Source organism: Photobacterium sp. GB-72, assembly GCF_003026095.1.
Classification (GTDB): domain Bacteria; phylum Pseudomonadota; class Gammaproteobacteria; order Enterobacterales; family Vibrionaceae; genus Photobacterium.
This window is the reverse complement of record NZ_PYNV01000009.1, coordinates 115,344-173,014: the sequence shown is the minus strand read 5'-3', so window position 1 is coordinate 173,014 and position 57,671 is coordinate 115,344. Positions and strand designations below refer to the sequence as shown.

The 57,671-nt window shown below is 37.1% G+C and carries 47 protein-coding genes, 2 pseudogenes and 1 riboswitch (2 of these 50 cut by a window edge); of the genes and pseudogenes, 22 read left to right on the top strand and 27 right to left on the bottom strand.

Going from position 1 to position 57,671, the window contains the following annotated elements:
• The 4 genes from C9J40_RS12135 to C9J40_RS12120 all read right to left on the bottom strand — a co-directional run.
• On the bottom strand, nt 1-567 hold the 5' portion of the coding sequence (locus C9J40_RS12135; RefSeq protein ID WP_107207854.1) for a RelA/SpoT domain-containing protein. 426 nt of this gene lie to the left of the window's left edge; only the first 567 of its 993 coding nucleotides appear in the window; it begins with the start codon at nt 565-567; the stop codon falls past the left edge of the window.
• A gap of 167 nt (nt 568-734) precedes the next feature.
• On the bottom strand, nt 735-947 hold the full coding sequence (locus tag C9J40_RS12130; RefSeq protein WP_107207852.1) for a KTSC domain-containing protein: 213 nt from the start codon (nt 945-947) through the stop codon (nt 735-737).
• A 207-nt stretch (nt 948-1,154) separates the two neighbouring features.
• Nucleotides 1,155-2,747: a BCCT family transporter gene (locus tag C9J40_RS12125; RefSeq protein WP_107207851.1), complete on the bottom strand. Its 1,593-nt coding sequence runs from the start codon at nt 2,745-2,747 to the stop codon at nt 1,155-1,157.
• A 295-nt stretch (nt 2,748-3,042) separates the two neighbouring features.
• Nucleotides 3,043-4,224 carry a benzoate/H(+) symporter BenE family transporter gene (locus tag C9J40_RS12120; protein ID WP_107247024.1) on the bottom strand — a complete coding sequence of 394 codons (1,182 nt, stop codon included), beginning with the start codon at nt 4,222-4,224 and terminating at the stop codon, nt 3,043-3,045.
• A gap of 126 nt (nt 4,225-4,350) precedes the next feature.
• Between C9J40_RS12120 and C9J40_RS12115 the strand changes: the two genes are divergently transcribed.
• Nucleotides 4,351-4,899 (top strand): helix-turn-helix domain-containing protein, encoded by a 549-nt coding sequence (locus C9J40_RS12115; protein ID WP_107207849.1) that lies wholly within the window; start codon nt 4,351-4,353, stop codon nt 4,897-4,899.
• 73 nt (nt 4,900-4,972) lie between these two features.
• Here the strand turns inward: C9J40_RS12115 and C9J40_RS12110 are convergent, their stop codons facing one another.
• Both C9J40_RS12110 and C9J40_RS12105 read right to left on the bottom strand, forming a co-directional pair.
• Nucleotides 4,973-7,024 carry an FUSC family protein gene (locus C9J40_RS12110; RefSeq protein ID WP_369918965.1) on the bottom strand — a complete coding sequence of 684 codons (2,052 nt, stop codon included), beginning with the start codon at nt 7,022-7,024 and terminating at the stop codon, nt 4,973-4,975.
• A gap of 218 nt (nt 7,025-7,242) precedes the next feature.
• On the bottom strand, nt 7,243-7,710 hold the full coding sequence (locus tag C9J40_RS12105) for a 2TM domain-containing protein (protein ID WP_107247021.1): 468 nt from the start codon (nt 7,708-7,710) through the stop codon (nt 7,243-7,245).
• Between the two features lie 359 nt (nt 7,711-8,069).
• Here C9J40_RS12105 and C9J40_RS12100 point away from each other — a divergent pair, with 359 nt between their 5' ends.
• The 4 genes from C9J40_RS12100 (at nt 8,070) to C9J40_RS12085 (ending at nt 12,635) form a co-directional block, all read left to right on the top strand.
• Entirely contained in the window at nt 8,070-8,606 is a 537-nt protein-coding gene (locus C9J40_RS12100) for a DUF4157 domain-containing protein (protein ID WP_233217750.1), read from the top strand.
• A 180-nt stretch (nt 8,607-8,786) separates the two neighbouring features.
• Complete coding sequence (locus C9J40_RS12095; protein WP_107247019.1) at nt 8,787-9,773, top strand: GTP-binding protein; 987 nt, start codon at nt 8,787-8,789, stop codon at nt 9,771-9,773.
• Between the two features lie 133 nt (nt 9,774-9,906).
• Nucleotides 9,907-11,292, top strand: coding sequence for a TldD/PmbA family protein (locus C9J40_RS12090; protein ID WP_107207845.1), 1,386 nt, complete (start codon nt 9,907-9,909; stop codon nt 11,290-11,292).
• Nucleotides 11,292-12,635, top strand: coding sequence for a TldD/PmbA family protein (locus C9J40_RS12085; protein WP_107247017.1), 1,344 nt, complete (start codon nt 11,292-11,294; stop codon nt 12,633-12,635). Before C9J40_RS12090 ends, C9J40_RS12085 begins: the two co-directional genes overlap by 1 nt.
• 209 nt (nt 12,636-12,844) lie before the next feature.
• On the opposite strand, the gene C9J40_RS12080 is transcribed toward C9J40_RS12085, so the two are convergent.
• A complete protein-coding gene (locus C9J40_RS12080) occupies nt 12,845-13,459 on the bottom strand; it encodes a LysE family translocator (RefSeq protein ID WP_107247015.1) in 615 nt (204 codons plus the stop codon).
• A gap of 43 nt (nt 13,460-13,502) precedes the next feature.
• Here C9J40_RS12080 and C9J40_RS12075 point away from each other — a divergent pair, with 43 nt between their 5' ends.
• The 4 genes from C9J40_RS12075 (at nt 13,503) to C9J40_RS12060 (ending at nt 16,619) form a co-directional block, all read left to right on the top strand.
• Complete coding sequence (locus C9J40_RS12075; protein ID WP_107247014.1) at nt 13,503-13,727, top strand: hypothetical protein; 225 nt, start codon at nt 13,503-13,505, stop codon at nt 13,725-13,727.
• 185 nt (nt 13,728-13,912) lie between these two features.
• Nucleotides 13,913-14,299 (top strand): hypothetical protein, encoded by a 387-nt coding sequence (locus C9J40_RS12070; protein ID WP_107207843.1) that lies wholly within the window; start codon nt 13,913-13,915, stop codon nt 14,297-14,299.
• Between the two features lie 145 nt (nt 14,300-14,444).
• Nucleotides 14,445-15,614 carry an alpha-hydroxy acid oxidase gene (locus tag C9J40_RS12065; RefSeq protein WP_107247012.1) on the top strand — a complete coding sequence of 390 codons (1,170 nt, stop codon included), beginning with the start codon at nt 14,445-14,447 and terminating at the stop codon, nt 15,612-15,614.
• Between the two features lie 204 nt (nt 15,615-15,818).
• Nucleotides 15,819-16,619 carry a TOBE domain-containing protein gene (locus tag C9J40_RS12060; RefSeq protein WP_107247010.1) on the top strand — a complete coding sequence of 267 codons (801 nt, stop codon included), beginning with the start codon at nt 15,819-15,821 and terminating at the stop codon, nt 16,617-16,619.
• A 5-nt stretch (nt 16,620-16,624) separates the two neighbouring features.
• Here C9J40_RS12060 and C9J40_RS12055 read toward each other — a convergent pair whose 3' ends face one another.
• Together C9J40_RS12055 and C9J40_RS12050 are read right to left on the bottom strand one after the other, a co-directional pair.
• Nucleotides 16,625-16,819, bottom strand: coding sequence for a hypothetical protein (locus C9J40_RS12055; protein WP_233220319.1), 195 nt, complete (start codon nt 16,817-16,819; stop codon nt 16,625-16,627).
• Nucleotides 16,820-17,160: 341 nt separating this feature from the next.
• Nucleotides 17,161-17,895: a beta-ketoacyl-ACP reductase gene (locus C9J40_RS12050; protein ID WP_107247007.1), complete on the bottom strand. Its 735-nt coding sequence runs from the start codon at nt 17,893-17,895 to the stop codon at nt 17,161-17,163.
• 274 nt (nt 17,896-18,169) lie between these two features.
• Here C9J40_RS12050 and C9J40_RS12045 point away from each other — a divergent pair, with 274 nt between their 5' ends.
• Nucleotides 18,170-19,096 (top strand): LysR family transcriptional regulator, encoded by a 927-nt coding sequence (locus tag C9J40_RS12045; protein WP_107247006.1) that lies wholly within the window; start codon nt 18,170-18,172, stop codon nt 19,094-19,096.
• A 95-nt stretch (nt 19,097-19,191) separates the two neighbouring features.
• Here C9J40_RS12045 and C9J40_RS12040 read toward each other — a convergent pair whose 3' ends face one another.
• A complete protein-coding gene (locus tag C9J40_RS12040; protein WP_107247004.1) occupies nt 19,192-20,820 on the bottom strand; it encodes a methyl-accepting chemotaxis protein in 1,629 nt (542 codons plus the stop codon).
• Nucleotides 20,821-21,306: 486 nt separating this feature from the next.
• Between C9J40_RS12040 and C9J40_RS12035 the strand changes: the two genes are divergently transcribed.
• Nucleotides 21,307-23,415: an FUSC family membrane protein gene (locus C9J40_RS12035; protein ID WP_233220318.1), complete on the top strand. Its 2,109-nt coding sequence runs from the start codon at nt 21,307-21,309 to the stop codon at nt 23,413-23,415.
• A gap of 180 nt (nt 23,416-23,595) precedes the next feature.
• Here C9J40_RS12035 and C9J40_RS12030 read toward each other — a convergent pair.
• A pseudogene (locus tag C9J40_RS12030) lies at nt 23,596-23,820 on the bottom strand (helix-turn-helix domain-containing protein); the annotation flags it as partial.
• Between the two features lie 311 nt (nt 23,821-24,131).
• Nucleotides 24,132-25,502 carry a P-loop NTPase fold protein gene (locus C9J40_RS12025; protein WP_107247001.1) on the bottom strand — a complete coding sequence of 457 codons (1,371 nt, stop codon included), beginning with the start codon at nt 25,500-25,502 and terminating at the stop codon, nt 24,132-24,134.
• A gap of 1,892 nt (nt 25,503-27,394) precedes the next feature.
• Here C9J40_RS12025 and C9J40_RS12015 point away from each other — a divergent pair.
• Nucleotides 27,395-27,979, top strand: a complete 585-nt coding sequence (locus C9J40_RS12015) for a hypothetical protein (protein ID WP_107246998.1) — start codon at nt 27,395-27,397, stop codon at nt 27,977-27,979.
• Nucleotides 27,980-28,072: 93 nt separating this feature from the next.
• Here C9J40_RS12015 and C9J40_RS12010 read toward each other — a convergent pair whose 3' ends face one another.
• Nucleotides 28,073-28,501 (bottom strand): hypothetical protein, encoded by a 429-nt coding sequence (locus C9J40_RS12010; protein WP_107246996.1) that lies wholly within the window; start codon nt 28,499-28,501, stop codon nt 28,073-28,075.
• A 1,735-nt stretch (nt 28,502-30,236) separates the two neighbouring features.
• Nucleotides 30,237-30,755 carry a hypothetical protein gene (locus C9J40_RS12005; RefSeq protein WP_146144959.1) on the bottom strand — a complete coding sequence of 173 codons (519 nt, stop codon included), beginning with the start codon at nt 30,753-30,755 and terminating at the stop codon, nt 30,237-30,239.
• 808 nt (nt 30,756-31,563) lie between these two features.
• On the opposite strand from C9J40_RS12005, the pseudogene C9J40_RS12000 reads away from it, so the two are divergent.
• A pseudogene (locus tag C9J40_RS12000) lies at nt 31,564-31,746 on the top strand (AraC family transcriptional regulator); the annotation flags it as partial.
• A gap of 143 nt (nt 31,747-31,889) precedes the next feature.
• On the opposite strand, the gene C9J40_RS11995 reads toward C9J40_RS12000, so the two are convergent.
• From C9J40_RS11995 to C9J40_RS11970, 6 genes are all read right to left on the bottom strand, one after another.
• Nucleotides 31,890-32,462, bottom strand: a complete 573-nt coding sequence (locus tag C9J40_RS11995) for a protocatechuate 3,4-dioxygenase (protein ID WP_107246992.1) — start codon at nt 32,460-32,462, stop codon at nt 31,890-31,892.
• Nucleotides 32,463-32,683: 221 nt separating this feature from the next.
• Entirely contained in the window at nt 32,684-33,157 is a 474-nt protein-coding gene (locus C9J40_RS11990) for an ASCH domain-containing protein (protein ID WP_107246991.1), read from the bottom strand.
• A gap of 35 nt (nt 33,158-33,192) precedes the next feature.
• Nucleotides 33,193-33,570 (bottom strand): MmcQ/YjbR family DNA-binding protein, encoded by a 378-nt coding sequence (locus C9J40_RS11985; protein WP_107246989.1) that lies wholly within the window; start codon nt 33,568-33,570, stop codon nt 33,193-33,195.
• 130 nt (nt 33,571-33,700) lie between these two features.
• Nucleotides 33,701-34,189, bottom strand: a complete 489-nt coding sequence (locus tag C9J40_RS11980; RefSeq protein WP_107246987.1) for a hypothetical protein — start codon at nt 34,187-34,189, stop codon at nt 33,701-33,703.
• 809 nt (nt 34,190-34,998) lie between these two features.
• A complete protein-coding gene (locus C9J40_RS11975; protein WP_199188090.1) occupies nt 34,999-36,417 on the bottom strand; it encodes a disulfide bond formation protein B in 1,419 nt (472 codons plus the stop codon).
• Between the two features lie 842 nt (nt 36,418-37,259).
• Nucleotides 37,260-39,299, bottom strand: a complete 2,040-nt coding sequence (locus tag C9J40_RS11970) for a TonB-dependent hemoglobin/transferrin/lactoferrin family receptor (RefSeq protein WP_107246986.1) — start codon at nt 39,297-39,299, stop codon at nt 37,260-37,262.
• A 378-nt stretch (nt 39,300-39,677) separates the two neighbouring features.
• Here C9J40_RS11970 and rplY point away from each other — a divergent pair, with 378 nt between their 5' ends.
• Entirely contained in the window at nt 39,678-39,956 is a 279-nt protein-coding gene (gene rplY, locus C9J40_RS11965; RefSeq protein ID WP_045150345.1) for a 50S ribosomal protein L25, read from the top strand.
• 78 nt (nt 39,957-40,034) lie between these two features.
• Here the strand turns inward: rplY and C9J40_RS11960 are convergent, their stop codons facing one another.
• Nucleotides 40,035-40,298: a DUF1289 domain-containing protein gene (locus C9J40_RS11960; RefSeq protein ID WP_080902005.1), complete on the bottom strand. Its 264-nt coding sequence runs from the start codon at nt 40,296-40,298 to the stop codon at nt 40,035-40,037.
• A gap of 258 nt (nt 40,299-40,556) precedes the next feature.
• Here C9J40_RS11960 and C9J40_RS11955 point away from each other — a divergent pair, with 258 nt between their 5' ends.
• Nucleotides 40,557-40,874 carry a hypothetical protein gene (locus C9J40_RS11955; RefSeq protein ID WP_107206440.1) on the top strand — a complete coding sequence of 106 codons (318 nt, stop codon included), beginning with the start codon at nt 40,557-40,559 and terminating at the stop codon, nt 40,872-40,874.
• A 64-nt stretch (nt 40,875-40,938) separates the two neighbouring features.
• Here C9J40_RS11955 and C9J40_RS11950 read toward each other — a convergent pair whose 3' ends face one another.
• From C9J40_RS11950 to C9J40_RS11940, 3 genes are all read right to left on the bottom strand, one after another.
• A complete protein-coding gene (locus C9J40_RS11950) occupies nt 40,939-41,469 on the bottom strand; it encodes a YqhA family protein (RefSeq protein WP_107206439.1) in 531 nt (176 codons plus the stop codon).
• Nucleotides 41,470-41,569: 100 nt separating this feature from the next.
• Nucleotides 41,570-43,954 (bottom strand): DNA polymerase II, encoded by a 2,385-nt coding sequence (locus C9J40_RS11945; protein WP_107246984.1) that lies wholly within the window; start codon nt 43,952-43,954, stop codon nt 41,570-41,572.
• 24 nt (nt 43,955-43,978) lie between these two features.
• On the bottom strand, nt 43,979-44,749 hold the full coding sequence (locus tag C9J40_RS11940) for a hypothetical protein (protein ID WP_107246983.1): 771 nt from the start codon (nt 44,747-44,749) through the stop codon (nt 43,979-43,981).
• A 241-nt stretch (nt 44,750-44,990) separates the two neighbouring features.
• Between C9J40_RS11940 and C9J40_RS11935 the strand changes: the two genes are divergently transcribed.
• Nucleotides 44,991-45,317 (top strand): HI1450 family dsDNA-mimic protein, encoded by a 327-nt coding sequence (locus C9J40_RS11935; protein ID WP_005368211.1) that lies wholly within the window; start codon nt 44,991-44,993, stop codon nt 45,315-45,317.
• A 96-nt stretch (nt 45,318-45,413) separates the two neighbouring features.
• Here C9J40_RS11935 and emrD read toward each other — a convergent pair whose 3' ends face one another.
• The 3 genes from emrD to C9J40_RS11920 all read right to left on the bottom strand — a co-directional run bounded on the left by emrD (nt 45,414) and on the right by C9J40_RS11920 (nt 49,102).
• Nucleotides 45,414-46,628, bottom strand: coding sequence for a multidrug efflux MFS transporter EmrD (gene emrD, locus C9J40_RS11930; RefSeq protein ID WP_107246981.1), 1,215 nt, complete (start codon nt 46,626-46,628; stop codon nt 45,414-45,416).
• Nucleotides 46,629-46,957: 329 nt separating this feature from the next.
• Nucleotides 46,958-47,557 (bottom strand): GTP cyclohydrolase II, encoded by a 600-nt coding sequence (gene ribA / locus C9J40_RS11925; RefSeq protein ID WP_199188082.1) that lies wholly within the window; start codon nt 47,555-47,557, stop codon nt 46,958-46,960.
• A 267-nt stretch (nt 47,558-47,824) separates the two neighbouring features.
• Nucleotides 47,825-49,102: an alpha/beta fold hydrolase gene (locus C9J40_RS11920; RefSeq protein ID WP_107206434.1), complete on the bottom strand. Its 1,278-nt coding sequence runs from the start codon at nt 49,100-49,102 to the stop codon at nt 47,825-47,827.
• A gap of 188 nt (nt 49,103-49,290) precedes the next feature.
• On the opposite strand from C9J40_RS11920, the gene C9J40_RS11915 reads away from it, so the two are divergent.
• The 6 genes from C9J40_RS11915 to C9J40_RS11890 form a co-directional block, all read left to right on the top strand.
• Nucleotides 49,291-50,868: an EAL domain-containing protein gene (locus C9J40_RS11915; RefSeq protein WP_107246980.1), complete on the top strand. Its 1,578-nt coding sequence runs from the start codon at nt 49,291-49,293 to the stop codon at nt 50,866-50,868.
• Nucleotides 50,869-51,031: 163 nt separating this feature from the next.
• Nucleotides 51,032-51,099, top strand: a riboswitch (Fluoride riboswitch).
• A 221-nt stretch (nt 51,100-51,320) separates the two neighbouring features.
• Nucleotides 51,321-52,013, top strand: coding sequence for an iron-sulfur cluster assembly scaffold protein (locus C9J40_RS11910; protein ID WP_005368217.1), 693 nt, complete (start codon nt 51,321-51,323; stop codon nt 52,011-52,013).
• Nucleotides 52,014-52,078: 65 nt separating this feature from the next.
• Complete coding sequence (locus C9J40_RS11905) at nt 52,079-53,083, top strand: GGGtGRT protein (protein WP_107206433.1); 1,005 nt, start codon at nt 52,079-52,081, stop codon at nt 53,081-53,083.
• Between the two features lie 256 nt (nt 53,084-53,339).
• The gene (locus tag C9J40_RS11900; RefSeq protein WP_107206432.1) at nt 53,340-54,245 is read left to right on the top strand and encodes a manganese-dependent inorganic pyrophosphatase; all 906 of its coding nucleotides are present in this window, start codon (nt 53,340-53,342) and stop codon (nt 54,243-54,245) included.
• 407 nt (nt 54,246-54,652) lie between these two features.
• Nucleotides 54,653-55,897 (top strand): outer membrane protein transport protein, encoded by a 1,245-nt coding sequence (locus C9J40_RS11895; protein ID WP_107246979.1) that lies wholly within the window; start codon nt 54,653-54,655, stop codon nt 55,895-55,897.
• Nucleotides 55,898-55,933: 36 nt separating this feature from the next.
• Nucleotides 55,934-57,671, top strand: partial view of a VolA/Pla-1 family phospholipase gene (locus C9J40_RS11890; RefSeq protein WP_107246977.1) — the 5' portion only. The gene runs 695 nt beyond the window's last position; 1,738 of the gene's 2,433 nt are visible here — the first part of the coding sequence; its start codon is at nt 55,934-55,936; its stop codon lies beyond the right edge, outside the window.

Here is a 57,671-nt window from a genome sequence, read left to right as displayed (position 1 = left end):
CTGGACTTCAGTAAAAACAGTATGGTTTAACGGCTGTGAACCAAAGACATAATGTAATGACCGATATCCCGCAGGATGAATCTTAACTTCAACATCACTCGGTAATTCAGTAAAGACCTTATCGTCACCATTACGGACGTAATAAATTGGTGGCTCAGCATTTTTCCATTCTTGGCAGAGATAATCATGAACCGGTAAACAATCTTCTTTAAATAAATGCAGCGCACGTACACCTATTAAATCAGTCACAATACGGTCGTAATTAGTTGGGTTAATACCGACATATTTTTGTTTAAATGTGGGAGTATTTGCTTGGGTTTTACGAACAATCTTTTCCATTAAATGCTGCGGATCTTTTACCCGCCAGCGAACGGAATGTACATACTGACAACGCTGAATAATACGCGCGTACATTTCAGCCGTTTCTTTTAATTGTTCAATATTGGCTTCATGATTAAGACCAATTTGATGCAATGTCGGCCAATCAACCGAACTGGCTTGCCATTCTTGTTGGCTTATACGGTTTGCACTTAAAAAAGATGCTTCGGTTAAATCTGCAATGCTCATTACTGCCTACTCTCTTTACGATGAATAAGCGTAATTCTATTAATTATAATTACGCTCTATTATCCTAAAATATGCCTGACAAGCTTATTAAGCAAACTGTATTTTATTCGAAAAATGAAATCTTAAGAAACAAGCAAATAACTGAACATCTATATACAGCAACTAAACTATGACACTTGACTATAAACAGATTTAATATGGCTCTCGAAGTGATCTTCTACCGATTCTGCAGCTGCAAAATGAAAAAAAGCATATTTGGAAACCTCAGAAAAGACGCAATAAGGTTGACGCTGTCCCATATCAACATAAAGCTCATTTTTTGCTTCGCTATAACCCACTTTACGAATTGCGTTAGACTCAACAGTAATCCAGTTAATCATTATAGTGACTCCATTCATTCACGACTTTATTACTGGCTTTAGTTTGAAGAAAGGCTCGGCTTTTCGCCAGTACTCGACAAGCTAAATAAAGTAATTATTTTAAAATTCAGTGATGGATCACCCTGCACTATTGATGAATTTTATGATTAGAAAAATAAAAAGCCGACAAATGCCGACTTTTGGATAATTGCTTAATTTACCTCTAGCTTAAGTATATAAGTGTCGCTCACTCATCAATCCTTTCCATAAGCTCACGCACGTTATTACCAGAATAAAGCTAAACGGTAACGCGGTAATCACCACTCCAGACTGCAATGCTTCTAATGCTTGAGCACCACCAACCCATAATAAAATAGCAGCAATAACACCTTCAATCGTTGCCCAGAAAATACGTTGTGGTACTGGCGCATCTAATTTACCACCAGCGGTTATACTATCAATAACTAGCGATGCGGAATCCGATGATGTCACAAAGAATACTAAAATAAGTACAATCGAAATCACAGATAACAACAGGCTCATTGACATCGCATCAAATACATAAAATAAAGTAAGAGATAGATCTTGTAGGCCATGTAATCCCAACTCTCCTACTTTTGACGCTACTTGCTCTACCGCAATACCACCGAAGACAGAGAACCAAGTCATCGTTACTAATGTTGGAATACAGAGAACGGCAAAAATAAACTGTCTTACTGTTCGTCCTTTAGATACTCGAGCGATAAAGATACCCACAAATGGCGCATATGAAATCCACCATGCCCAATAGAAGATAGTCCAACCATGACGCCATGTATCATCAGTACGACCAATAGGATTGCTTAGTGCAAAAAAGTTCTTCGCATAAGCCATAAAGGTATCTGGTAATGAATGTTTAACGACATCAAAACCCAAAATTGCTACTAAAACTAATAATCCAAACGCAATAACAATATTGATATTACTTAAAAGTTTAACCCCGCCATCAATGCCTCGTATTACAGAGAAAATCGCGATTGATGTAACAAAGGCAATAATACCGAACTGCAACCCTAAGCCGCCGTGAGTACCAAAAACATAATTAATACCACTCGCCGCTTGTTGCGCGCCTAATCCTAAAGAGGTCACTAAACCAAATAAAGTAGAAACAACAGCAAGAATATCAACAGCATGGCCTAACCAGCCCCATGCGCGATCACCAAAAATAGGGAACAACAAAGATCGAATTGATAACGGCAAGTTCTTGTTATAAGTAAAAAAGGCTAACGCTAATGCTGCTACTGCGTAAATAGACCAAGCGCTGATCCCCCAGTGGAACACACTACCCGCCATCGCTAGTTGCTTAGCTTCCGGCGTCAGAGCCTCTACATTAAAAGGCGTCCCAAACCAGTTAGTGAAATAAGCCGTTGGCTCTGCAACACCAAAAAACATGATACCGCTAGCAATACCTGCTGCAAATAACATTGAACTCCATGACAATGTTGAATGCTCAGGCTTTGCCTCTTTACCACCGATACGAATTTTACCTAGCGGTGAAAGCATTAAGAATATACAAAAAACTGCGAACGTATTAACAGCCCACATAAAGTAGCTATCAAACTGCTCCATAATACCGTTTCGCGTATTATTTAATGCCGTTTTTGCTGTCGCAGGATCGACAACTAACATCACAGCAATAAATAGCAAAATTAATATCGCACTAATACCAAACACCGGTTTGTGAATATCAAAACCCCAGCGCTGAATATTATCTTGTCCAACTTGATAATCCGTCGTTTCTATACTGTATTTACTACTTACTTTATCCGTCGAAGTATTCAAAAAATCCTACCTTGTTATGTAAACCTAATAATATTTATTTAGAGCACTAAACAATATTTCGCCGCAACCATAACAACAGAGAGGATAAACAACAAACAATAACAGCAAAAACGGGTTATAAATTACATAAAACTGACAAATAGCAGTGTCTTATTATTTTTTACACGAAGTATTTATTGTGCAAATAAATCATAACGATGACGGTTAACAAGAACACTGTGGTTTACAGCCCATTCATTATTGAATAGGCAATGATTTACTGTGCTGTATTTAAGGTTAAGTGGATATACACCCTTTAACGCCCAGCAATGAATACGGGGGTTCTACTCTGCATTAACTTGAAATGGCACAAGCCAACACCTACTCCCCATATAGCCGCACTGATCCCTAACAAATGAATACCTGATAAAGTTATCAATAAAGTAAGTATCGCTGACTCTCGGTATTCATCGGCAGAAAATGCATTAAACAAGCAGCTAATTAAGGTAGTTAATAAAGCAAAGCCAGCAAGAATATCGGCTAATCCCTCAGGTAAAGATACGAAAATAGCGACCACAATTGATGCCCAAATACCCACTAACATATAAAATCCACCAGCACAGATAGCAGCTTTGTAGCGATCACTATGCTTACCATCAATATCGTCATTCATACAAATAGCGGCACTTATTGCCGCAAGGTTCAACGTGAAGATCCCACAAGGTGCAGCAATCATATTCACTAAACCTGTTCCTAAAAATACTGGGCGAACGGGTACTTTAAATTGAAAATTTTGAAGTACAGCAAAACCTGCAATATTTTGTGACAGCATAGTTATTAGATATAAAGGAATAGCGATATTAATGATCGGTTGAAAATGAAAACTCGGCGTTAACCAATAGAATGTTGGCATTGCCATATGGATTGCAGCGGTATTTAAGGTATTGGAATACAGCGCAATGCCTACAGAAGCAAGTAACGTCAGCAACATCGAATATCGAGCCATAAATCGTTTCGTGATTATATACACACTAAACAACACCAAAAACATGATTGGATGAGTGTCTATTTGCGTGAATCCACTTAAACAAATAGGCAATATGACGCCACACAATAACGCTGAAGTTATTGGCGATGGGATACGTTGCAACGCCAAAGCAAGTGGACGAATTAACCCAGAAATAAAGGTCAATAAACCACATACAATAAATGCGCCAATGACATCTGCCGAGCTGTACCCCTGCACAGCTGTGATCAAAAAAGCAGCGCCGGGAGTAGACCATGCTGTTAATACTGGTACTTTGAAATAAAAAGAATAGCCGATAGTGGTTATACCCATAATTAACCCCAAAGCGAACAACCAGCTATTAATCTGCCACTGGGCTAACCCCATTTCTGTTAAGGCATGAATAACTAAAATAACAGACGAGGTGTAACCGACTAAAACAGCAATTGTTCCAGCTGAAATATGACTTAAATTAAATCTCAGATCGTTCATTTTCTACTCCTTAGTACAATGCTATCATGTGCGTTATAGCGCACGATACAGATAGGTTTATTTGTACGTTATAGCGCACAGACGGAACCTTATCATTGTGCGTTATAGCGCACAACAGGAAAATTGATGAACGAAGACATTTTTAAAGCCAGAATATCGAAACATTTAAAAGCATTGCGTGAGAAACAAAAACTTAGCCTAGATGCAACATCAAAGTTAACGGGTGTATCCAAAGCCATGCTTGGACAAATAGAGCGTAAAGAATCTAGCCCAACCGTGGCAACCTTGTGGAAGATATCGAGTGGTTTGAATTCATCATTCACTGCTTTTTTTAGTGATCAAAATGATACTGATGGACGGATCTTTCCAGCCGATATCGATATGCATGTGAAGACGTTAATCGCTTATGATCCTACGGTTAAATTTGAGATGTTCGAAATCACACTAACCCACTTTCATACCCAACATTCGTCACCACACAAGGTTGGAACCATTGAGCATTCTGTTGTTACTGAGGGAGAGTTAGGTGTGTATGTTGATGATAAATGGCACTATTTATCCAAAGGTGAAAGTATTCGATTTGAGGCAGATAAACCTCATGACTATCGCGCAGTGACAGAAACCGTTATATTTCATAACATCGTTTCTTACTCAACAGTCATGCATGAAGACTAGATTTATATTCATATAAAAAGAGAGTAAACAGTTGTTCACTCTCTCCTAAACACTTCATTGCCCAATTATTAGCTTAACTAGCAGCTTGTAAGTATTTATCACGCACGAGATCATGCATTTGTTTTACAGCCATTAAAGATAACCAAACCAACTCATAGGCTGCTTGCTCATTAGTCGGTTTATCTGAAGTCATTGGTATATTTGTTTCATCAAAATAGGGAAGCTCAATGACTTTTTCACCTTGAATGCTTGAAATCAAAGCGTCCATTGCACGATTAATCGTCCCTTCCCAATCCGTTAGACTATGTATTGTGGTTCCATTTCTCGCAAGAGGAATAAGTAAGCATAGATAGTGAGACAGCAAACGATAATGACTGAGCATCTCTTCATAGTATTGAGGATCACGGCGTGTGAAACGAGGCTCATTCTGCATCTCATTATAAATCAGCTCCAGTCCCCGCTCTTTGGACATCATATCCAAACGTTGTTTACCAAATTGAGTGGGCTCAATCTTATTACTTTCAGATTGAAGTTCCTCATAACACATTAAGAATAAGGTTTTAGATGCTTGAAGTGCTTTAATCGATTGAGCGTGGATCTCTTTTCCTCTCCATTGTGGCCAAAGTAAGCTGTAGCCCACTAATACTAAAGAGCACCCAATAAGGTTATCTATCATTCGAGGAACAACAATATCAATGCCACTGTTAGCGATAACTTGGAACACCAACACCAACATCGCTGTAATACAACCAACCGCAAGTGCATAATTTTTAAGAATATTAAACATCGCAACTGTCAGTAGTATGGTTAACAGTATATAAACTTGGAGATCAGAGATACCAAGGAAAATCAACCCAGTCGCAAATAATAAACCTGAGCCTGTACCAAGCCATCTTTGCCATATTTTACTTCTGATCGATGAAAAACTCGGTTGGATAACCATTATAATTGAAATAAATACCCACTCTGGATGCGCTAAATGAAATGAGTCAGCAATAAAAGCACCCAAGGTGAAAATCATCGAGAAACGCGCTACATGTCGCCATATTGGATTATTTTTCTTTGGCCAATGCCAAGCTAATTCAAAAGGTTGAATTTCAATTTGTCTTTCGAACGTTGGTTGTTCAAGTTCAATACGACGAGAGAGGTATTTAATACTTGCCGCCCAGTAACGAAACCGTGTTTGATGATTTAACTCTGCTTGAACTGCCTCTATTAATTGATCTGCAATGGCAATACACGATTCTGCAGGGAGTATAACTTGTGTATGTTGAAGCGCTTTCGCTTTACACAATAACCTCTGCTGACAATTTTCACTCCATTTCAACAACAGATTACGTTTCTCTTTATCATGTTGAAACTGACTGATCAGATCTTTATTTCTGGTATGGCAACTTATCAAACCTTCAAAAATGTCAGCGGCAATAAATAACTCTTGTTTTAAAGAATTTACATCGTTTTTTGATAATAGAAATGACTCTGATTGAACGGCTTGCTCAAACAATTCAATCAATTGATATTTGGTTTCTATTGCTTTTTTCTCGATATCTTCACCCAATAAAAACTGGGTTCGGTGTTTAAAAAACGCATTAAGCTGATCGTAAATAGCAATTAAACCGACTTTTAGCGCATAGTGTTTCCATAATGCAAACCAAGCCCAACTGAATAAAGCAAAACCTAATGGACCTAAAACCAGCATCAAATAGGAATACATGTCAGCTTTTGAGTTATGCAGTGACAAGGCCATAACAGTAATCAATAAACTAGAGATACCCAACCGCCCCCAAAACGGACCATTAAGGGCACAGCCTGCCGCTAATATCGATAACACCCCATAAATAACCCACAATGGAATAGCACAAGTAAGCATAAAATAAGACAATAACAACGCACTAATCCACACCACTGATGAGATCAAAAAACGCGCCCAACGTCTCGGTCCTGCAATATCTAACCCACTAATTAAAGCGGCAGGTAATGTCATTAATGCCGTCATTGCATAATTGACTTGTCCAGAAATTAGACCAACTAAAATAATCAATAACATTGCACTGAATGCACGAAAACCAAAGTTAACTGAGGGGGTATACCAGATATTACGGACGACGGAAGAGAGCATTAACACACCAGAACATATCACTTACATGATTGGTTAACCTATCATGATTATGTCGTTAAAACGATATCGCATATGTAAACTTGTTTACCTATTTACAACCATAAAAAACAATAGCTATATATAAAAATAGCCCTACATTTATTATGTTTTTATAAAGTATAGGGCTCTAGGTTTAACCACTCTATGCAGTTATTTTAATCGGGGATAATAACTTACAGTTAAGGTTATAACTTTCGACCCAAGCGTTTCTCGACTTGCTTTTTCTCCCATTCAGGACCGAAAATATTAAGGACTTCAAACGCACTAAGCGCATGGCTCACAATACCAATCCCCCAGCCCAGTGCAGGCCATACCGCCCACCAATAACCAGGGCTCGTAAAGTAATTAATTACGAAGAGTGCACTTATGACTAATACGTACGTAGTTAGATTCGAATAAAATCCTTTAATACCTTTAACATAGTTAAGCGCTTTTTTTTCGTCTTCTGTGACACTGATTTCTTTATTCATTGGCGGCTCCATTTGAAGGTCTGATACTTGTATTTCAAACACAGCAGCTAAAGATTTGAGTGATTCTAGCCCCGCTTTTTGTCCTTGCTCAATACGTTGAATCGTACGAATACTTAATCCACTTAATTGAGAAAGTTGCTCTTGAGACCAACCACGTTGTAATCGTAATTTTCGAATAATCATTACAAATCCTTTTTGCTACTTTCCGCCAAAGCCTAACGATATCTTATCAAAAACATCACGTCACAAGCCTGACATAAACACGACAACCTTTATTTATCAGCAAGTTAAAATTACCAATGAAATAAAATAATTTTTCTTCACAGCTAATTTGACGTTTTTGACACGCAACTAACCGTTATCAATAATACCTATTTTAAAGTCTTCATTAACAAGTTCACTCCCAAAGACTCTGCTTACATCACTCTTTCCAACTTTCGTGAAATAGCTCGTATTATTATGTAAAAGTGGAACACTCAAGTATGCACTCATATACGATGCCTACTAACACAAGAAAGTCGAAAACTTAACAAGGAATCGTTATGAGATTGGCATGTATCCTCATGTTCACACTATTAATTTCAGGGTGTATTAACAGAGATGAAATTTACGCTAACCCACCTGCTAAATTAACAGAGAGCATTAATGCTATTCTTCCCGCAGCGACAGAATATGTAAAACAACAAGAGAAAATCGCGCAAGAAAAAGGTCAACCACTGAATGAGCAAGCATTAGCTATTGCCAAACGTATCGGTATTAAACACCCAGAAAAAGTGCATGTTTACTACAGCAACACACTTCCATTCCCTACAGATCCAACATTAGCACAACTGGCCAAAAAATCAGGTTATGCGGGTCCTAACATGGCGGGATACACCTATGGGTATGGTATTTGGATCAAAAATAAAGAGCGTGATAATCGTGAGCTATTAGCCCATGAACTTATTCATGTTCGTCAATTTGAACAACGCGGCGTACAAGAGCAAATTCGCCAGTACTTGATGCAAATTTATATCTACGGATACAACAGCACGCCTTTAGAGATCGAAGCATACTCTGAGGCGAAAAATTATATTTAATTTTCACTCTTGCTATCAAAGACAATTTCAGGAAGCCAAATTAGGGCTTCCTACTCTTCTTTACACTTGTGATGGCTCAATACATCCATATTTTTGCTTTTTTCAGCAAGATACCGTTACTCTGTAACATACGGTAGAATAAACAAATTACAGATGTAGACGTATAGAGATCAGCACAACATGAAACGTATTCCAACCAACATTATTACTGGCTTTTTAGGTGCCGGTAAAACAACTGCAATCCTTTCTCTGCTTGCTCGTAAACCTGAAAATGAAAAATGGGCAATTCTTATCAATGAGTTTGGCAATGTTGGCGTCGATGGCGCAATTCTCGAACAACAAGGTGCCATTATCAAAGAAGTTCCTGGTGGCTGCATGTGCTGCGTCGCTGGATTACCCATGTCTGTTGGTATTAATGCCCTACTGGCGCAAAAACCTGATCGCTTACTGTTAGAGCCAACAGGATTAGGTCATCCAAAGGAAGTGATCAACAAGCTAACTTCTGGCATGTATGCAGATTACGTCGATTTACGTGCCACCATCACCCTTGTTGACCCTCGTCACTTTGCTGATAGTTTCTATACTGATAATGAAAACTTCCAAGATCAGCTTGCTCTTGCCGACGTTGTCGTTGCTAACAAGATCGACCAATGTGATGACTACGATCTTTTCACTTTCCAATCAGCGATTGAACAAGCAGAGCCAAAGAAAGCCTTAATCGGTGAGGTAGAACTCGGTAAACTAGAACTAGAGTGGCTTGATATTCCACGTATTGATCGTGCTGCACAACATAGCCATCACCATCATCACGACGATCACCACCACGATATTGCTCCAGAGCCAGAAATTGAGCTATTACCAGGGCAGCAATTCATACGTAAAGAAAACCACGGTCAAGGATTCCACAGTTGTGGTTGGTTCTTTGCCGCTGATCAACATTTTGAATTTTCAAAGCTTTTCAGTCTATTCTCAAGCTTAAATGCGAACCGTGTAAAGGCTGTCGTAAATACTGAAAATGGTTGTTTTGCCTTTAATGTTGTCAACCAAGTGGTATCGGTTAACGAACTATCACTCGAAGGTTTTGAATCCCGCATTGAAGTGATTGATAATGAAGTTTTACCTTGGGATGAGCTTGAACACATTCTTTGCTCTATTATTTTGCCTTAAGCAAACACCATCAGGATCACTCATCAAACAAGCAAGGTTTAATTGGTTTGACCTACTAGAGTAATAGCAGGAATAAACGATAAAAAAATGCTAATTTATTAAATGGAACTTATAAAAACACAAGGGAGCACACATGCTAAACCCTAGCACTGCAAAAGCAGTCATCGATCATGCGCTATTTTTAGGTGCCGATTTTGCCGAACTCTTTGTTGAACATCACCAATCTAACTCTGTGCAGTTAATTTCAGGTGAAATCGATAAAATCAACTCAGGGATCGACTTTGGTATTGGTATTCGTCTATTTTTCGGATTTAAAGTTCTGTACGGCTACACCAACAGCACAGACGAAGAAGAGTTGAAACGCGTTACTAGCCTACTGGCAGCAAAAGATAAACGTGAACAAATTTTATCTGCTGGAAGTTTGAATTTAAACCGATTTTCCAATAAACACAGTTGCCAGTTACCATTAAGCCAAGACGCTAATATGGCAGCAAAAATTGCGTTTCTTCGCCAAGCAGATGAAGCGGCTCGCGCTGAAAATGAAAAAATTAGTCAGTTCATCGGTAACATTGCTCAACGTGAACAACAGATTGAAATCTTCAACTCTGAAGGTTTGCACATTGGGGATACTCGTCATTATACCCGTATTTCTGCTAATGCCGTCGCGCAAAATGGTAGCGAACAATCCACTGGCTATGAAGCGCCTGGCGCATTCACAGGTTGGGAATTTAATAGCAAGGTCAATCCAGAGCAGTTAGGTCAAGGTGTGGCTAAACAAGCGATGGTTAAACTGTTTGCTGATGCTTGTCCGTCTGGTGAAATGCCAGTGATCATCGGTAATGGTTTTGGCGGGGTGATCTTCCACGAAGCGTGTGGTCACTTGCTTGAAACCACCTCCGTTGCGAAAAAAGCCTCTGTTTTCTACGATAAAATGGGCGAAACCATTGCTAATTCAGTCGTGAACGCAGTGGATGATGGCACGATGGTAAACGAATGGGGCTCTATCAATATTGATGATGAAGGCATGGAAACCCAACGCACTCAGCTCATTAAAGACGGTAAACTGACTAGCTTTATGGTTGATCGTATGGGTGGTATGAAAACAGGCTTTGCTCGTACAGGCTCTGGTCGTCGTCAATCCTATAAATTTGCGCCAACTTCACGTATGCGTAATACCTTTATCGAACCCGGCGATAGCAGTCTTGACGATATGCTAGCGGGTGTTGAGCGCGGTATTTACGCTAAGAAAATGGGGGGTGGTTCAGTTCAACCCGGTACAGGTGAGTTTAACTTTGCAGTGCAGGAAGCCTACCTTGTTGAAAACGGTAAAATCACTAAACCTTTAAAATCTGCAACTCTAATTAGTACTGGTCCTAAAGTATTAAAAGAAATCAGCATGGTTGGTAATGATTTTGCCCTTGCGGCAGGTATGTGTGGTTCTGTCAGTGGTTCAGTACCAACAACTGTGGGTCAAGCTGCATTGAAAGTTGATAATATTCTTGTGGGAGGTGGTAACTAATGGCTGATCAAAATAAATTACAGCAGGCCATCGACCATGTGCTTGAGCGTGTAACTCAAAAAGGCGCGAGTGCCGATGTGATTGCGAATCGTAGCAATAACTTCTCGCTTAAAGCCAATAATGGCGAGCTCGATGAATACAAGGTAACGTCAGGACAAGTGATTGGCGTCCGCGTGGTAAAAGATCAGCGTATTGCCACCAGCTATTCTGAGTCATTAGATCCAACGAGCCTTGATCTAATGGTTGATAACGCGCTATTGAACGCCGAATATTCACAGCAAGATCCACATCAAACCATTAGCTGTATTGATAGTAAAATCAGCACAGATTTAAGTGAGATTTATCAAGATGATGATGGCGATGTAGATCAAAAGATCGCTCTCGCCCTATCACTAGAGCAAGGTGTAGTAAGCAAGCCTGACGCTAAAAGCGCGCCATACAATGGCTTTGCTGAATCAGACGCCCATGTGATTTTAGCCAATACTCAAGGTACGCTTTGCCATCACAGTGAGCGTTCGACCTACTGTTATGCTTACAGCTTAATTGAAAAAGACGGCAAGCAAGCGATGCATGGCGGTATGTCATCAGGTCGTAAGTTCAGTGAGTTAGATGCTAACTTCTGTATTAACTATGGCTATGACATGGCAAAAGCCCTACTCGATGGTACACCTATCGCTACCAAACAATACCCTGTCATTTTCACCCTAAGCTCACTTAGTAGCTTATTCGGTGCATTTGGAATGTGTACTTCTGGTCAAGCTGCAATGAAAGGCATTAACCCTTGGCGTGATGCGATTGGTCGCCAAGTGGCGAGTCCACTTATTACCATCACTGACAAAGCTTATATTGAAGGCGGTTTTTCTATTAAAGCCTTTGATAGCGAAGGTTTTGCCACTCGCGATACTGTTCTAGTCGGTGAAGGTCAACTAAATAGCTTGCTGCACAATAGCCATACCGCGAGTTACTTCGGGATCGAAAACACCGCGAATGCATCACGTTCGGCAAAAGGTGGATTAGGTGTTGGCTCTCGTCACACGGTTATTTCTGAAGGTGTGAACAGCATTGCTGAAACCACTGCAGGTGAATATGTAGAGCTTGTTGAATTGCAAGGCGTTCATTCTGGCGCTGATGCTATCAGTGGTGATTTCTCATTTGGTGCGAGTGGTTTCTTATGCCGTGATGGTCAACGTATTCAAGCAGTACGTGGTATTACGGTAGCAGGTAACTTCTACCAAATGCTCAAAGAAATAGACGCGGTAAGTAATGTATTAGAACACGATTACAATCGAAGCTTCTATGCGCCAAAAATCCGTTTTGCTCGCCTAAATATTGCTGGTAAGTAAATAAACCGATAAAACCTTGCGAATGTTTACTTGTTCAAATAAGTTATTCAGACGTAAGGTTTTATTTTATCTAACAATAAATATTAGCCTTTCCCCTAACCTATCAGCTTTGTAGTGCTTACTTATAGCGTAACTCTTAATGCTATTGGCACTGATTACTTACTTAAGATCTTTTGGACTTCAAAAATGTTAGATAGGTGTCCGCTACTTTAAGCCTTTGTTGCCAACAAAACCCCACAGGTTGCTAAAAAGCCACCAGAGAACTTGTTAAGTAACTTTTTCACTTTCTTTCCCTCAAATACAAAACTTACCCTTGACGTAATACAAGCATAGAGACTTAGTGCCCCACCGACAGATATCGTCGAAATCATAAAAATAATAATAACGTCTGATAGTGAAGTTGACTGTAGATCTATAAACGCGGGAAAGAACCCCATATAAAACAATATCGCTTTGGGGTTAGATAAAGTCATTAACATACCAACAGCCACACTTGAAGTTTTTATCCCTTTATCATGAACTCGTGTTGATGTTACAGAAACATCAGAAGTCCATGTGACATAAGCCAACCAAAAGAGATAGGTAATTCCTACATATTTTATGACGATAGCAAACTCACCCATAACGTTTGCAACCACAGATAGACCCGACAAAGCTAGAAAGATAAAGATGTAATCAGCCAGTACCACTCCGAGCACAACTAATAAGCCTTGTTTCCAACCATAAGTAAGAGATCTCGATATAACAGCGAGCACACTTGGTCCCGGAATAGCGGCAGATAGAAGCATCGCAAGAAATAGTGCAATACCCGTTGCTATAGACATAAACCATCCTTTGATTTAACGCCTTACTAAATGGCGAGCAATAGTGGAAATAACAATATCACTCAGCGTATTTTATGAACAACAACTTACCTATCTCGTATTGCATGGTAAACACCCTGTAACGATTGATGTTTATAGTCGTGCGTTGCCTCGCATTATGTATCCACTTGATAAATCGCCTTATACATTAGCCGAAAAGATCTTAAACAACATTTTCGGGAACTGTGTGGGTTACGCGCTACATATCCTTAACTTTTATAAGCACTGAGATGTGTTCAAAAAGTGAGCCAGTATTCTCTACCTTGCTTATTCATTGCGATGACCGTACTTTGAACATCATTAGTTACTTTATGAATATTTGACTAACTGAATGCACAAGAAATAGGATATACAGGTAGATTAAAATCATGTTCAATTTTAATAAATTTTCCTTAATGAGTAAGAGCAATCAAAATGTCTAATGTCGTTCAATTCTCTGCATTCAGTGGTAATAAGAAAAATAGCGCGGCTTCACCCTCCACATCACCTAGCCCTAAAGCATTAAGGGAAGAAGCCGCACTAAAACAAGACAATTGCTGCTACTTTTGTGGCACTCAAAAAGATCCCAAAGAGCTAAACTGGCTGAATAAAGTAGGCTTTAAACAAAAAACGCATGTTGTTTGCGGTACGTGTAGCTCTGAAGCTAAATCAAGATCAATGGATGAGCTACGCATCATTCTTGCGCTTAAAGCAATGGATTTTAGAACAATTAAACTCAAACAGTTTCTGGAATTAAGAGAAAAAGGCGTTCAAATAGATGGAGTTCGCGACTACAAATTCTACTTTGAAACCATTAATTAATCACATAGCGCATCGCTTTTAACAACATCGATTAACGGGTTTTATTTATTCCATTTTTTGTTTTTTAGATATTGTAAATATCACGTTCATAATCAATTCAATTGTTCTATGTTATTTGCAGCTTATCAAAATGAGATAATAAAAAATGAAGGATTATTTTAATACCCATTACCCTGATGTTGAGTACCTTCGCCGTAAGGCAAAATTCAACTTACCTAAGTTTGCATTTGAATATGTCGATGGCGGCTGCAACATTGAAATGGGACTCAAACGCAATACTCATGATATTCGCCAAATTGAGCTAATCCCCTATTATCTTCGTGATTACAATTCGATTTCTTTAAAAACCACCCTGTTTGGCGAAACGTATGATGCGCCATTTGGTATCAGCCCTGTGGGTTTACAAGGTTTGATTTGGCCAAATGCACCTGAAATATTGGCGCAAGCCGCTTTTGAACAAAATGTACCTTTTATTCTTAGTACTGTTTCAACCTCTCCGATTGAGAAGATTGCCGATATCACAGAAGGTAAAGCATGGTTCCAGCTCTATCACCCTGTTGATGACAAGATTACAGATGACTTACTTAAACGCTGTGAAGATGCTGGGATCAAAACATTAGTATTGCTTTCTGATGTCCCTACTTTTGCTTATCGCCCTAAAGAAATCCGTAATGGTTTAGCTATGCCGCCCAAAATGACATGGCAAAACATTGTCGAAATAATGTTGTCACCCAAATGGGCATTAGCCACGTTGAAAAAAGGACAGCCTCAGTTCGAAACTTTATCTAAATATATGTCAGGCTCAATGAACATGCACCATCTCGCATTATTCATGGATAAAACCTTTAATGGTCGCTTAAGTGAAGATAAAGTCGCACGTTTACGTGACAAGTGGAAAGGCAACCTAGTATTAAAAGGCTTATCAACAGTTGAAGACAGTCAAAAAGCCATTGCGCTTGGCTTAGACGGCATCATTATCTCAAACCATGGTGGTCGACAATTAGATGCAGGGCCTTCTACTATTAGTAAATCCATTGAAATTATGGATAAATGCAAAGGTCAAATTACGATTATGATGGATAGTGGTATTCGTGACGGAGCTGATATTGCTCGTACACTCTCAACAGGAATTGAGTTTGCCTTTCTTGGTCGCAGTTTTATGTATGGTGTTGGTGCGTTGGGTATTAACGGTGGTCATCACACTATTAATATGTTGAAAAGACAACTACAACAAGTGATGGAACAATGTTGTTGTGAATCAGTCAGTAGCCTTACTGATCATATTGCCAAACGTAACCCTTTTACGTTGGATTAAGGCACTGTCTGTACTCATGGATTGTGGGTGCAGGCAGTTTAAAAAACCAACAGTGTTATAGCTAATCTTTTGATTATTCAATAACTTTACTTTAGTTAAAACAGTAATATCATAATAAATACAAAAGGTTACTTATATATTTAAATTATACCTACAGGGTAAACTGCGCTAAGATAGAAAAAAATATAAGATCAAATTACTGTTATGAACCTTACTGCCATCTCTACTCTTCTTATTGAAAATAAGATTTTCGCCAATCCTCGTCGTATTGCTCTACTCAATGCCATCCACCAAACAGGTTCGATAAGCAAAGGAGCAAAACTTGCAGGTATTAGTTATAAAGCCGCTTTTGATGCCGTTAAGGATATGAATATTCTTGCTGGCTCTGCACTTGTAACAAGTGAAAAAGGCGGTAAAGGTGGCGGTGGCGCGGAGCTCACGCGATTTGGTTTACGTTTAGTGCAAATGTATGAACTGCTAAATCAAATTCAAGATATGGGCTTAAAAGCCTTAAATGATGAAAGCGCGCCATTAGATAGTTTGTTGGGTATCATGTCTCGTTTTTCATTACAGACAAGTGCGAGAAATCAATTCTTTGGGCACATTAGTTCTATCGAACGTCATAGCTTGCATGATCGCGTTACGATTACACTTACCGACACCCATAATATCTATGCCACGATCACCCATGGCAGTACGGTAAAACTTCAATTGGAAAAAAACAAAGATGTCGTCGCTCTGATTAAAGGCCCAGCGATTACAGTTTGTAGTGAAGAAAATATGATCCACGGAAAACGTGATCGTTTTGATAACCAATTATTAGGCACGATAACGTCAATTCAGCAAGATACGAAATCAACCGAAGTTACTATCGCATTAAATGATGATATTACCGTCTGTGCATTAGTAGACAATCTAGATCTAATAGAAGAAAACCTTCGTATCGGTATGTCTATTTATGCCCTATTTAAGTCAAATCAAGTCACTATCGCAACAATGTGCTAACAGGTTTATGGAATATCAACAAAGCCACTGTGATCATGCTTTATATTTAATTGATCAGAAAAAGACTGATACTCTTGGTATTGTTTATTGATCAAGGCCGTCCCACCACAAACCATTAATATAAGCGCTAAACGGCTTAACCAAATATTTTCTTTCTGCATTGAATAAAACAATAAAATAACAGCTAGAAGTAATAGCACTACACTCTCAACACTTATATTTTGTATAAAAAAGGTGACCACGACATCAATCCTAAAAGCATAAGTCGACGCAGTTTAATGCTTTTCAAGTGGAAAGCATTGAAAATATTAGCAAAACCCTAATATTTCACACAACTCTGACAATTAAGTGTAAAAACATCACTATTCCAGCAATAGTGATGTTTATTCAATCGCAGTAATTGTTCAAAATTCAATCCATCTTGTTTTGATGTCTATTTAGTAATGCATATTCTACGCTTTTCTCGTTCCAGAAACACATTGCAACAAGGCAAAATACTCCCTCGTCTAAATGAGGTAGGAAGATGAATTATGTATTGCCTCTATATCACTAGCCCACCATCGATTTTCAATGTTTGACCAGTAATGAAGCTTGAATTATCACTCGCTAAAAATAGCACACCATTTGCAATATCTTGCGCCAGCCCCATACGTTTTAGCGGCGTTTTAGACACCATATAATCAATCACTTTTTCAGGTAAATCGACTGTCATTGGTGTTTCAATAAAACCAGGCGCAACACAATTAGCACGTACTTTTGCCCCTTTACGTGCAAACTCTTTTGACCATGATTTTGTCATTGCAATCACGCCAGCTTTTGTCGCTGCATAGTTGGTTTGACCAATATTACCGTCTGTACCAACCACCGATGACATTGTGATAATAGAACCCGAACCTGAAGCCATCATTAACGGAGCAACGACTTGTGTCATGTTAAATACACCTTTCAAATTGACATCAATGACAAGATCCCAATCATTCTCGGACATATTTTCAATTAAGTTATCCCGTGTGATACCTGCGTTATTCACTAATACATCAATGGTTCCATACTGTTGTGCGATTTTTGTGATCGTCTCTGATACATTAGCTCTATCGCATACATTTAATTCAAGTGCAGTTACATTAGGAAATTGTTGCTCTAAATCGGCCATGGCGCCAAAATTCATATCACAAACATATACATGCTTTGCGCCTTGGTTAGCAAAGGTTTCGACAATACAGCGACCAATACCTTGAGCACCACCAGTTACAAGGCAAACCTTATCCGTTAGCATTTTTACTACCCCTCTTAAAAAGACATATTTACTCTATATACTTATTATTACACCCAATACATAAGCTCTAATCTTTACGGCTTAACTTAATAATAGGTAACCTGTCCTCAGCGTGCAGTTGCATTAAAGCAATTCACTCTTGCAAATAATCAAATAACGTTCCACATATAAGAAAAAGACACAATTACCGTGAAGATAGCTTTAAATCATAAACTATAACGTTACTATTTACATTTGATACTCCGGAACGTTATTAATAATGCAAGGAATGCGAATGTTAGACAAAATTGTTTTTTTTCTTCATGTCGTACGCTGCAATTCAGTGACGGATGCTGCAAAACAATATGGTATATCGCCGTCTGCTGGTAGTCGCTGGCTCACAGAGCTTGAAGAAAACATGGGAGTTAGCCTTGTTAAACGTACCACGCGAAAAATCACACCAACACAAGCTGGCAGATTACTATTTAAACAATTTAGCCACATCAATAATCAAATAACCGATGCCATTAATGAAATACAAAATTTAGGCAATGATGATATTGGTACAATAAAAATTGCTAGTACCCCTTTGTTTGCTAAGCATTTTTTGAGTAAAATTATTGGTGAATATATCAGTAATAACCCTACTATCAATTTTGTTGTGATCGAAACAGCGTTTGAAGTGGATAATGTCCACGATGTCGATTTTGCCATTCGAGCAAATGCAACTTACCGCGGTTTTCAAAACAAAGACAGTTTACTGGTTAAACGTTCTCTTTTCAGTGAACCGTTAAAAGCCTGTTGTTCGCCAAGTTATATTCAACGCTATGGAGAGCCAATAATACCCCATGATCTAAAAAAGCATTTGTGCCTATTTGCAACAACATTAGTCGGTGGAAACAAGTGGATCTTTGAACAACATGGTGAATATAACTCTGTTCAAATACCTAGATCGGTAGAAGTAGACGACAGTGAAATTTTAAAAAATATCGCCCTAGCCGGTGGAGGGATTGCTTACCTGCCTTACAGTTTGATTAAACACGATCTTCAAGAAGATCGGTTAGTCACGGTATTAAACAATTATGTTAGTAGCGAATTTGAACTGAGTTTGTATTATAAACCAAGAAAATATATGCCAGTGCGATGCGCTAATTTCAAAGATTATCTATTACAACGTGTAAAAGAACTTAACCTCGAGCGTCAAAGCCCTAAACAAAACTAGAAGCCTTACAGCGTATGCTACGTATTAAAAAATCAAAAAGTTACATTCACGTAAGACTTCTAGCAAAGCTATTATTTATAACTGATTATCAATCGTTAACACCTAAAGTATTTCAACTGTTCGCTTTGCTTTTCAGCAAGATCAGATAACTCTTCACTTGCAACCGTACACTGGCTTAAACCTGATGCATTTTGTCGAATGATATGATGAATATTCTCAATACTATTACTGATATCCATTGTGACTTGTAACTGCTCTTCAGAAGCGGTTGAAACATGGGTATTCATATCACTATTCATTGAAATAGCCGCAGTGATGCCCTCTAGCGCTTCATTTGCTTTAAAAGCAACTAATTTATTGCTTTCTAATGTATCAATTGCAGATTGCATACGCTCATTTGCTGAGGTCGATTGCTCTTGCAGACGCTCTATAATCTGCTGTGTTTCTTTTGTTGATGCTTGTGTTCTTGCTGCTAACTGACGAACTTCATCAGCTACCACGGCAAAACCGCGACCACTTTCACCTGCGCGTGCGGCTTCTATCGCAGCATTAAGTGCCAATAGATTAGTCTGTTCAGAAATGCCTTGTATCGAGTCAATAACTTGGCTAATTTGCGCCGATTGTACTTTTAGTTGCGCAACAACATCAGCGGCCTCCACTAATGATTCAGCCATTTCTTCATTTGCTTGTTGGTTGTTAGAGAACAAATCAAGGCTCTTATTAGCCAACTCACTGGCACTTTTTGAATTTTCATCAGATTTTTGTGCAGCTTGAGTAACTTCTTGTGCCGTTGTTGTTAATTGATCGATTGCTGTTACCACTTGCTCAATCTCAATCACTTGGTTATTTGCGTGAGTCTCAGAATCTTTCATCACAATTGATAATTCAGTCGATGAGGCTGCGACATTACGACCAACATCATTTAATACCGCCACAGTTGAACGCAATTTAACAATCATGCGATTTAAATTACGTGCCAATTCACCCACTTCATTAGAGCCGTCAACGGTGATTTCATCTTTCAAGTTACCATCAGCTATTTTCTGCATTGCACGTTGCAAATCAGTAATTGGCTTAACAATCATTGAACCAATGACTAAACAAATAATAATAGCGATTATCAATGTAATGATAAATTCATAACCAATCGCATTTATTGTTTGTCCGTGCTCTTTCTTTTGCTGGGTGATATAAGCATCTGCGGTTAAATTTACACGCTTATCCAACGCATCAATTGCTGAAATCATGTCATCACCTAATTGGCGATATTTAACAATATATTTTTGATATTCAGAGTCGGTTATTTGGCCGGAATGCCTAAGATCAAGCACTTCTAACATTGTGTCTCGGCTAAAGCTAATATAGCTGATCATTAATGTTCGAAATGCTTCTAATTCTTGGTTTATTTCAGGTATTTTTTGCAATTTTGCAATCGCATTTTTGTTACTTAACTCGCTACTATCAAGAGACTTGGATAAACGTGATAATAAATCTTTATCATAAAGCGCATAAATTGCACTTACTCTCATTGCGTAACTATTGCTAATTAAACTCGCGGTACTATCTTTAGCTTCAACAACTAATTGTGTTGTTGCGTTCATTTTATCAACACTTTCTATAAGGTTATTTCGCCCTAGCATTAGTCCAATAAATAATAAAACAGCCATAAATATAACAGGAATAACTAACTGCAGCTTTATTGATATATCCTTAAGTAAAAACATTAACAACTATCTCCATGTTGTTTGTATTCGTTTTTTATTTCTCGCATCATAAACAGTATTAAATAAATATATCAATAATTTTATTGATATATTTATAAAAAATAATGAATTACTAAAAATCAAGTGAAATCATACGGTTAATTTTCATTCTTTATTTATTCAATCTTATGCATGTTATTTATTCATTATTTAAAAAATAAACAATCATGCTTTAAATAATTATTTATTTTAGTAATCGATGTGATATTTGAGAAATATTAGATATTAAATCTTCATTCACATTACACACAGTATATTAATCTTAATTTACTTCATTTCATCCAGAATTTTTTACTTGATGTAGAAATATTTACTCACATTTAGGGAATAACCAACCAAACTAAATACCTAAAAAACACCAGTGTATACCAATAAAGCCTTCACTCTTTTTAAAAAGAGATTATGATTAACAAAGCAAATCGCACAAACGACGATATTTAATACACTATGAATTTATACAACGTACTTCTCCGTTACCCTACTTTACGGACTTTGCTCAACTTTAGAACCAACATCGCTGCATTTAGCTTCATTACTTGCTCAGTACCTTTGTTCCTTATGGGTCATGTAACCATGGGGATTGCATTTTCTCTGGGTAGTATTAGCTGTGGCTTTGCTGATACGTCTAGTGTGACAAAATATCGCATTCTTGATTTTTGTATCGCTATTCCTGTTTTCTTTCTTATCAGCCTAGGAACTGAAGCCGTTTTCCCACATTCAGTCTTATTTGTTATTAGCTTAACGGTTGTCAGTTTTAGCTTATTTATGTTGGCTGTTTTAAGCCCAAGGCTAGGTGCTATCGGTTTTGCCTCCATATTACTCGCTATATACGCTATGTTACTGCATTTAGATGGTCGACCTATTTGGCTTGTTCCTTTGTGGTTAACCTGTGGCGCTTTGTGGTACATTTTTTGGCAAGCGTTAGCCATCTACTTTCTTCCGAACCAAGAATCCAAAGATATCCTGTCTGATTTGTATCAAGCGATTGCTAAAAAGCTTATCACTCACGATCACGGCTTTATTTTTTCTTCCGACAAAAATGAGTTGTTTATTAAATCGGCGCAATTACGATCCCAAATTGCGGGCTTATCTCACACCTTAGAAGGTCGAATTCACCAGCAATTTACTGCTGGTGAAGATAGCGCAAAACTGCAAGATATTTATCGTTTCTTAAAAGTTGCTGAGCGTATTAACGAACAAACACGTTTACTTTATTTCATTCCAACTTCAAATCTCCAACAAACATGTCCTGAATGGTTAGATAAGATTCACCAAGCAACGTTAAAAATAAGTCAATATTTAGAGCAAGTGACTGTCGATAATGTTCATCGTATAAACGTTCCAAGTATCGACTTTGAAGAGTTACGCCAATATACAATACAAGAGAACATAAAAGAGGAAGCACTGGCTGCGCTTTCATATATTAATAAACTGGATATTATCTACTTAACACTTCAGCAGTTGAACCAACAAACAAGCCAAACATTAAGCTCCAGCATTATTAAGCCTATTGTTGTGTCATGGAAATGGCGAGAGTTAGCCTCGAAGTTAACCAGTCAAATGACGTTAAAATCGAGTTATTTTCGACATGCACTTCGCGGAACATTAAGTTTAGCGACGGGGTTAATTATTGTTCGAACATTAAACTTAGACTTTGGCTTTTGGACTCTTATGACCAGTTTGTTGGTATTACGTCCGAACTTATCAATGACGTGGACACGATTACTTCAACGATTAACCGGTACAATTTGTGGTTTATTAGTTGTTGTTGGATTACTGCACTTCCAAGTATCGTCAAGCATCTTGCCGTTCATATTTTGTATCGCTGTAATACTTTTTTTCCATACCTCTGCACGTCATTACGGCTTTGCGGTATTCTGCGTGACTTTGTTTGTATTTGCAGGCTTCTCTCTTAACGGACAAGGCGATAATATTCTTTTACCTCGCCTAGACAGCACTGTTCTAGGTGTGTTCTTACCTTTATTATTTGTATTTATCTTATCACCTGGTTGGAATAAGAAATTATTCCCAACTCAATTAACGGCAACAACAACAGGCTATATTGATTATCTGGTCTCTTTAAAAATATACGTAGCAGATAAATCAGATAGTACGGCCACTCAGTTACAACGTCACTACCAAGGTTGCGTGGTTAACGATACCAACCTATTTGATCATTGGATGGGCTATTTAGGTGAACCGCATAGAAAGTCACAAACAGGCGAGCATATTTTATTATGTAGTCGCAGTTCTAATATTATCTTGCGTATATTGACCCAACTGAATGAAAACAAACAATCATTACCATTGGATTCTACCATTAATAGTGATCTAGATAGTGTGATTGCATCTCTAACAGAGCTAGATAAAACACTTAAGAAATCGCAAAACCACACAGAACTATTTAAACACATATCAAAACAAGAGAAATTGATTTATCAATCTTTCATCTATATTGAAAATGAAATATACAAACTTGATAACCATACGTTACTGCAGTTATTAGCAAAAGAAGTGGACTTATTTACATCTGCAATCAAAGTTAATAATATTTAACTCTAGAAAGCCCGATAATTATTATCGGGCTTTTTCTTATCTCTTATATTAGAGAAACCTGCTTATTGCTAATAATATCAAAAAATCATACGTCCGTTACTTTTGCAACTTTTTAATCATGACCTTTACTCTCACATGCTGAATATTAAAATCGTAATACTTCTTTTGGATGAAGCGCTAAACCTCTTTTTTGAGTGAATCAGGTGTTTTATTAATTGGAGCACGGCCAGTGTTGCCATGAATAACACATCGAATCCCTTCTTTGCGATAACGACGCAAGTAACGCTCAACGGTTCTTCGTGATTTTTGCAGCAATTGAGTAGCACTATTGATGGTAATTTTACCCTCAATAACTTTGCTAATGATATCAACAGTGAATTGAGATTTAGCATCCATGTAGAACATCCTTAGCTCCTTCTAAGGTCTAATTAATTACTTTAAAAGATAAGCTAATTCAGTCCCGACATATTCCCTTGGTAGTTAGCGTAATGACAAAGTCGCTTGGTGATCACACTGAGCTAGCCATGATAGCTAGCTCGTTGTTGGACAAAACTTTGTTAGATAGCCAGCTCTATTTGGACAAGTTGATATTAGGAAAAGTAAGGATATGTTCGACTTTTAATATCATCCTCTAATGATATTTACTTATATAAGGTGACTTGGGCTTGTCCAACACTTCGGATAGGTATCGGCTCCGCGGTACATATCCTTATTTGTTAAGCGATATTTACGTTGAACGCATCAATTTGGTCACAATACCATGGAATTACTTTTTTACGAGAAATAGAAGCTCCCCCCAAATTCATGTATTGCAAGTCCGTACTTTGTTTTTCTTTTTGGTATTCTTCATCATTATATAGGAAGAACTTAAAGCAAGTAGTAAAATACTCAGGGTAAACATCACGGTAGTAATCTTTCGATATATTTTGAATAGAGAATTCCTCTTCAAACTCATTATACGTATATTTGCTATCTTTCAACATTTTGAAAGATACTGTTGACTTAACCTTTATAATTGAAAGAAAACAAATTACAGGCAAGTAATTAATGGTTTTCGCACTTACTGATGCATAGTATATAGCTAAGTTAGTATACGCCCTTTCCATATCACGCAGTGTTAGATTATAGTACTCAGCATAGCATGCGAAAATTCGACATATATCATCTTCATATTTAGTTAACCAATCAGGAAAGTCTAAAGCGCGATACAAGTAAGATGAGTACTGGAGATAATCATTAGTTTGATTATAGCCATGACGTCTCGGTAAACTAGCCTCTAAATGTATGAATTTTTTCAGGTATGTGGCAGCATCTATTTCTCCGTAAACGCTACGAATTGACTCTTGAAGCTGTTTTTTATTAATTGTTAACACGAAAGCTACATTTTTAGCTGAAAACAAATGTTTAATTTTTTCGATGGTCTCTACGGCATAACTAGGACGACAACGATCTAATTCATCAACGATAATCAGCAAAGGAAAACCCTGAGCATTTCTAATTTTTGTACCCAGTTCTTCGATATTTTTGTTGAATACTTCAATTGAGTTTTTATCGACTTCATGATTATTCAAACGGTCTAAAATAATATTAGAAACTAGATCACCACTATCTTTTGAGATGTCCTTTGCTACATCTTGTAACTCCTCAATATCAGAGTCCTTTATAGCGCCCAAAGTTGCAGTCTTTACTGCGACTTTTGCCGTCCAACCCACAAGTCTTTTACCTACGTTAACCGCTTTACTTTTTAGTTGCCCCTTTGAGCTGATTATCTCATCATTTTCCGAAAACTCTGTATCCGTAAATGAAAATACTTCTCCAGCAATATCTAGGAAAGGATCGTTGCTATAGTCATTTTTAAATGCGTCAAAGCAAACTGTTTTTATACCTTGATTCTTTAGATGGAGACGCCACATTCTTATAAAAGTACTTTTTCCTTCTCCCCAATTAGCATCTAGCGATATAACTAAGTTATCTTCAACATTTCGAATAAGGTTGGTTAATTTTTCCGCAAACTTCTCTCTTTCAAAAAGATCACTAGAGAACGGAGAGTCCTCATTAATTTCTAGCTCTGGAACTATAAGTTTCATATAAATCCTCTTTTTCTCTTAACAGTATATCGATATAATCTTTACATATTATGAACTTACTAGCACTTTCTTACACCTGCCGATTTGAAAGAGGGTGTCAAAAGTAAAAATGTATTTAATTTAAGAAGGTTTGGGGCAGAAACGTTTTACGTAAATTAGGTCAATAACAGCCGTATTTAACATATTCAATCTTTCACGAACTTCGTGATCGAAGCTCAACACAACTGTACAGTAAAGCATGCATTTTCACAATAAAAAGCATATAAAACAAGCACATATTTGACGTTATAATTTTATTAAAGATGTTACTGGTTTCAGAATATTCAATATGGGCGGTGTTTGTGAATTAGAGCACCAAAAGTGGCGATTAAATAATAGATTTAATTAACCTAATAAAGCCAATCCAAAACCGCGTTAATACGATATGAATGAGTAAAAGGTCTAACGCATAAAGGGGCATTTCTGAGCTAGCCGTGGAAGCTAGCTCGAATGGACAATTCTGAGCTAACTCTTCTGAAGTTCGAGAGCCATGGTCGATTGATATAGTGGCGCGGAAAGCCTACTATTAATAGATAATTACAAAATAATATCCAAAATTGTAACTAAGAAAATTGGAATTAATGCAACAAAATAGTAGATAAAACTTATAAAGAACATTGTCTCTCTTCGCTTTTCCGGCTCGATAGATTCAATGAACTTTTGGGCTCTAACTTTCACTTCCTCATTTTCACATACTGATTTAGTATACAAATACGACAAGAAGTAAAATATACATGTAACCATTGTTACATAGTCGTAATGTTCAACATATCCCCATATCTCAGGGATACTAAAGATCCCTGACAAAATGAACACTCCTGCTAAGGCGACTACGAAAATTGCAGATCTAATATGCACAGGCTCTTCATACTTAAATGAGTTCGTAGCATTATAAAAATACAATACGCAAATTAGAGTCTGTAATTCAGACTTTAATCTTAGTCTACCCATTTCTTCATCCCCTCTCTAACCTGTTCTAGTTCTCCAGATAAGTCTGCTGCAGCCCATGTATTCTTTTAGCAAAAATAAACGCATAAAATACCTTTATCATACTAGATATAATCTATATATATCATGAAGTTGATAACACTTTTTCACGCCTAACGCTCAATGAGAGGATGTGTAAGTAAGAAATGTATTTAATCAGTCTTATTAGACTAAGAACATGTGAATAAAATAAAACCAAAACCAAAACCAAAACCAAAACCAAAACCACGTTAATACTATATGAATGAGTAAAAGGTCTAACTCACAATGGGGCAAAAATGAGCCAGCTATGAAAGCTAGCTCGAAGTTGGACAAAAGCTTGTTAGACTGTTTACCCTATTCTGGTGAGTAGGGATTAGGAAAAGTACGGGAAGCATAATAAAGGCTCATATTTAAAACTAGCTTATATATGAAAGTTACGACTAAATTTAACTAAAGCGATTTCCTTGAGGTAATAAATACTTTTTGCAATCAATCTATTTTTTTACCAGTAATGATAGGTGTATCAAATTAATCTATAAATAACTAAATGATATAGTCTAACTTACTGTATGCTTTAATAATGAATTATACAACAATATAAATAATATAATTTTTTCCTCTGTGTATGCTCTTCGACTTATAATAAAAATAGAAAATATATAACTAATATATTTATAAAGTATAATCTATATTCAGTTAATAATTTAGGAGTATCTAAGACGGATGCTTACATGATCCATACCTATAAGGCATGCTTATCACCTTCATTTTAATCAAAATTTTGGCTTTATATAAGCTAAATGTTAAAATATAATTGGTTCTCAGGTTATAAATCATGCAGTATTCATTGCTCCCTATCTTTAAGTTAAGTTATAAGGAATAGAATGGGTAGAAAGAATAAGTTTCAATCAGTTATGATCAAAGTATATCTAGCGTGTTTTGTTTGGATGATTATTAATATCACAGGCGCAAGATTACCTTATATTTATACTGAATTCTCAACTATATGTCGAGCACTGATAATTTTTCCAATATTATTTAGTACTTCTTTTTACATCATATTCATTCATCGTTTTAAGGGGTATAAAGTTAGTCCACATATGTTAAGTTTGGAGCGCTACTCTTCAACTAAAGAAAAGGTCAAAGACACATTATTTACACTATTTTCACTTGGTTGTATTGCTGCATTTTTTGCGTATTTTAGTATTAATATCTCTGTCTGTATAACAAAGTTAACAGCAACTGATACTTACAGTGAGAGTTTTATTATTGATGGAGTAAAAGATCGTGGTAGTACTGGCGTAGATCTTTTCCTATCAAAAACTGATAAATCTGAGAAAGTCATATTACATCTAAGTAACTCTCGATATAGAGAAAATAATTGGAGAAGATATGAAAGAATTTGTGTTAAAGGTCGTACATCGATGTTTGGTACTATCATCGACCATGAGAATAGATGTTCAAAATAAAAGACTGATTAAAATAGCTATAATTTCTATGTATTATTCCTAGTATTTCTAGACCTTACATTATTCATAAAGAATAACTAAAATTATGATTATTTACTCTAATTTATTCAGCAAATCGATATCACAATTAACAGCGACCGTTCTAGTTGCATACTCAACCTCACCTCTATGGTTATACTTTGTTAGACTAGAAGTAGTTACTTCACCACTAGCAAAACCTAAATACAATTCAAACTCATCAACCTTTATATCAAAACTCCCCGTCGGACCTACTTTGCCTTTGGTGAATCTTTTAATACTTGTCAAACGATATTTCGTTAAGCAATCATACATGGCACCTAACTTTCCGTGTAACGCCACGCCATATTTTTCGGCATAAGGTGGCGCACTGTAGTTTGAATTAGCACTTAGAGATTCTATGTGTGCAAATCTGTCGTCATTCCATTTACCCCAGAATATGTAAAAATTAACTAAAACTAAAATAATTAAAAAAGTATAAAATACTTTATCACCTTTTTTCACTTCTATTTGCCTCCCTGTCAACTCATTCGTATAACTCTTTATATGTGAACTTTATACTTAGCTTTTTTACCCGTTCTCATCATTAAGTTTGAGCTGAATTTCCAAGCATCATTTTTTACACACTAATATTTTATGCATCTATAATGATGTTTTTATTTTTTATTCAATTTAATTTTTATAATATAATGTGCGTATAATTAAAAGTACAAAAAGGTGCATTGAGAACCACATCTCAATGCCACTATAAAAAACAGAGTATTCGACTTATCGATAATCTGCTAAATGATGTTCATATAGTTCGATTGGTTATTCACATAAGTTTGTTAGGAAAAACTGATCCGCAGAATCAAAGTCCCTAATTGAACCCTGAATAATCAAAAAAACCATTACATTCATAGATATACCTACCATACAATGAAACTTCATTATTAATTCGATCTCTAAATTCTTTGCCCATAGCCTCAAATGACTGATCAACTAGTTTTTGTTAGCTCACATGAGCTGGGAGATAGTTCGCCTCTTCAAAGTGCTCTCTAATAACTAAGAGTGACTGCTTTTCTTTAGCGGAAAATCTTTCCCATGCCTCACTTGAAATATATCCTTGTTTCATACGCACCTTTGAAATAACTAAAACAGTATATTAATAAGTACTCTTACTTTCATGCAAAACACACTTATAAAACACCTTTATAATGTAAAAGAGATACTATAAATGATATTGTAGTTAAATAGAAAATTAACCAATAATTGAACCCGTTAATTTATGGATGAAAAAATGTCAATAATTCAAATATCGATATTTGTCACATTCTTAGCGTCTACAATATCTTTATTTTTACATTTATGCTTAGCATTTTTATATGGATTTGTTTTAAAGAAATGTAACCCTACTGAATTTAAAAGCCTTTATTTTTTAGGTTTTCCATATTCATTCTTGGGGCTCTATAGTTACACTAGTTCTAGAGCATTCATAGAAACACCACAGAAAAAAAAAATGGATTCCAAAATATCTAAACTATACAGCCTATTCAACTCTAGCATCAAGTGCCTTGATGTTTTCTTTGTTTGCTATTTTCGTATTTTAAAAACAGTATTGAGCGTCATTATTCTTTATAAGTTCCTCCAACTTCACAGGGGGACTTTTTCGTTATTTCAAAAAATCATCGATATAGTCAATATCCTCATAAAGTAGTATCATTTCTATTATTCATAATATGAATTACCTAATATTCACTGAAATGAAAAAATTATATATATTACATAACTTTAAAGTTCTAATTCGGTAACTCATTAACATCACTAAAATACAATTAACAGTCTATCAATAAGTATTAGAACATTCACTAAAAACATCTAAATCCAGTAATAATAAATTTAGTTCATAAATATTACGAGCTTTATTTCATTATTTTTTAACTGTATTTATTAAAAGCGTTAATAGAAATAAACATACTAAATCAGAATGATTAATTAAATAAAAACTAGCCAAAAATCACATTAATGCGATATGAATGAGTATTTGCTCTGAATGATAATGGGGCAATTATAAGCTTGCTGAATAGCAAACTCATTCGTGGACAGAAAAGTGTTAGTAGGTTTGTTCTATTTGGGCTGATAGGTATTAGGAAAAGTAAGGGTAAAGGCAGATGGGCAGCATCACCGTTTATGATATTCGCAATATTTAGTGGCTTGATCTTATTCAACACTTCAGATAGGTATCGGCTACCCTTTCACATTAAAATCGACAGTAATAAAACTTCCTTAAGTCACTTCCTGTCAGTTTTGGGTATAGCGGTGAAAGTGATTCTAGAGAAAACATTTCTTCCCCTAGCGGTTGGTACATCGCTTCCATTAATGCATAATTCCCTGCAGTTAGAACATAAACAGCCGTTGACATACCATATCCTTCAATATCTTGAAAAAGAAACTTTTTGTTCACTCTAGTCATATTGGTGAACACTTCTTCTGTGTCAACGTCTACCCCCTGGTAACTCCAATATCTCGATAGTTCATATATCGCCGTTGGCATAAATAAATCATCTGAGTATAAAGCTGGTTCTAGCTTCAGCTTTTCAACAATAGCTGTCTTGATTTCTAGAGTTCGTGCAGAATTACTGGAACCATCTTCATAATCAAAATGGATATCGAGATGTGTCTTTATCCACTCATCCCGTTTCAGTCCTAACTCATAGAAATCTACAGCCTTCTTTTTTTTATCAACAAAGCTATCGTACAAATCACCACAATCTTCCATCCCATTCACATTGATTGAATAAGATAGCAAAAGAGCCAGACATATTTTAAATCTAAGCATCTACTCATTAACCTCTACTGCTGGCGGTAACCATAAAGAGTGTATAGTAACATTTGTGCCATTACTGAAATGGACCTCAATTTATCGAGATGTTTGTTCATATCCTTTGTGACCTAACATTATATTAGTGCGCATGCGCATTAAAACTCTGGGGAGTGACAAGACAATCACAGCTAACTATTTGTATTAAAATTACTTTATCCAGAAAACTTAATGAATCTTAGCAGCAAAGTTCGTATGCATATTTAATGGCACACTATCTTTTTTTATAAATTCATATTCCATTGAATTTACTCGACTAAATTTTTATGCGCAATACGAAGTGAGCATAATTAATAGCATTAAAAGGTGATTTTAGAGCTATTTCTCATTATGGCTGTATAAAATACCAGCTTATTGGATATTGGGATAAATGACACGAAGTGAATTGTGGGTGGTTATTTAGATAAGTTTTATTAGGAGAAAAATCAACAAGAGATAAAAACTCTAAATCTTGGCTATAACATAAAGGGACACTTTTGTGTTACGAAGTGCCAACTTTGAAAATTCGGGACAAGAAATGGATAGAAGTAAGCACTGAGTACCATGTAGTTAAGATGTGCGTTATTAATTAATGATATGGCAACTAAGCAGACCTATTCGTCCTACACAAACTATATTCTATCCGTCATCCAGCAATTTCAATCAGGCGTAATTAAATCTTCCTAGGTATCATTTCTACGATTTCTGAGTTGGAGTATCAAAAACAATGAACTTGATGAAACGTCATGAACAACAGATCAAGAAAGTGTGCAATTTTATAGATAGCAACCTAGACGGCGAATTCTCACTTGAGCAACTAAATACTGTCGCTGCCAGTTCAAAGTACCACTTTCACCGTATCTTTAAGGCATTCATGGGGATCAGTGCTATGCAATATGTGCAATTAGCATTACAGACGCTCTTAATAACTTAGACAATATGCCATAGCAGTCTTCTGTGGATATCGTTCTAGTCACGGAAGCCGAACCTCATCCAATATTGGAAAAAGAACGCATAGAACAATTGGTTGAACTAATGCCTTAAACGGGTTCGTTAGCCAATGACAAAGGTAAATTCACCAGTTAAACGCCCGTCGATTCGCATAGTTTCAAACTGTAGATAATCACGGGCTATTCCACCCCACCATTCATTACCAGTATTACCTTTTAAGTACAATTGGGTGGTAAGTAGCTCTTGATTACCACGCCACAACTTAATATGGATATGTGGCGGACGAGAAGCGTAAGGTACAGGATATAATGTCTGGAATAAGTAGCGTCCATCCGATTGAGTTTCAACCGCGCCAAACCCTGCAAAGTGAGCATCAAACATATCGTTATTTGGCTGGTTTGGGTGAAAATAGATACCTTGCCCATCACACTGCCAGATTTCTAGTTTGATGCCTGAAACAGGTTTTCCCGTTGTATCCACTACTTTCCCTTGCAATATAATGGGCTCTCCAATTAATCCTTCAGTCTGAAGTAATAAATTTGATCGAAGAGGAATACGATCGACCGGATAAAATGGTCCTTCTGCTTGTTCAGGTGTTAACTGTATCGGCGTTTTGGCTTTTAAACTTGTCGTAAAAATCAGACTCCAAAGCGCTAAAAAGTGTCGTCGTTCCATGGTTTCACCAATCGCTAGTTTTAGTTAAGTTTGGTTAAAATTGAACGATTTGCCAAGACTAGTGCTGTGGATAATATAGTTTTATCAGCATCAGAAACATTTGGATATAAAACCTTGTTAAGATGTGAAGCAAGCAATACCGAAGTCTCAGCAAACTAACTTAAACACTAAAACCAGCACACAGTAAAATGCCCGTATGGTGAGTAACTCTAAACAATTTGTTATTTTTTCACTGGGTACACAGTTTTAAAATGCTCTAAGACAAGCACCATATCTTCTGATGGACTGATATTGAGTTCTTCGCACTCTTTTGAGAAGAAATTCCAATGAGCTTTTTTCCACCAGCCTAGTGTTTTGTCACCTTCACCTTCTAACGCAGCAAACTCAGCCGTAATTTCATTGTATTTGCACTTTGATACGGAAGTTATTTCTATAATACAAACGGGTTCACCAGACCAATTAGTTACAACCTGAAGATGACCCACTTCTGGCATAAGTTCACCTTGTTCGCTATACCAAGTCTCTAAACTGCATGAAGCTCGTTTTTCATCGCGTAATATAAGATCAGCGCATAAGTTTGCATTGTATTCATCGGCACAAAAATAATCGGAACTAAATGAGGTGTACTTTGATGCATTTTTACAGGGCAGAGAACTAAGATATTGTTCTAGATATAATTTACTTCTTTCATCCATGATCTTTACTCAAATTTCGTCTTGAACGCTTATTATTAGCGTGGTTCAGCTAGGCTCTCGATGCCCAACTCTCGTTGTTTACGCTTACTTAAACCACTGGCTACGATGCGGTAAGACTCAGACAAATAATACTTTAAATCGTCGTCTAATTTACCCGAGGTCTCAATTTGCTGTATCCACTTCATTCCACGATTGGCAAAATATGGCGCAGGTTTATAACCATCACAATTACTCAAAAACTCGAAATTTAAGTTAGACGTTTTAAACGTGAATGCAGCTTGGGAACCATCGCTCCAACCACCTATGGCAAAGACTTTACCACCGACTTTCCATACATCGGAATTTCCCCATTGAACGACGTGACTTGTTCCAACAAAAGAGCCGCAAAAATGATTAAATTCTTCGTAATTCATACTGACTTCCCTATTAGATCATATAGCCGCATTAAGTATTTCCAATATTTACTTCTATAAAGTCGCTTGAGCTTGCCCAACACTTCGGATAAGTATCGACTGCGCTGCACATGTCCTTATCTTTTAAGCATTATTTGAGCGTAGACTTCATACTCTCATATGCCGACAAGGCTTGTTTAGTTTCAGCTTGAAGTCCCTTACTTTCCATAAACCAAAATGAATATATTTGTCTAGTTGATACTTTTTGAAAAACAAACCAATGAATTATACCTAACGGTGAATTCCTAATATACTCAACAGAATTATATTTATCGGTATGTTGCTCAGAAATGGTAATTTCATCAGAGTAACCGCCATTACTCTGATTTTGCTTTTCATTCTCTATAAAGTCATCTAAGGCCTTATTTTTCGACTCAATTCTAAATTGTACACTAATAGAGAATGGTGGTTCACCAGCTTGAAACACTAATGACAATGGTTCTTTACGTGAGCTTTTATCATTATATTTAAGTGAACCTACATCAAAACTTATATCACCTGCTTTGTACTCAAAAACTTTAGCCTTTACTTGAACTGTAGCTAGAGAAAAAACAACTATTACAAACATCCAAATTTTCATTAAAACTCCATTAATGCCGAATCACTTCTTGAACAATTTATTGAAAGATGCCGCGATGCCGCTAAGTGAAAAGCCACAATCTCAACTACAGTAAATACGTATTTTAAAAAGGAGTATTTATTATGAATAAAGAGCAGCAACATCGTTCAGATTATCTTTTTGAACAACACCTTACCATCACTTATTGTAAGGTAAACGTCCAACTACTATAGATACTTATAGTTGTGTATTGCTTCGCATTACCCAATCATGAAATACATTACTGGTCATATTAACCATTAAATACCTCAAATAGAATTTAGCATAACCGTTGAAAAAGAATTGATTAAATCACGTTAAGATTAATCGGTATTTAATGGTTATTTTTTATATTGATAATGCAGAGTGAGATTTAATTAATAAAGACTTCTCTTCCAGAAGAAAAGCGTTAAATAATAAACATAATGGTATTAACACTTAAAAATATTATTGACATTTACTTATATAAGGTCGCTTGAACTTGCCCAACACTTCGGATAAGTATCGACTGCGCGAAAAACATCCTTATCTTACTGATAATTTATCAATTTTCCTAAGTAATAGTACTCTGACCGGATAGAAAAATACTGCTAACATAGACCACAAGATACTTTAATTTCACGAAAAAACCAAACTTATGCTTTTTAAGTAGATATAGAAAGTAAGTCATTTTTTTATAAAAAAAAGGATTAAAGCGATAAATCTCTCAACTTTATTATAACTAGTTATGTATAGAGACGAAAAAAGGCTAAGTAATAACTTAACCTTTTATTCACCCTATTTTTGACAAGTTAAATTGGTAATAAGTATGTTTTCACTATCTTGTTACCAGAGTCTTCATCTGTAATTAAGACTTTATTAGAAATGATTGTCACCCCTTGCGGGTTATTTAGATCATCAATATCATAAACCTTTATTGGTTTGTTTGATTCTTTATCTAAAACTATCAGTTGCTTGCCTGAGTTGTTTAATAAAATAATTGTGTTATCTGTAACTTCCATACCGGTTATTACAGGAACCTCTTTCGTTTTCATTGATATGATCTGCTCAGCGTTTAACATCATATCTTTACGGCTAAATCTTGATAAAATAATAAAATCATTGACTTTATTAGGCAAAGATAAGGTTAGATATTCATTATCTAATAAAGATAATGCACTACTACCTATATAGCTTTTATTAGCTCGAACTGTCTTTAAGTTCCCTCTATCCACTTCTTTCATGCGATATAAGTCATCAACGGATAGTTTTACATAGCTTTTATAAACAGACGTTACAATAACCATTCCGTTTTTATCAAAAAAAACGCCAGAGATATTATTTACATCTTTATTAAACTTCGGATCAACTTTATAACGGCTTAATATCTTTGATACTGTCTTATCCAGTAAATAAATCCAGTTTTTATTTGTCGCAATAACAACGACACTTCTTTTATCATCATAACTTATCGCTGTTACTCGACCGGTAACATTAGCTGGAAGAGCAGTATTTTCTATCTTCAGCAATTCGTTCGCATGTTCAAGTTTAGTGTTTTCATTAGCCGTCAATGTAGTAAATTCAGGTTGTTCAATGTAATTATTAGCTCTAAATGAAAAATGACTCCACGTAGGCCAATGTTTTGTTGTCCAAACCGTTTTACTTAAGTCATAACTAAAGTTTTGCGGGCTTGCTTGACCAATATATGGCGGTGGACCAACTTGAGTGAATGCCTGAATTACATTTAAAAACATAACAATAATAAAACTATACCCTGAGACTTTATGGAACGTCCCCCAGCGAACCCGCGTTGTATTTTTTAATGAGTCTTCATTAGAAAACCCGATTAATAAAGACATAATTAGTAAGTTAGCTATAAATAAGAACACACCCCATGTATAAGCATGAGCACCGAGTATTAAACCGCCAAACCCCTGCCCAATATCTTGTCCAAGATGTACAGAGCTATGCAATATACTTAACCATAACCCGTAAATACATATAATATAATAGGTACTAATATATTTTAATCTCAAACCATATCGAGACATATATAAAGCACAAAGAGAAAGAAGTATAATTGCAATTCTTTCCTGCCAACATAATATACAAGGATTATCACCCAGAATATAACCAAGTATCACAGTTGCAATACCAATAGGGATCAGGGTTAATCCAAAAGATAAAGCCGATAAAAACAGAGATATCTGAGAACTATTTAAACGTTTCAATTAGTAGTTCCCCATCGGCAATACCATATTCCAACAAACGACAAGAGATAATAAAACACTTAAAATGACAGAAAAAAACAAAGAAACATCACTCAAGTTTTTTCTTTTTGGATAAAAGACAACTAATAATGAAGATATTAAAATTATAAATAATAATAAAAATTCCAATTTCGCACCTTACTTATTTAATTAATAGATATCATCTATACCTGATGATTTAGACACTATTTCTACCGGCTAAATTTATGACCGATGTCTTTGTTTATTCGTAAACCAATGTGATATTAAGTAGTCTTTTTTAAACACATGGCTTTTGGTGTGCAATATGAGCGACAATCGCAATATTACGAATACTTTGAGCATCTAACATTTTTTATCCTCATATTGATGTGACGAATTGATCATACAGACTGTCAAACAATATCAATAACAACATTCAGACGATAAACATCACTAATAGGACAATTGAAGAACGACTAACGAAAAATATTCCATAGAACGCCCAAATTATTGATGCATCGTTTCAATTCACATTTCTGAATTGCAAGCTTTTGATGAAAATTTTAGCTTGATGAAAACATCTACTAGCATCTATGGTGTTTACCTAAAGTCGCCAATAACTATATTCAGGTTTGTACATTTACTATCGATGGGAACTATGGCGGTGTATGTGTGCGTTCAGATGATTAATTGGTCATTAAAAAAGACAGCGATATCGAACCTTTGATTGTATTGGAAGACAGTGTGTTCTTAAATTAGTCGCCTGCTTCTATATATAATAAAAAACGCACAGCTTACTTTACGTAAAACTGTGCGTTTTTATTTATATAAGTATTAAACGATTAAAACTTATATTCAGCAGAAATTTTGTATGAACGACCTGGCTCATAAACTTGCGTCCACGGTGTACGGTAGTTTTCATCAAACGCATTGGCAACAGTGAAATCAACCGTTAAGCCTTCCATGTTTGAGGTTGGCTCCCATGAAGCATAGAAATCAACAAGTTCATAAGACTTATAAGGACCTTCGCTATCACCTTTTGGACGGCGATCTTGAGTGCTGGCAAAAATAGCTCGAGTACCTACCTTGGTGTCAATTTCCCAAATACCGTAGTCAACTTGCGCCACCCATTTATCGGCAGGGATATGACTTAGCCACTCACCCGTGTTTTCATCTTTACCACGTGTTTGACCATACGATAGCAATGTATTTAATCTGTCATAACGGTACTGGGCAACAACTTCAAAACCTTTTAGCTTCGCATTATCAATATTATCTGAGGTACTTGTACCACCACAACCAACACCAGAGCCTCGGTTTGCCATCATACACGCTATCATTTCGCTACGGCTTGGTACTGTTACATCGAGATTGATAAAGTCTTTAACTTTATTTTGGAAAACGCTAGCGGTGATCAGTAACTCATCATCACCAATAAGGTTATCAAAATTAAATGTACCTTTTAACTCGATGTTATGTGCCTGCTCTGGCTTCAAATTCGGGTTAGGTACAAATACATTGGTAATAGGTCCCATTGCAAAGTGAGTACCGTCCATAAATAATTCAGACGTACTTGCCGCTCTGAATGCTTCGTCATATCTTAATGACCATGCCATCCAATCTGTCGCCTGCCAGTTAGCACCTACAGATGGAGACCAAGCATCTTGCTTATTATTTTCGAACCCTTCTGCTTTTGACTCAAACGTGTCGTAACGTAAGCCAGCATCTAGTTCAAGTGACTCTAATAAGGCGTAATTAACATGAGCAAAGCCACCTAAGGTTGTTGCTTTAGCACCATCAGGAGGTGTTGGACGACCTGAGGTTGTTACTGGACGTTTAGTATCTAACTTATCTTCATAGCCATCAGCACCAATAAAGACTTGAAAACGATCTAAATCAGATTTATTGGTAACAGAAAAACCTGTTGTGGTGATAGAGCTGATATCTTTATCAGTACTGCCATTACCCAACTCTTTAATATCTGTGTCGTTACGATAAACTCTAAATGCACTATCAATGAAGTTACTTTCAGGGTTATAAGCGTACTTTAATGTAATGTTTTGATCCGTGGACGTACGATCAATCAGTTTATCTTCTGTACTTAATGGCTCAGTCGAGCCGACAACTGGTGGGTGCCCGTCATAATCAGAAATGCGGTAATCTAAACCAATGCTTTGGCTATCGGTAAAGTGCCAATTAAATTTCGCTAACCCCGTCTTATTAATCGCTTCAGTACCATAGAGCTTATAGCCATTGCCTTGCTCCATCACACCACTGTCTTGGTAACTACCGGCTAGTAACCAATCAACATTATCTTGTTTGTTAGCAATCGCACCAACGGTGGTAACAACATTTCCGTTACTCTGATAGCCCGTCTTAACTTTGCCACCAAAGCCTGTATCTTCGACTAAATCATCTGCAGTGATTGTATTTTGAATAACCACACCACCAATTGCACCTGAGCCATATAAAGAACTCACAGGGCCTTTTACTACCTCAATGTCACTGATCAAAGTTGGGTCTAAGAAAAAGGATGGTCGGTGATCAAATTGGGCATTTTGGCGGTTACCATCAATAACCTGTAGGACTTTATTCCCTTCTAAGCCACGAATATTAATAGATTGATTACTCGCAACATTACCACCAGCAACAGACACGTTTGGTATGAATTTTACCGCTTCAGCGACTGAATTAACCTGCATTTCATCAAGTTCTTCGCTGCTAACTTTTGCAACCGTCCTTGTTTTATCTTGGTTAGTTTCATCAACTCTCGAAGCCGAAACAACAATCTCATCAAATTGAGAAACATCGTTGCTGGCATAAACGGATGGAGAAAGGACCGCGACTAAAGAGCTGGCGATCAGAGTTAACTGCTTGTTCATATATCCCTACTTCACAATTTTTTATTTGTAACAAAATTCGCAAACATTATTACAAACAAAAACGATAATTACTATCATTTAGATTAAGAAATGATATTTATTTAATTATCATTACCATAAGGAATACTCATTGCGATATAGGCTTTGTATTATTGATTACCTAAAATAAGAAAAAGTGGTCACGGTATAATTAACGTGTATTTTTCACACAAAAAGATAGCAATTCGCTCATCTATTTATTTGTTATTTAATAAGTATTATTTTTCACTTTAATACGCTTGCTTAACAGCAATATGATTGTTAGTATGCGCGCTCGTTTTACGACGCTAAGTAAGGTCGCATTACTTAGTGAATCATTTATATCAAAGAGTATTGATTATGAAATTTAATGCAGTAGTACGTACTGACCTAGGTAAAGGTGCGAGCCGCCGCCTACGTCTTCAAGAGCAATTCCCAGGTATCATTTACGGTGGTGAAGCAGCACCAGTTGCTATCGCTCTTAAGCACAGCGATGTTATCAACCAAATGGACAAGCCTGAGTTCTACGAAGGTTTCGTACTAGTAATCGACGGTCAAGAAGTTAAAGTTAAACCTCAAGACATTCAACGTCACCCGTTCAAGCCTAAAGTTGAACACATGGACTTCAAACGCATCTAATTGCGAGTTCATAAACGTTTTATTAAGCACTCTTCGGAGTGCTTTTTTTATATCTAAATAACTGTATCGATATATTTACTAAAACAACGACTGTTGCGGATCATCCTCTTGCTCAATATTCTTATCTAACTCTTGCTGCAATTTAGCTCGGTGACGCCTTAGTACTTGCTGTTTGCGGCGACGACATATATCAAGTACTAGATGTTTTTCATCATCGGTCATTTTAAGCCAATACAAACGCTCTTCCCTACTACGGAAGCATCCTTTGCAATACCCCTTATTATTCACTTCACATATGCGCTTACAGGGACTTGGAATATCAAAAAAGTCTTTCTGTTCCATGCCTATTAAATTTCATCATCATACCTTTAATGAGAATAATAGATTTTTATAACTCGTGCTGTTATTAAGTGAAAAACACTAACAAAATTTTGCTAATTCGTTAATTCTGTATTGATTTTATGAAAAAATAGTCAGTTATGTTAGTTGCTTTCATCACCTCAACTCTGATAAGGTTATTCGAGTTGTCATGGCTGATAACTAATTTTTACATTATATATCTAGTCATGTCCCCGAATAGATATATCAAAGGAGGGAACCATGGATTTTTTTGTACCATCGGCTAAAGACCTTGAACAAGCGGAATCTGTTTATTCCTCGATTGCTGCACATGTCTCAGCACCTATTCCGAGCGACAGTAAACGCGTAAGTAAGTTAGTTTGGTCACATGAAGGAACGGTATGTATTGGTGAAGTAGGTAAACTTCCGCCAGAAATATTCCGTGCACCTGAAGAAATTTTAGCTATTTTTGAATGTGGTGATGTGTACAAGATCTGTACTCAAAACCGTGGTGTGATCAATTTCGATCCTATTCTTGCCAATACTAAAGACGTATCTAAAGTTGAATTCTTTAAATAGTTTTTATTTATTAGCAACAAAAAACGCGCTTATATAGCGCGTTTTTTTATATCATTTCCGAATATTAGTCATTTTCTTCAACGCGATCATCCGATTCTTCAGCTAAGTTTAAAAACTTCAATCCTAGGCTAAGTAATAAAATAGAAACGGGTAAAATAAGTATCTTCCAATCAAGATTATTGAAATTGACCAATACCGCTTCTAAGAACTTAACAAAAAGAATGATCACAATGACTTCTGCTAATACATTTTTTAAATGCCCAATATTAGGTGTTTTGATCCAACCTAAAACATTTGTTTTATCTGCGTCTGGCGATTTTTTATTTGATATAAATAGTGTGAATACACCGTGTGCAAAAATAAACAATACAAAAGCGATTAAAAAAATATCGAGTGACTTGATTAAATAATACGTCGCTATATCTGCAGTATCTAAATGCACTAGGCTGTTATGCGGTACTGCATTAAAAAACACCACAGTAAACGCGGTATACGTTTTCATTGAGCCAACAATAAACAGCAACAATGAGCCAAGAGTAGAGCAAATGATAGCTAACCAGCCTACATATCGAAAAGCATTAAATGTTTTTTTCATAATGGGATAATCTAAAAGTTTTTCACATTATAAAGAATAAACCATAAACTACTAGTAACAGTGAATGTGAAAAAAGAATAAATAACCATTATGATAATCGTTAAAACAACCCTAACTGCGGCGCAGTAATCTCATCAAAGTATTTACCTATAAACGGCAAGATACCATCAGCAACTGGCTTTAATTGCTTATCAATATAATGGTTATAGTCGATAGGGCTTTGACGATACTCGCTTGGCTCAGCACCTGATACTGTAAATACATATTCAATCGTCCCTTTATTTTGATATTGACGAGGACGACCTAATTTTAGGTTCATTTCATCAGCTAAACGGGCTGCACGCACCTGCGGTGGTATATTTTTCTGATAATCCGCTAAATTTCGTCTTAATCGCTTACGGTAAATAAGCAAATCATCAAACTCCCCTGCTAACGTTCGCTGCGTATAATCACGAACATAATCATCAACATCCTGATCATGGAAAACCATTTGATACAGTGACTGCTGAAAATGTTGAGCGAGTGGTGTCCAGTCAGTTCGAACCGTCTCTAACCCTTTAAATATGATCTCTTCTTTATCCCCTCGCCACACTAATCCGGCATACCGTTTTTTACTGCCTGTTTCTTGTCCCCGAATAGTGGGCATTAAAAACTTGTGGTAATGGGTTTCATATTCAATTTCAAGAGCCGATGTTAAGCCATATTCATCACGTAGATGTGTTGTCCACCACTGATTAATATAAGAGACTAAGTCATGACCAATCGCATTTGCATCATCTTGTGAATGGGCTTTTTTAAGTGATACAAAAGTTGAGTCGGTATCACCATAAATCACTTCATAGCCTTTAGCTTCAATTAACTCTCGAGTCAATTTCATGATTTCATGGCCACGCATGGTAATCGATGAAGCTAAACGGTGATCAAAGAAACGACAGCCTGACGATCCTAATACACCATAAAATGAGTTCATGATGATTTTAATTGCTTGGGAAAACGCTTTTTCGCCATCACGTTTGGCTTGATCACGTGCAGCCCATAAATCTTCAATCATCTTCGGCAAGAAATGCTTGGTCCGATGAAAGCGTCCGCCACGAAACCCATTAATAGCTTGGTGTTCCGCTTTACCTTCTTCTTGGTTTAACCCTTCGACTAGACCCATAGGATCAATCCGAAAAGATCGGATAATCGAAGGATATAGTGATTTAAAATCGAGGACTAATACAGAATCATATAATCCGGGTTTAGAGTCCATAACATAACCACCCGGGCTTGCGATCCAATTATCACTGACAAGGTTTGGTGCGATATAGCCTGCTCTGTGTAATTGCGGCATATAAAGATTGGTAAAGGCGGCAACTGAGCCCCCTACACGATCCAATTCCACGCCCGTTAAACGGCACCGTTCAATAGCAAAATCGAGTAAATGAGTATGCTCAAAAATGCGAGTCACCAACTCACAATCTTGTAAGTTATATTTAGCAAGAGAGAGCTTATCATGGCGAAACATATGATTAATTTCCGCCATCCGATCGTGTACGTTATGAATCGCTTTACCTTCACCCAATAATTCTTGTGAAACCGACTCTAGCGACCATGAACGGAAGTTATAGGTCGCGGTTTTAAGCGTATCAATACCATCCATGACGACTCGTCCGGGAACAGTAATAAACCCTTGATTAGGATTTTGCGAAGATGGTCGATAATGCGGCGTTTGTCGTCCACGACCAATACGTAAATTAACTTTATTCCACTCAGCACGATGCAATAATAAACGAAAATCAAAGTCGATCACGTTCCATCCGATGATCACATCAGGATCAAAAGCCATAAACCACGACTCTAACGATTGCAATAACGCCTTTTCATTTTCAACCCACTCGATCAACAAGTCACTAGACTCGCTATAACCGTCAGGTGCTTGCCCTACCATGATCACTCGGCTATCAGCATCGCTGTGTAAACCAATAGAATACAATACGCCTTTTTCAGAACACTCAATATCTAACGACACGACACTCAGCGTTGGTACATAATCAATAGGTTTTACTTTAGTTTTTGTGACTTCAATGTAGCCAGAACGCTGACGTTGATCACCGGTAAAAACCAAGCCGCCACGAACAAAACGTTCCATTAAATAGCGATCTGCTAAACGAATATCCGATTCAAAAACATCAATTAGCTCAGCCGAAAGTGCTTTTACCGCAGAGAAGCCATCGCGAATAGTGTGGCAATAACAGGCAGAAACAACATGATGCTGAAACGTTTTAAGTGGCAGATCTTTCCACTCTGTTGTGATATTCGCACTCGTTAATACCTGTTGGGCTTGCGCTTTTTGCTCTGTACGAACAAAGAAAACAGGCTTATCGCCTATAATAGACAAACGATATGGACCATTTTCTGTTTTAACCCAGAGAATGATTTCTGTTTGTCCATTAATGTCACGACTTTGGCGAGTTAAAACAAAACCCGTTGCTAACGACTGCAAATAAAACCTCTGCTGTTGATATGATCACCCGATCTTTTTTTCTATTTTTTCAAACTCCGCCACAATCCAATTCCCGACATGTTCAACTAAAAACAAAGCGGCACGTTTGGGTACTTGCGGACCATTGATAAGAATTTGAATACGTTCAATATCGACTTTTTTGTCAGGATAAAAATGAAGAAAGAAGTCAACACATTGCTGTTCACTATAAGCTAGACTCGATGTGCGATGTGCCACCAGCATAAAACAGCTTCGTAGCATCTTCTTACCCACCTTTCGGCACAATGCGTTATATTCTGTCACGCTTTTCGTTGCCATGATTTTACTACGACAATCCGCAAGTACCGTTTTTATATCACTATTAAAGGCTTTTGCTATTTCCCAACTCGGTTCAAACAAACCAAATTGTGTTGCCAAACTATCGCCATAGAGGCATACGCTACAGTGCTTAAACCAAAAACCCCATTTAAAAATCGATGCCAGTGTCATCACTTCATCTCGCGTAACCACCGTCAGATCAACCTGAGTGATAACGTTATAACGATAGGCTATTTGTTGACATAGTGAATCTAATACGCGGTTTTCTGATGCCGATAATGATCTATTAACAACCAGTGTTATATTAAGATCTGAACGTTCTGTTATCGCGCAACGAGCAGCAACACTGCCATTTAGGTATATGCTGTGTATTTGCTCTGAAAACTCAGCCTGTAATTGTTTTACCAAAGCTAATAACACTGGCATATAAGGTGCTTGAAATGGGGTTAATTCATCAAGAACAGGTAGTGTTTTCATTACAAATACAACTCATAGACAGCTTCAATCCGTAAAAAACAGCAATAACAAATCGTAATAAAAATGTAGATTTATATGCTTTATTCTCTCTATATACTACCAAATTCAACCTATCGAAAGTAAATACTCAAAATCGTTGTTTTTCTGCTTAAATTTTCATTCAAACCATTATAGGCATCGCTTCTTAGCGAGGTTTTAGTATAATCACCACTCTTACACACAAAGAGACAGATCTTAATCTATGGAAACTCAAAACCTGATTTCTTATGATGACGTTATCGATGCGGCATACGATATTTTCTTAGAAATGGCACAAGATAACTTAGAGCCAGCAGACGTATTACTCTTCACTGCACAATTTGAAGATCGTGGTGCAGCTGAAATCGTTGAAACACGTGATGACTGGGCAGAGCACGCTGGTTTTGATGTGGATAAAGAGCTTTTTGCTGAGGTTATCATTGGTCTTGTTAATGAAGAAAACGATGAACTCGATGACGTATTTGCACGTATGCTAATTAGCCGTGATCCTGAAAACAAAGGCTGCCATATTTTATGGAAACGCGATTAATCATCGTATTCCTAATAGAAAAAAGGCGATATCAACATCTTTTTAATGGATGTGATGTCGCCTTTTTTACTTTCACAACACAATAATCGAGCTTAATTAACTTGCCAGTATTGTGATGTCATGTTTCTCACTGCGTCGGATCCACACCAAACTCAACACGACAAGAATTGCCATTACTGCAAGCACTGCACCTAAATTAAATTGGCTTTGCGCACTCATTGCTGATGCAGCTAGTGTCGCTAAACCTGCGCCTAAATTCTGAAGACCACCAAGTACGGCTCCAGCTGTACCTGCATGTTGCGGAAACGGCTGAATTGCTAATGTGGTAGCAGCAGGAAATAAAACCCCAGCGCCCATAAAATAGATAAACGCACCACCAATTAAACTCGTCACCGTTACCAGCCCCTCCATGCCTGGAATAATAATCGTAATAGCACCTGCAAGTAAGGCAAACATACCCAAGAATAAAACGCGGTTGGTACCCAATCGCTTCATCAATTTATTTGAGCCCCAAGAACCCAATAAATAACCCGGCAAAGGCAAAATGAATAACCAACTTACGGTACTTGGATCCAGTTTTAACACACTACCCAGTAATACCCCTGCTGATGCTTCAAACGTAGCGACACCTGCAAATGTGGCAATTAAACACACCACATAACCTTGGAAACGACGATTAGATAACACATAACGGTAACTTACCCATACTCGCTCCGCTCGGCGATTTTCAACGGGTAATGTTTCACCAAAAGAACGCATGAGGGCAAGTGTTACAAGTGCACCAAAACCTAAAAGGTAAATATAAATAGATTCCCAACCTAGATGCTCTGATAAATAGCCACCTAATACAGGTGCGATTAATGGAGAAAATATCACCCCCATACTGACTAAACTATTTACTTTATGTAAGTCATCACCGTCATAACAATCGCGTGTAACTGTTCGGCTCATTGCACCACTGGTACCAGTACCCATACCTTGGATAAAACTAGCAAGGAGTAGTACTTCAAAACTTGGGGCTACTAACGCAATAACAGTACCGATCAAGAAAATGACCATACCGCTGATCATTACGGGACGTCGGCCAATACGATCAGATAACGGCCCATAAACAAACTGCGATAAACCATAAGGAATTAAATACGCGGCCATCACTGCCTGTAAAGAAGCAGCTCTAACACCAAAGAACGTCGCCATTTCTGGAATTGCTGGCACGTACATTGTTTGGGTCATTTGCCCTACAGCAATAAATATAATAAGCAAGAATAGGAACTTGCCCATATTCGAAGACGATTGCTTAACCACAACCATTACCCTCAGACAGAATAATATTTTGCAAAGAACCCGATAAAATAAAAACGAGCCCTTCAAACAGGATAAAACTCTAACCTAACAATAAATATTGAATTCAACATTCAATAAATATTCTTATATTAGAACCTATGACTAAATTTAAGACGAGATGTTAATCTTGATGCTGGATTATGACAAGAAGATATTGCTTGATTTAGCACGAATAAATTTTGAATTTGGATTACATTTTCTAATGTGTAAGTGTGGGGAATCTTGTTCAGAAAAATTGCACAGAAACAAAAAAGCCCTGCGAGCAATACAGGGCTTCTTTTTACAGATAATACAACTTAACTTTCGAAATATAAGCGATGATGACCATGACTTGCTTTGGTTTTAAGATAACTTTCATTACCATCTTTTACATGCGCTTTAGTACCAACAACTTCAACAATATTGATACCATTTTCGCTTAATTCACGAATCTTTTTAGGGTTATTAGTAACAAGTCGAATCTCAGTTAAACCCAGTGCTTTCAACATATATGCCGCTTCACTGAAATCACGTAAATCGTCACCAAAACCTAGATGATTGTTTGCTTCATATGTGTTCATACCTTCACTTTGAAGCTTATAAGCATCAATTTTATTGTACAAACCTATACCACGCCCTTCTTGACGAAGATAAAGAATAATACCGCCTAACTCCCCCATCTTTTCAATAGTTTCATCTAACTGTTCACCACAGTCACATCGAGATGAGTGGAAAACATCACCAGTTAAACATTCAGAATGCATACGCACCAAAGGTGCTGTCGTTTTATCTGCATCTTTAAAAATAACGGCAACGTGTTCTTTACCAGACTCAAGCCCGTTGAACGAAAGCAAATCTGCAGGAATATTGCTTTTTAAACCAACTTTAAAAGGCACTCTCGCCCTAACATTTACCATATTCTTCCTAAGCATTTTCTAATACTCGATCATAAGGAATGCTATTGCTTATGATGACTATCGACTTAATTTCAACTTGTGAATAATAGCGAAAATTACCACATGACAACAGTACTGCGCTTTAAACAAAGATAATACGTGATTAATCGTTTAAAAAGATCACCAACAGGTTAAATTTATCGTACTGTGCAGCAGGAACTCACGTGTACCATTATCAATATGTTATATTATAACACAAATAATACCTAAGCAATTTGCTCAACTATTTTATAGGTTATCGGCTAACGTCATTAATTTAGATAAAATAACTTCTCCAGCAACACCTAACCCATTATGTTCATATTCATTTGTTACCCACACTTTAGCCTGATTTAACCCTGCTAGTGTTTGGCAACTTAAATCATAATCAACATACATATCATCAACATAGACAGCAGCAGCAACGGGAACGGTATTGTTCGCTAATTGCTGAGCATCATATAAGCAAGACCAATCATCTTTCACTGCAAGTAATTCTGCCGCAATCTTTAGTGGTTGTAAGCAATGCAGTTGATCGAACATCCACGGATAGACCATCTCCCCTGTGAAGAAGAAATCCCCTCCCTTTGCGTAATTAAATTGCGGGTATTCACTCCGTACACGTTGCGCTGACCAGCTCGACGCTTCATGTTGGCAATATATAGATTCATGCAAAATAGCGTAGATAGGATTTGTCTGATAGCTTTGCTCTAATAACATTTGGTTTAAAAAGCTGTAGCTCAACTCAGGCTGACCACCAACCTCAACAAAAGCTTCATCAAGCATGTAGTACATCGCTAAATCACCACCACCTCGACCTAAATTAATCCCCCACAGTTGGAATTGTTCAACAGTAAATCGTTGACCATTAGGTAACCGAACATCATTGTCCAATAAGAAATTAGCAATATCGACACATTGCTGTTGTGCATTAGGAAAGCGAGAAAAGAAACCATTATTTTTACCGAGTACACGTTTATAAGTTGCACGGTAAACGTTATCAGCATGCCCTGTTATCGGTGGAATACCCCCCGTTAAATAAGCACGTGTTAATGACTCAGGGTAATAAGATAAATAATGCAATGCACAGAACCCACCAAAGCTTTGCCCCAAAATAGCCCATTGTTTAATATTTAATGCTTCACGAATAAATTCAGCATCTTTAACAATATTATTAGCGCGAAAATAACTTAAATAGTTTGTTTGCTGCTCTGGTGTTTTATCAGACAAAGTTTGATGAGAAACCGGAGTACTTTTCCCTGTACCTCGTTGATCAAGCAGTAATACGCGGTATTTTGTTAATGCCTGCTTAAGCCAACCTGAATTGCCCGTCGGGCGTGGCGATGGAAATCCAGGTCCTCCTTGTAAATAAACTAACCACGGTAAATCATCATTTTCGTGGCCTTGCTTCACCACTTCTCGAGCATAAACAGTAATTTTTTCTTGATGTGAATCTCTATAATTCAGCGGAACAGTAAACCAATGTGATTTAAATAGTAAACCATCACTTTTATATATTTTTTGCATTTACTGCAACTCCATTATTAGGTCAATTAATAATACAATATTTAACATAAGGTTATATAACCGTTAAAATATATAACCACAAGTGCTAATTTTCTAGTCATTTATTCAATAATTGTATTTATATTTGAAACAAACAGCTAAAGAATAATAGAATATACCTAGTTAGAATCCATGCTAATTTAAATATCATGAATAACAATTTATTACTTCGTTGGAAGCAACCTTTTATAATTCTTATTATAGGTTTAGGCTCTATCTTTTTAATGCAGTATTTTATAAAAGTTAGTTTATTCCAATATGGACTGTATAATCGTGTCAATTTAAAAAATAAAGCCAATGAACCGGATACCATGGTATTCGACTCAGGCATAGACGCGTTAGTGCCTACATTTTACCTTTCTGATAATGAGGGGGTTGCTCTATCTACAGGTATAGAAAAGTTAATACCAAAGCTAACTTTTACATGTTCAAAACATGATATTAAAGAAATGCGATTAGCAAATGATTTGTCGAGTAACATTCATTATCTTGGACTGTTCACTCCTCACAGTAGTTGTTCAAATTACGGGATAAATTCACCTATAAGTGATAACTACAATAAAGAAAATGCAATCACGCTTGAAGACTATGTGGTTACTTCATATTTAGGCAGTCGCTTGAAAATAATTCGTAATTTGCCTAATGATACCCATTTAATCACAATTACCGACCCATTAAATCGTCAACTTTATTTTAATAACACAAATGATAATAATGTTGTTATTAATATTATTTATAAGGATAAAAAAATTCAAATCCAGTCGAAGATTAAAAAAAATATCTTTTATCATGAATTTAAAAAAAAGCTGACAAAAAACATTTATCTTGAAGTTTTTGTAACTAAAAAAGGATTAACGGATATTGTTCATTCAGAACTTTTAATGGTTAATGTTTTTTTATGCATTCTACTTGTTATTACATGTATATTTTTAGGCCTTCGCCCTCAACAACGAACAGTTAAAATGGCTATTGAACGGGGTATTAAACGCAAAGAGTTTATCCCTTTTTACCAGCCTATTATTAACTCAATGACAGGCTCAATTATCGGTTGTGAGAGCTTAATTAGATGGTGTAAAGCAAATGGTGAAATTATTTCTCCTGCTAACTTTATTGATATTGCCGAACAGAATAAACAAATTTACGAGATAACAGATCTTTTAATATCACAAGTAGCCGAGGATCTTTCAAAACTAAATAACATCCATGACAACTTTTATATCAGTATTAATGTCATACCGCGTCAACTTCAAAATCAAACGTTTGCAACAAAATTACTCAACACATTATCTTCAGCTCAAGTGTCTAATCACCGTGTTGCGATAGAAGTAACCGAGAGAACTCAGTTCACAAACGTAACCTCAGCCAAAGAAGTGATGCAGCGATTAATTGACCATGGTATTTCCATTAAGCTCGATGATGCAGGAACGGGGTTCGGTGGATTTAGCTACTTTCAAGAGTTACCCATCAGCACCTTAAAAATTGACAAAATGTTTATTGATACAATCGGTACTTGTGACGTTAAAGCCAATATATTAAACGCTATCATCAGCTTTGGAAAAGAAGCAAAATTGACCATGATTGCGGAAGGTGTGGAAACACAAGAACAAGTCAATTATTTAAGAGACCAAGGCGTATTTTTAATTCAAGGTTATTATTACGCAAAACCAATGCCCTTTTCTGATTTAGAGAAATATATTAATAACAATTTAAAAAAAGATAATCATTAGAGACTAATGAGAATATAATGATATTTATTCTCATTCAGTTTTTCCATATTTGAAATCTTTATTCTTTTTTTTAAATTACACGGCATTAGAATAAAAGCGTATATTTATCTTATCAGAGAAAGAGATATTTATATCTCTATATCGTATGCCATAAATAATAGGTTTTATGGCGGGAGATGATGTTCCTCCTTTAACCGCCTTTCAATAAAGGATAATGACGTCTAACAACATTCGACTTTAAATCGTCGAGGACCGTGTATTTGTTTAAATGGATATTTATAATTTTAATTAATTATATTAATTTTTGCATTCGTCGCGTTGTTATTTCATTTTTGTCCTCTTCTATTTTCTGCTCGATAAAGAATTATCAATTCAACACGGCTGAGCGTTATACAACTCTTTCCTACTCTGAGTTTTATAATTAGTAACGCGGTGTCTAGTGAGGCAGAGCAATGCAATACTCAACTGAAGTACAAAATATGTGTCCTATCTCTCGTGGTCCACATCACGAGTCTGCACCCATTCCTGTTGAAGGTCGCTGGGTACAACCTAAAGATGTTATTGCAATTTCTGGTGTTAGCCACGGTTGTGGTACTTGTGCACCACAACAAGGTGCTGCAAAACTAACTTTAAACGTGAAAAACGGTATCATTGAAGAAGCATTAATCGAAACTATCGGTTGCTCAGGTATGACTCACTCTGCAGCAATGGCTTCAGAAATCATCACTGGTAAAACTATCCTTGAAGCACTAAATACTGACCTAGTATGTGATGCTATCAACGTTGCAATGCGTGAAATTTTCCTTCAATACGTTTACGGTCGTACACAAACGGCTTTCTCTTTAGACGGTCTACCAATTGGTGCTGGTCTAGAAGACCTTGGTAAAGGTTTACGTAGCCAAGTAGGTACGCATTACGGTACTCGTGAAAAAGGCCCTCGTTACATGGAGATGGCTGAAGGTTACGTTACTAAAATCGCACTTGATGACAACGACGAAATCATCGGCTACCGCTTCGTTAATATCGGTAAGATGATGGAATCTATCGGTAAAGGTGTTCCAGCAGATCAAGCAATGGAACAAGCAACAGGTCAATATGGTCGTTTTGACGAAGCGGTTCGCACAATCGATCCTCGTCACGAATAATCAGCCAAGCTGTTATCCATATATTCAATTACACCTAATTTGCTAAATTTATTGAGGATTTTATCATGGCTGCATTATTTGAAAGCTTTGATCGTCGTATTAACCAAATCACACCCGTTCTAGAACAATATGGTTTTTCTTCACTTGAAGAAGCGCGTCAATACATCGAAGATAAAGGTGTTAACGCTTACGATATCGTAAAAGAAACCCAACCAATTGCGTTTGAAAACGCATCATGGGCATATGTTCTAGGCGCTGCAATCGCACTAAAAGAAGGCGCAAAAACAGCGGCTGAAGCGGCTGAGTTTTTAGGCCAAGGTCTACAAGCATTCTGTATCCCAGGCTCTGTTGCTGACCAACGTAAAGTGGGTTTAGGTCATGGTCGTCTAGGTGCGCGTCTTCTAAGCAATGAAACTCAGTGTTTTGCATTCCTAGCAGGTCACGAATCCTATGCTGCGGCTGAAGGTGCAATCAAAATCGCGCTAAACGCAAACAAGGTACGTACTAACCCACTGCGCGTTATTCTTAACGGTTTGGGTAAAGATGCAGCTTACCTTATTGCGCGTATTAACGGCTTTAACTATGTACAAACTCAGTTCAACTACACGACTGGTGAACTTGAAATCGTTAATGAACGTCGCTTCTCTCAAACACAACGTGGCGAAATTAACTGTTACGGTGCTGATGATGTGCGTGAAGGTGTAGCGATTATGCACCGCGAGAATGTTGATATCTCTATTACAGGTAACTCGACTAACCCTACTCGCTTCCAACACCCAGTGGCTGGTACATACAAAAAAGAACGTCTAGAAGCAGGCCAAGATTACTTCTCAGTTGCATCAGGCGGCGGTACTGGTCGTACTCTTCACCCAGATAACGTAGCGGCAGGTCCTGCATCTTACGGCCTGACTGACACCATGGGTCGTATGCACTCTGACGCTCAATTTGCTGGTTCTTCATCTGTACCTGCTCACGTAGAAATGATGGGCTTAATTGGTATGGGTAATAATCCAATGGTTGGTGCAACAGTGGCTGTTGCAGTAGCAATTGAGCAAGCACAAACCGCGTAAGCAGAAATTTAGAATCTTTATCTTCAAATAACGATAAAAGGCATGGTTTTAATTAACCATGCCTTTATTTTTTCAGCTAGTTGTTAATTTTGTTGAATATAAGAAAAAAATCTCTAAAATCCTCGGTACTCAATAAACTTGATAACACTTATACCTATAAAAAAGCAGGCTTATAGGTATAATCGGCTGTAATTAAGTTAAATCGTATTACGTCATTCAGTTAAATATTATTGCATGACTTAGTTAAGGAAACATCATGATCCAAGTAGTAGGTCACAAAAACCCTGATAGTGATAGCATTTGCTCAGCACTAGTTTGTACAGCGTTTCTTAAAGCACGTGGTCTTGAAGCGACAGCAATTCGTCAAGGCGAAATGAACCGTGAAACTCAACACATCCTTGAACTTGCTGGCGTTGCAGCTCCTGAGCTACGTACAAGTGTTGCTGGCGAGAAAGTATGGTTAGTTGACTACTCTGATCTTGCTCAAGCACCTGACGACCTAGCAGACGCTGAAGTTGTAGGTATTGTTGACCACCACCGTCTAGGTGATGTAATGACAATCAATCCAATGGAAGCATGGATCTGGCCTGTAGGTTGTACTTGTACTGTTCTATTTAACCTATTTAAGATTGAAGGCCACGAAATCACACGTGAACTTGCTGTTCTTATGATGTCTGCAATCCTATCTGACACTGTTGGCTTCGCATCGCCAACATGTACACAAAAAGATAAAGACGCAGTGCACGAGCTTGCTCAAATTGCTGATGTTCAAGATCTTGAAGCATTCATTAAAGCACTACTAATTGCAAAGACTGACATTGAAGGTCTTACTGCTGCGCAATTAGTTGATAAAGATCTTAAAGGCTACCCTTTCAACGACCGTGACGTTGTTGTTGGTCAAATTGAACTTGCAACACTAGAGCAAGTTGACAGCATGATTGAAGAGCTTCAGGCAGATCTACAACGTCGTTGTGACGAAGAAGGTTTAGCGATGGCTGCACTAATGCTAACAGACATTACAACAAGTACGACTCGCCTACTTTACACTGGTGATTGGAACAACATTTTAGACGCGCATGCAAAAGATGGCGTTCTAATGATGGAAAATACGCTAAGCCGTAAGAAACAAGGCTGGCCTTGGCTACAAACAGTACTTGCTTAATTATTAAGTTTTAGTATTAGCCACCAAATATGACGCGATAGGAGCTCTCTCTTATCGCGTTTTTTATTCCAACACATTCTATAGTTATCGATATAAACTATCGTTATTAGCTGTCATTTTTTTCTGAAGCCAATACAGCGACCTTCTTTATTTTTGTGCTTTTTTTAAACAATTTATAATTTACATGACTGATATTAGAGCAAATACTTTAATTTTAAGCTCATTTTATTTGTATAAAAAAACAACGTGAAGAATAAAACACAGCCAAACAAACGCTATTTATGTGACAATTGTCAAATTTACTTAGTATTCTTTTTAGGTATACATATACTTCTCTCTCTAAAAATAATGCCGCCATTTAGCACCCCAATGGAAGAGCAAGAAGCTAATAAAAAGAGAGACAGTTAATGTCCATTAAAAAACGTTATATTACATGTGTTATTGGTCTAGCCATTTCGAGTCAAAGCTATGCTGCTGGCTACCAAGTATCAGAACATTCAGCTGCGGGTTTAGGTCGTGCCTACGCAGGCGATGCTGCCTTTGCTGATTCTGCCGCCGTGTTAGCTCGCAACCCTGCCGCGATGACCTTATTTAAACACGCAGAAGTTTCTACCGTAGCAAGTGTTGTCATACCCTCTGTTGATATTTACGATCATAGCTTTGATCAAGGCGCAAAAAATATCGCCCCCGTTAGCTTTGTTCCTGCGGGCTATTATATTCAACCAATCAATAACAAAGTCGCGGTTGGTCTTGCACTTTTCAGTAATTACGGTGTAACAACAAAGTACCCTAACGATTTCAACGCAGGGTTATTGGCAGGCAAAACGTCCCTTGAAACATTCAACTTTAATCCAAATATTGCCTACCGTTTAAATCCACACTTCAGCATTGGCGGCGGTGTTAGCCTTGTTTATGCTAATGCCGAGTTTGATCGCCGTTTAGGTGTACTTTCATTGGCGGTTCCTAATAGTCAACCAAGTGACAATGCAATCAACTTAAAAGGCACAAGTTGGGGCTGGGGTTGGAATATTGGCGCACTTTATGAATTAGATCAGAATAACCGTTTTGGCCTAAGTTACCGCTCACAAGTTAATCTTAACTTTGATGGTGATTTTACCGATTATTTAGGCTCAATAACCGGTAAACCACATAACACTGTTTCTGCTAACCTTTCGTTACCGCTCCCCGCTATCGCAGAGTTTTCTGGTTTCCATCAACTAAATTCACAATGGGCGATCAGCTATAGCTTACAGTGGACACAATACAACAAGTTTAAAGAAATTCGTGCCACTAGCTCACAATGTAAGCCAGGCTTTAATGGTCAAGTTGGTACCTGTTTACTGAAAAAAGAAAATTACAAAGATACCTATCGTTGGGCTGTCGGTACGACTTACACAATGAATGATGAATGGACACTTCGTTACGGTTTTGCCCTTGACCAAAATGCAGGCCAAGCAACACTAAGTATTCCAGATACTGATCGTTACTGGTATTCAGCAGGTGCGACTTACCACTTCAACCCAGATCTTTCTGTCGATATGGGTCTTTCATACATTCACAGTAAGAAAGCCACCTTCGTTGAAGATAACAGTACGTTTACCTCTCGTGGTAAAGCGTATCTTGTCGCTGCACAGCTTAACTATCGCTTTTAATGCGTTGTAACTAATTAATTATTTGGAATAAATAACATGAAATTTAATTCAATCGCATTAATCGTCGCGTCTGCATTAAGCATGGTTGGTTGTGGTGGCGGTAGTCAAACAACCGTTAAACCAACCATTGATCCTGATATTGCAGACAGCTTAAAAGCAGAAACAAAGATTGATTTTGATTTACTGTCAGCTAATAAAACTATTATGATCCCTAGCTATCTAGGCATGGATGCACAAGATGGCACATTAGCAACACGTGAAGGCGCAACTGCACCTGAAATCGCAATGGGACAAACCGATGGTTGGAGTACAACTCAGCCTATTACGATTAATTTTAAAGGTAAGGCACTTGATCCTGCAACAGCAGCGAATAGCTTTTACTTAATTAAATCAGGCGATCCTACCAACCCTGACGATACCACACAGCCTACACAATTATCCCAGCAAAACGGGGACTTTATGGTGACGGTTTCTGGCAATAGCTTAATTGTAATGCTGCTTAAGCCTCTGGATCCATCAAGTAACTATATGTTTGCAATAACAAATGATCTTAAAGATGTAAATGGTAAAGCGGTAGGTATGAGCAACTCTTACGCTTTACTAAAAGCTGATAGCACGCCACCAGCCAAAGCATTAATTCCAGCTCAAAAGATCACCCATGCAACAGAGGAAGCATTCCATAATATCGTTAAAAAACGGGATATCATTTTCTCTTCATGGTTTACCACATTATCTGTTGGCGATGTATTGTATGCTGCAAAAATGGCGACTCTACAGACAATTTCAAAACAAATTGAAACAGATGAGCCTGTGATTGCTAGTGACGACATAGCAAACCAAGATAATCTCTATAAAATAACACGACCGCAACTTGGTGGAGCAGATGGAGCAACAACACCTGCTGGTAATGAGATTTATACTGGAACCGTTTTTCTTCCTTATTATTTATCTACAGACAGCCATAAAATATCCTCAGCCCCTAACGCACCAGAGAAATATTTAGTCAGCCCTTGGAAAAGTGATATGCCAAGCCTTGCGAAAATTAAATATATTCTGACTAACGGTAGTGAAGCTGATAAACGCGCGATTGCTTCTCAACTTTCAGATCTACATATCTCTGACATAGATCTTGCAAAAGTAGCAACAGATAAAGCGACACAAATTAAAGTACTAACAGCACTGAAAGGTCAAAAGTTAACGCTAGCTAATGGTAAGCAACTCGATCCAGAAAGATTGATCACTCGTTATAGTCCTGTTCCCCAACTACAATCAGTTGCGGCAGTACAATATAATTTAATCATGCCGAAGTTGGACAAAGAAAAACAAGAAAAATGTAAGCAGTCAGGTTACAGCGTGACGATTTTCCAACACGGTGTAACATCAAATAAAGAGCAATTTGTTTATTCGAATCCAAGCTTACCTGACAAAATTATTGGTAATCAATGTCGAGCTATTTTTGCTATTGATTTACCTCTTCATGGTACTCGAGGTGTCGGTGGTAAGAACGCTTCAGAAGATCCAAAGATGTTTCTAAACTTTATAGATCTTGCTGTAGCTAGAGATAATTTACGTCAAAGTGTTATTGATGTTGTTAACTTGCGTGCAATCATAGGCAAAGTAATAACAGACTCTGATCCTAGTGAATTAGGGGAACAACTGTCAGCATTATCTCTTAATAATGGTGTAAGTTTTGCTGGTCACTCTCTTGGCGCTATTACCGGTGTTGATGTCGCAGACATCGCGAACAGAACTGTATTTAATGACCAATATAATA

What these genes read in the sequence shown, in the direction of transcription:
- C9J40_RS12090 (WP_107207845.1), top strand. Translation starts at nt 9,907, where the DNA reads ATGCTAAACCCTAGCACTGCAAAAGCAGTCATCGATCATGCGCTATTT.
- C9J40_RS12095 (WP_107247019.1), top strand. Translation starts at nt 8,787, where the DNA reads ATGAAACGTATTCCAACCAACATTATTACTGGCTTTTTAGGTGCCGGT.
- C9J40_RS12085 (WP_107247017.1), top strand. Translation starts at nt 11,292, where the DNA reads ATGGCTGATCAAAATAAATTACAGCAGGCCATCGACCATGTGCTTGAG.
- C9J40_RS11950 (WP_107206439.1), bottom strand. Translation starts at nt 41,469, where the DNA reads ATGAAAAAAACATTTAATGCTTTTCGATATGTAGGCTGGTTAGCTATC.
- C9J40_RS12045 (WP_107247006.1), top strand. Translation starts at nt 18,170, where the DNA reads ATGTTAGACAAAATTGTTTTTTTTCTTCATGTCGTACGCTGCAATTCA.
- C9J40_RS12105 (WP_107247021.1), bottom strand. Translation starts at nt 7,710, where the DNA reads ATGATTATTCGAAAATTACGATTACAACGTGGTTGGTCTCAAGAGCAA.
- C9J40_RS11990 (WP_107246991.1), bottom strand. Translation starts at nt 33,157, where the DNA reads ATGGATGAAAGAAGTAAATTATATCTAGAACAATATCTTAGTTCTCTG.
- C9J40_RS12050 (WP_107247007.1), bottom strand. Translation starts at nt 17,895, where the DNA reads ATGCTAACGGATAAGGTTTGCCTTGTAACTGGTGGTGCTCAAGGTATT.
- C9J40_RS11970 (WP_107246986.1), bottom strand. Translation starts at nt 39,299, where the DNA reads ATGAACAAGCAGTTAACTCTGATCGCCAGCTCTTTAGTCGCGGTCCTT.
- C9J40_RS12025 (WP_107247001.1), bottom strand. Translation starts at nt 25,502, where the DNA reads ATGAAACTTATAGTTCCAGAGCTAGAAATTAATGAGGACTCTCCGTTC.
- emrD (WP_107246981.1), bottom strand. Translation starts at nt 46,628, where the DNA reads ATGGTTGTGGTTAAGCAATCGTCTTCGAATATGGGCAAGTTCCTATTC.
- C9J40_RS11915 (WP_107246980.1), top strand. Translation starts at nt 49,291, where the DNA reads ATGAATAACAATTTATTACTTCGTTGGAAGCAACCTTTTATAATTCTT.
- C9J40_RS12005 (WP_146144959.1), bottom strand. Translation starts at nt 30,755, where the DNA reads ATGGAAGATTGTGGTGATTTGTACGATAGCTTTGTTGATAAAAAAAAG.
- C9J40_RS12065 (WP_107247012.1), top strand. Translation starts at nt 14,445, where the DNA reads ATGAAGGATTATTTTAATACCCATTACCCTGATGTTGAGTACCTTCGC.
- C9J40_RS11900 (WP_107206432.1), top strand. Translation starts at nt 53,340, where the DNA reads ATGATCCAAGTAGTAGGTCACAAAAACCCTGATAGTGATAGCATTTGC.
- C9J40_RS12060 (WP_107247010.1), top strand. Translation starts at nt 15,819, where the DNA reads ATGAACCTTACTGCCATCTCTACTCTTCTTATTGAAAATAAGATTTTC.
- C9J40_RS12080 (WP_107247015.1), bottom strand. Translation starts at nt 13,459, where the DNA reads ATGTCTATAGCAACGGGTATTGCACTATTTCTTGCGATGCTTCTATCT.
- C9J40_RS12120 (WP_107247024.1), bottom strand. Translation starts at nt 4,224, where the DNA reads ATGAACGATCTGAGATTTAATTTAAGTCATATTTCAGCTGGAACAATT.
- C9J40_RS11980 (WP_107246987.1), bottom strand. Translation starts at nt 34,189, where the DNA reads ATGAAAATTTGGATGTTTGTAATAGTTGTTTTTTCTCTAGCTACAGTT.
- C9J40_RS12035 (WP_233220318.1), top strand. Translation starts at nt 21,307, where the DNA reads ATGAATTTATACAACGTACTTCTCCGTTACCCTACTTTACGGACTTTG.
- rplY (WP_045150345.1), top strand. Translation starts at nt 39,678, where the DNA reads ATGAAATTTAATGCAGTAGTACGTACTGACCTAGGTAAAGGTGCGAGC.
- C9J40_RS11955 (WP_107206440.1), top strand. Translation starts at nt 40,557, where the DNA reads ATGGATTTTTTTGTACCATCGGCTAAAGACCTTGAACAAGCGGAATCT.
- C9J40_RS12070 (WP_107207843.1), top strand. Translation starts at nt 13,913, where the DNA reads ATGTCTAATGTCGTTCAATTCTCTGCATTCAGTGGTAATAAGAAAAAT.
- ribA (WP_199188082.1), bottom strand. Translation starts at nt 47,557, where the DNA reads ATGGTAAATGTTAGGGCGAGAGTGCCTTTTAAAGTTGGTTTAAAAAGC.
- C9J40_RS11960 (WP_080902005.1), bottom strand. Translation starts at nt 40,298, where the DNA reads ATGGAACAGAAAGACTTTTTTGATATTCCAAGTCCCTGTAAGCGCATA.
- C9J40_RS12115 (WP_107207849.1), top strand. Translation starts at nt 4,351, where the DNA reads ATGAACGAAGACATTTTTAAAGCCAGAATATCGAAACATTTAAAAGCA.
- C9J40_RS11920 (WP_107206434.1), bottom strand. Translation starts at nt 49,102, where the DNA reads ATGCAAAAAATATATAAAAGTGATGGTTTACTATTTAAATCACATTGG.
- C9J40_RS11995 (WP_107246992.1), bottom strand. Translation starts at nt 32,462, where the DNA reads ATGGAACGACGACACTTTTTAGCGCTTTGGAGTCTGATTTTTACGACA.
- C9J40_RS11935 (WP_005368211.1), top strand. Translation starts at nt 44,991, where the DNA reads ATGGAAACTCAAAACCTGATTTCTTATGATGACGTTATCGATGCGGCA.
- C9J40_RS11905 (WP_107206433.1), top strand. Translation starts at nt 52,079, where the DNA reads ATGGCTGCATTATTTGAAAGCTTTGATCGTCGTATTAACCAAATCACA.
- C9J40_RS11985 (WP_107246989.1), bottom strand. Translation starts at nt 33,570, where the DNA reads ATGAATTACGAAGAATTTAATCATTTTTGCGGCTCTTTTGTTGGAACA.
- C9J40_RS12015 (WP_107246998.1), top strand. Translation starts at nt 27,395, where the DNA reads ATGGGTAGAAAGAATAAGTTTCAATCAGTTATGATCAAAGTATATCTA.
- C9J40_RS12100 (WP_233217750.1), top strand. Translation starts at nt 8,070, where the DNA reads ATGAGATTGGCATGTATCCTCATGTTCACACTATTAATTTCAGGGTGT.
- C9J40_RS12040 (WP_107247004.1), bottom strand. Translation starts at nt 20,820, where the DNA reads ATGTTTTTACTTAAGGATATATCAATAAAGCTGCAGTTAGTTATTCCT.
- C9J40_RS11940 (WP_107246983.1), bottom strand. Translation starts at nt 44,749, where the DNA reads ATGAAAACACTACCTGTTCTTGATGAATTAACCCCATTTCAAGCACCT.
- C9J40_RS11895 (WP_107246979.1), top strand. Translation starts at nt 54,653, where the DNA reads ATGTCCATTAAAAAACGTTATATTACATGTGTTATTGGTCTAGCCATT.
- C9J40_RS11910 (WP_005368217.1), top strand. Translation starts at nt 51,321, where the DNA reads ATGCAATACTCAACTGAAGTACAAAATATGTGTCCTATCTCTCGTGGT.
- C9J40_RS12130 (WP_107207852.1), bottom strand. Translation starts at nt 947, where the DNA reads ATGATTAACTGGATTACTGTTGAGTCTAACGCAATTCGTAAAGTGGGT.